The organism is Vibrio diazotrophicus (genome assembly GCF_038452265.1).
GTDB classification, from domain to species: Bacteria; Pseudomonadota; Gammaproteobacteria; order Enterobacterales; family Vibrionaceae; genus Vibrio; species Vibrio diazotrophicus.
In genome coordinates this window covers 230685-288355 of the sequence record NZ_CP151843.1, presented here as the reverse complement: position 1 = coordinate 288355, position 57671 = coordinate 230685, and the positions used below count along the sequence as shown (strand labels likewise).

Here is a 57671-nt window from a genome sequence, read left to right as displayed (position 1 = left end):
ACTATCTTCCTACTCCCGACATAAAGGGACCTATGGATCTCCTTGCCAGTCTAGTAGACTGGCTTTTTTTTATCTGAAGTTTTGCTGAGGCTAACATGGAATATCACTCTCACTTCGAATCTCTGTTACAACTGAACGAAACCTCTGAAGTTTTTCCCCTGTGGCCGCCTACTCTAATTAGTGAGAATGCCACTGCAATAGTCCAGCACCGTGATCTTAACGATCTCACTTCTAACCGACTTATATCGGGTGTCTCATGCCCAGAGATAATGGTTTATACGCCTCAGCAATCAAACGGTATCGGTATTGTTGTTTTTCCAGGGGGGAGTTATCAGAGAATCTCTATTGATAACGAAGGAAGAGATGTTGGCAACTCTCTAACTGCGCTGGGTTTTACTGTTTTCGTATCTACTTATCGCATGCCGGGTGAAGGTCATAACTTAGGTTCTGAAACATCTTTAGCAGACGCACAGCGTGCTATCCGTTGGGTACGTGCAAATTCAGATAAGTGGCAGCTTCGCTCTGTTGGTGTGCTTGGGTTTTCCGCTGGCGGTCACCTAGCAGGTCAATTAGCGACTCGTTTTGCTACCCAATTACAAGAAAATGTTGATGAAATTGATGCCCTATCCGCTAAGCCAGACTTTTGCGGACTGATGTACCCTGTTATCACGATGAACGACGAATTCGGACATAAAGGCTCTGCTTATGAGCTGTTAGGTGCACACAAGACCGAAGAACAACTCAATCGCTACTCTATTGAAAAGTGTGTGCATAGTGATATGCCTGCTTGTTTTCTTGTGCATGCTAACGATGATGATTCGGTGCCAGTAGAAAATAGCCTACTTCTTTGGAATGCTTTACGCGCAGAAAGTGTTCCGGTTCAGCTCCATCTGTTTAACGAAGGCGGACACGGGTTTGGAATTCAAAAAGTGAAAAACAAACCCGCAGGGCAATGGCCAGAACTTTTCAATAATTGGATTTGCCATATATTGAAACAACAATAAATTTCCAAACTCGTCATTGCAGCACCAGCGGAATCTAATTTAAGCATCGGTGAAACCTAGATTCTGGTAAATGCTACGAGTTCCCCAGAATGACACAGCAAAGGAAAGCTCCTTACTAGGCGCTTTTTACGTTTTTGAGATAGGCTTTCAGCCAACCTAATCGCATCATTCTTAGATAGAAGATCGTTCCGCGAATCCACCAGTCGGCAAACATACCCGCCCAAATACCATAAATGCCAAACTCGAAGTAAATTCCAAAAATGTAGCCAAGAACAATACGTCCTCCCCACATACTGGCAATAGATATATACATGGCAAACTTGGCGTCTTTTGCACCTTTAAATGCAGCAGGTAATACCCAAGAAGCGGCCCAAACTGGCATCATAATAGCGTTTAGAATAACCAGATTAAGAATCACATCCACCACTTCCGGTTCATCGGTATACCAAGCCGCTATATAAGGTGATAAAAGAACGAATATGATGGAGAACAAACAAAGTACTATGGTTGCTGTCCAGAAGATCAGCTGCATTTCTTGAAATGCAACCTTTGGCTTGTTTTGCCCTAATCTTTTACCTACCAATATCGTTGATGTCATTGCTAGCGCATTTCCCGGAATATTTAGCAATAACAGCATTGAGAATGTAATGACGTTACCAGCCATAGCAACCGTCCCCAAGCCTGCGACCATAATTTGGGTAATTAGCTTACCTAAGTTAAACATTAACGATTCAACGCTAGCTGGTACGCCAACTCCTAGGATGTCCAATAGAATCTTCTTTTCAAAACCAACAAAATATTGGCGTAAACTCACCTTAAACGTACTATTTTTCATTAGGCATACTAAGATAAAAACAGCGCCGGCCCACCTAGCTAAGGTAATCCCAACACCTGCACCTATCATTCCAAAACCTTGCCACTCGGTACCGAACAATCCATGAACGCCATAGATCAGAGGATAACTAAACAATATATTAAGCACGTTCATTGCTATGTTAGACATAGCAGGTAAACGAGAGTTACCTACTGCGCGCAATATTCCACTACCAACCAGAGTAATCGCTAATGCCGGATAACTTAACGCTACAATGGTTAGAAATTTATCACTTAACGCTATAACTTCTTCTTCTGCTCCATAGGCTACGATGTAAAGCATAGAATCGGAAAACATGAAGATGGACAACATAAAGGTAATAGCAACAAAAATGCCCAGAACCATAACTTGTCCAGCAGCAGATAGAGACGACTCGCGGTCTCCTCTGCCAAATGACTGGGCGACAACTACTGAGCCACCAAGAGCTACAGCGGTCATAACAGAAATTACTATCCAGGTAATACCATCCGTAAAACCCACAGCAGCGGTCTTGTCCGCGCCAAGACGGGCAACAAGGACAGTACTGATGATCCCCATCAACACGACACAAAATAACTCTAAAATGATTGGCCAAGTAAAAGGCCAAACATGTCTTTTTAACAAAGTTTTATGACGGTAACGGAACTTGAGTGAAAACTTTGTAGCTTTCGACCCAATAACGCTAGAGTCTGAAGATCCAGGCTCTAAATGTGAATTGGACATGGTGACTCCTATTAACGTGCAACCATGGCCATTTCGTTATGTGGTTGCCCGTAGATCACGTCGCGATCATAGACAACTTTTATTTCACCGTTAATGTTCCTGTCACCGTGTAAGTATCCACCAGTAGATATCATTTGTGGTATATCGTCATATACACCAGCATATGCTGCTTCTAACGCTAACAATGCGTATGCAATAGGATCATCTAAGCGTGCATATTGCTGAGTAAGGTCCTCTACAAATAGGCCACTATTTTCGTGGTAATGTTTCTTAAGCAAGTTTTGAGCAACGCTATCAGCCAGAACCAATAAACGTTTGTCTTCACTATGCTGATGCAGTTCTAGGAGCGCAAATAACAAGTAAGTTGACGCTAGGTTTGACTTCTCAGCGACCTCTACTGGAACCAAAGTTTCAACATCAAGCGAACCTAAGTTAAAACGCTCAAACATCTTCGCCGTCAGCGCTTTAACCTGTTGATTAGAACTTACTCGAGCAGTACGAACCAAAGTCAGCAAGTATGCGGGATCCGCTGGGCGACGAGCTAAGGTTGTACCTTTTTCACCATAGTAACCGTGACGTTTGAATGTATACCCTGTTAAATCCGTGCCGTCCGTCCACATTGGAAGAACTTCGTTGCTTTCTTCATCCCAGGCATGAGAGAAGTAACCAACAATCCCTTCAATTACCCAATTAAGCCACTCTTCGTCATTAATATTTTGTACACAAGACAACATAGCTAATGGGTTGTCGACAACCACCGCCCAACAGTCTCGAAACAGCACGTTTGCTTCGCGAGCCATATCGCCAAATTCAGGGCCAAACTGACGCTTAGCTCGGTCGCCAAACCAAGAATAAGTCAGACGGTCATCTTCCGGAATCGGTTCACGCTGCTTAGGGGAAGAGAACTGATAAACAGGCATGCGTGTTTCTGGGTGACGCGCCGCCACAAACTGACGATATAAGTGTTTCGCCCATTTAAGCGCATCTTCATCACCTGTGTAACGATAGTAATGACAAGCTGCATAAATCAAATCAGTAGAAGCATTAACGAAAGTTAAACCGACCGTTTCTGGCAGTTCAGGCCACTTCGCAGGATCAACCACTTCTTTCGGTTGATGAATTTTAAATAGGTCTGCTGGGAATTCTCTGCCATATTCGCCATGACGGGTCAGATCAAGTTTCTCCCAATCTGTAACGTGCGCAGCCCAGAAGCCTTTCAAAAAACTTTCTGTGACTTCAGGCTGCATTTGGAACAACAAATCATAAAACGGGAAATGGTGCTTAAGTTCGTGCACACACTCTTTACTTGCTGGGCCTTCAATGTCACCAGTTTCTAGGTTTACAAATCGATGGCCGCCCCACTGTAATAAACCACTCGCTTTATCGGCATAGTTCTCTAGAAAATATTCCGTAATATTCTGAGCTTCATGTAGGTACAAATTGTTACCCGTTAACATACTAAACGCCAGATACCCACGCATGAGATTTTGCTGACTAGCAAAGTTACTCATAGGTACTTCAACCCCGTCAGGATAGATCCACTTGGCTGGTTTTAAAGTTTTCACATCAATGCCATCAGCCATTAATGGGCTATGTGCAGCTTTTCCTAAATCTAACGATTGCTGGTAGAAGCGCTTAACAATAGGAAGCAGAGAAACACGAGAATCAGACATAATACTTTCTCCAATAATAGGAAGGCTTTGATAACAAAAAGAATAACTCTCAGTTGAAGCAAAAATTTTTCTTTTTGGTATAAACAACTATACCCAAGTAACACACGTCACTTGGGTATATAGCCTCCCCTAAGGGAGGCTAGAACAACACATGACTATTATTTAGCGATGCGTTTTAGGATACGGTTACCACGACGTAGGAAATCTTGAGCAGCACCTTTAACGTCAGTTTGACCATAATCTAGTTTCTCCATTGACTCGCCGAAAAGCTCCATTAACTGAGCATTGTCAGTGAATGTCGTTGGAAGAACTTGTTTTGGTAAACCTTGAGCTTGTAGGTAGCCTTGGTAGCTCAAGCTTTCTGGATCTATCTCACCTGCTTCGTGCAAAGTTTGTAATCCTTCTTTGCTCATAGGAATACCACGAGCTAGACCAAGAGCTTTAACACCAATTGGATCATTCAAGAGGAATGTTACTAGCTTAGCTGCCTCTTCAGGGTGCTTAGTGTTACGTCCAATCGAGAACATCATTGATGGACGAGCTAATAGGCCTGAGTCAGTTGCGCCAGGAGCCATTGGGTATGGCCCTAAATCCATATATAGACCAGGTGCTAGGTTAGCTGTGTACTTAGCAATTGCGGTATCCCACATGTATACACCACCGAAACGGCCATCAATCCATGGACGCATTTCGTAAAGGTTTCCCTTACCGTAAGAAGAAAACTCTTTCGTTGATGGGAATACGTGGTTATTAACTTGATCTACGTATAGCTGGAAGAACTTCTCCATCTCTTCTTGAGAGTAAGCCAGAGTTGTCTTTTGTGCATCAATGATATCTTTACCTGTAGTTTGAAGCATGTAAGAACGGTTCATAGCGAACACATCACGCGCTTCAATCACTAGTGGGTAGTAATCAGCACCTAGATTTTTCTCAAACGCTTTACCCGCAGCCATTAGTTGATCCCAATCGGTTGGGAACTCAACACCTGCTTTCTCCCAAGTTGGAGTGTTGTAGTAGAAAACACGTGATGTCATAGACACAGGAAGACCGTTGATCTTACCTTCGACAGTTGTCATATCGATAGCATTTTTCGGGAAGCTACCTACATGCAGAATGTCTTTCTGCTGGTTCATGTCGTAGAAACCATCACCATTCTTAGAAAAGATAGGTAACCAGTTCCAGTTAGTTTGCATTACGTCTGGTTCAGTATTACCTGCAACCTGAGTAGTCAAACGAGATAAATGGCCATCCCAGCCTGTGTATTCAGCTTTAACTTTAATACCAGGATTTTGCTCTTCAAACTTTTGGATTGCATTCAGTGTAGCTTGGTGACGTGAGTTCCCCCCCCACCAAGACATACGTAGCTCTACGTCAGCAAATGCTGAAGCAGAAGTTGCACCGATTGCAGCAGCGATAAGTGTAGTCAATACCTTTTGATTCATGGATATATCTCCAGTTTTATTTTATTAGAGAAATGTTTTTCTCAGTTTTCTTATCGAAAATGTGCACTTTGCTCATTTCAACGGCAAACTTCACATTCTTCTGTAATTGCATACCTAGTTTTTCACGTACATCATCAACTGGAACACGTGCTGTCAGCTCTTTGTCGCCAACACGGAAGTAAACAAATACTTCGTGTCCCATGTTTTCCATACGAACAACATCACCAACCATAGTTTGAACATTTTCGTCTTCAACTAGTGACAACGTGATATTGTCTGGACGAATACCAAACACAGTTTTGTCGTAGCCATGTGCTCGAACAGCTTCGGCTTTAACCTTTGGCAAACGCAGACGTTGATCACCAAATGCTACATACATTTCACCATCTTCATCCGCGATTACGACTTCATGTAAATTCATTTCCGGAGCACCGATGAAACCTGCTACGAACATGTTTACAGGGCTGTTGTACAATTCAGTTGGAGTATCAACTTGCATTATTTCGCCAAGTTTCATTACACAGATACGGTCACCCATGGTCATCGCTTCTGTTTGGTCGTGAGTGACGTATACTGCAGTAGCAGGGTTACCCGCTTCTTTCAGATGACGGTGTAAGTCAGAGATACGAACACGCATCGAAGCACGTAGTTTTGCATCTAGGTTTGATAGTGGTTCATCGAATAGGAACACTTCAGGTTTCTTAACGATTGCACGACCTACCGCTACACGCTGAGCCTGACCACCAGATAGCTGACGTGGTAGACGATCTAGTAGCTCTTCAATTTCAAGAATTTCAGCAGCTTCTTTAACGCGAGCCTCAATTTCTTCTTTTGGTAACTTCTGTAGTTTCAAACCAAAACCTAGGTTCTCTTCTACCGTCATGTGTGGGTATAGAGCGTAGTTCTGGAATACCATCGCGATGCCGCGATCTTTTGGTGCTAGGTTATTTACTACTGTACCGCCGATAGTAATTTCACCACCGCTGATTGTTTCCAGACCCGCTAACATACGTAGCGTAGTTGATTTTGCACAACCTGATGGGCCTACTATTACTAGAAACTCACCATCTTTAATTGTTAGGTCGATACCGTGTACCGCTTTGAAACCGTTTGAATAAACTTTCTCTAGTTTATTAAATTTAACTTCAGCCATTTTACTTACTCCAAAAAATTAACCTTTAATACCGCTGCTAGCTGCGCCTTCAATAAAGTATTTCTGAGACATGAAGAACACGACGATTGACGGGATGATAGCGATAGATGCCATTGCTAGGATTTCATTCCACTTCGCGCCTTCTGTAACGTCGATAGACATTTTCAGAGCAAGTGCAATTGGGTACTTCTCTACACTTGATACGTAGATAAGTGGGCCTAAGAAATCGTTTACTGACCACATGAACTGGAACAGTGCAACAGAGATGATTGCTGGGCGGATAACTGGAACCACTACGTGCCAAAGCACTTGGAACGAGTTACAACCATCAATCATTGCGGCTTCTTCCATGTCTGTTGGTACGCCACGTAGGAACTGAACCAGCATGAATACGAAGAAACCTTGTGTTGCAAATGCCAGTGGCAAGTACAGAGGTAGATAGCTATCAAGTAAACCCATTTCGCGGAACATGATGTATTGCGGAATAAGTAGTACAGATTGTGGAAGCAGGATGCTTGCAATTAGCGTAGCAAACCAGAATTTCTTCCATGGGATTTCAAAACGCGCAAACGCGTAAGCTACGATTGTTGAAGAAACAACAGTAAAGAATACTTTTGGCAATACATAGAAGAATGTATTCAGGATGTAGTGACCAAATGTAAATTCTGTACCGGTTTTCCAACCGTTGATGAAGCCTTCTAAACTCCACTCACTTGGGATCAAGCTCATAGAAGAGAAGATTTCATGGTTTGGCTTCATTGCCGCTGTAAACATCCACAATAGTGGGTAAAGCATTAAGAAACCAACGATAATAAGAACTGTGTATCGAATAGCCGCATTGATTTTCTCACGACGAATCGTACGTTCGTTTTCTTCGTTTGCAGCTGCTGCTGCGTTAGCAATTGAAGTAGACATTATGATTTGCCTCCTTTATCACCTGAGTAGAATACCCAGTACTTCGACGAACGGAATGTGATTGACGTGAAGATTGCTACTACGATGAATAGTGCCCATGCCAATGCAGAACCGTAACCCATATCAAAGAACTTAAACGCTGTCTCATAGATGTATAGAGAGATCAGGTAAGTTGACTTCATTGGGCCGCCGCCAGTGATAACGTATGGCGCTGTAAACTCTTGGAATGCTTGAGTTGTTTGCATGATGAAGTTGAAGAAGATAACCGGTGTAATTAGTGGCACAGTTACTTTCAAGAACATTTGCCATTTGCTTGCACCGTCGATCATCGCAGCTTCATACTGAGATTGAGGAACATTCTGTAGTGCTGCTAGGAAGATAACCATCGCAGAACCAAACTGCCACGCACGCAATAGTGTGATTGAGAATAGCGCGAAAGCTGGTTCACCTAGCCAGTTAATTGGGTCAATACCAATAAAGCCTAAGGCACCGTTAAGAACACCATCGATAGCAAATAGAGCACGCCACAGTACCGCGATTGCAATACTACTACCCAGAATTGAAGGGATATAGTAAGCAGTACGGAAGAAGCCAATACCTCTTAACTTAAAGTTAAGGATAAAAGCAATCCCTAGTGCGAACGCTAGTTTTACCGGGATGGTCAAGAAAACGTACAAGAATGTGACGCTCATTGACTTCCAAAAGATATCATCTTCAGTGAGCATGTACCGATAGTTTTCAATACCGATGAATTCAGGTGAAGTCATCAGGTCATAATCGGTAAAGCTCATCACGAATGATGAAATAAACGGAAAAGCGGTAAACATTATCAACCCTATAATGTAGGGAGATAAGTACGCTAATCCTAGCTTACGATTTTCATACATTTTCTCGTCCTCGTTAAGTTTAACTGCCCATGGGTTAGATAAGTTCTTTCCTAAGACACCCATCGACTTCTGCTAGCCATTAAACGTGAATTTATAACGTTTACCATGCGGAAATTCGCAATTTGTGATCTTGGATATTATTTTTAAATATAAAAAATAAAAAAATGAAACATAGTTCCTGTTTTATAGATTAAGCGTTCTCAAAAAATGAATCAATTTAAACTCAGCAGGTTTTCAGTTGGGATTCATCAGTCATGATTTAGAAGATTTCTTATTATTAATCATTTAGTTAAGCAAAATTAGGGACACATAATACATAGAGAGTGCTCTCTGACACACAATCTCTGTACACACACTAAAAATAAATTATTTGATCTTTATCAAAAATATATTTTTTCACGTTTAAAAATATATTTTGAGTGAATATAAACTAAAGCATTAGAAACCCGAGCAATAATAATTAATCTCTCGATAGGCTAGAAAGGATGTATTGATCGGGTAGTGAGTGACGCAGATTTTATTACTTAATTTATTAATTTTTCATGAAAAAATTCAAATAAAAACAACTTATTTTTGTAAAGAAATCGTTTATTAACAAAGAGAATCATTGCAAATGAAACCCTCTACCCTTTAAAATTTTGATCAAATAATTTCCCAAGAAATACAACGTACAGTCACTCGCCATCCCTATGATATTAATGTTCTTTTACACATTAAATAGCTAAACAATCACCCTTTCTTTAAGTAACCCAAGGAGTCTACTTTGTTGTTTACATAGCCTTAAACCTATTTACTCACTCTATTTCCTATAAAAATCACAACATATTACCAACATAAATGAAAATTAATGATTACCTAGCCAAGGAGAACACCAAAAGCCAAAATAACTTAACAGAATGTTTTATATGGAAAAATCATAAATTCCTATCGCTCACAACAACTCATTAACCCTCATGATAAAAGTGACTCACCGCTACCCACCCGTTCAGAGTTAAAATACTAAAAAAATATGCTAAGTTGATCACTTTTAAATACACACCAAACATGAAACAGTGTTTCAATGATCACACTTCCACAAACAAACATTTTTAAACTAAATATTTTTATATAAATTAAACACCGAACCATAATTACAAAAACGGTGTTTTAAAATGAAAAAAGTACTTATCTCTGCTATCGCACTCGCTATTACAGCTACTGCTGCACAAGCTGCAACAATCAACTTACGTCATGAATATAAATCTGAATTTGGTGATAATGATGCATATCATGGTGACCGTATTGCTGTTAGCCATCGTTTCGCAAACGGTGTAGGTTTTGAAATTGAAGCAAAATACAAATCGAACACGACTGGAAATGATGATGCATTTGATGAATTTACTCAAAATGGTCACCAAGCAAACGTAAGCTACCGCTACAAATTGAATGACTCATTCACGCTAACTCCTCAATACAAAATTGAAATGAACAGCAGCGACAAGATGAGCAATCAGTTCAACTTGACACTAGGTTACAAAGTTAACGACGACCTTTCAGTTTCGTACCGTCAACGTTACAACTATACAACTCAAGCAAACAAGGAAAGTAGTGAACACTACAACCAAGGTACGTTTGCCGCTAGTTATTCTGGTGTTGAAGATTGGGGTTTTGGTGCTTCTCTAGATTACCGCTGGAGACAAGAAGGCCAAGACACTTGGAAAGGTAACAAAGCTGGCGTTAACGAAGTGAACTTCACCGGAGAATATAAAGGTTTTGAAAGTGGCTGGCGTCCATTTGCTGAACTAGGTTTCGAACCGACGAAAAAATACAGCACAGACACAGAAAAAGGTGATTACCGTCCACGTTACCGTGTTGGCCTGAAATACAACTTCTAATTAAATCTTGAAGTAAATCCTAACTGTCTTTTCAAGGCTGACTTAACTTCCACTAGGTCAGCCTTTTTAATGCTTACATAAGGTGAACTATGAAACTATCGAGAATTGCCCTTGCGCTTAGTAGTACATTTGCGCTCAGTGCATGCACTATGGTGCAAACAGAGGTAACACCAGAAAACTTGACGTGGCAAGCTATCACTTTCGGCCAATCTACTGACTTAAACTTCGGCTCTACAATCCTTCCAGAAAAAATAGGGACAAATGAAGTATTAGTGAATGGAAAGCCGGTCGAAGCAGGAAAACTTGCCGAAACTTTCACTATTGAAAGCCGCGGCGGTAAACTGGCCAATTCCCATGAAGGCGTCACTTTCTACTACACCAAACTTCCTACCAACAAAAATTTCACCCTATCCGCTTCGGTTGTTTTAGAGCAATTGGGTCCAGAAACAGGCTCTACACCTAACCGTCAGGAAGGTGCAGGAATTATGGTTCGCGACATCATTGGTCAGCCACGATTAGATCCTCAACCTGAAGGTTTAGAAGAGTTTCCTGCGGCATCAAATATGGTGATGAACCTTTTAAGAGCGAGCAAAAAAGAGAATAACGGTTTAATTAATATCAATGCGAACTATCGTGAAGGTATCTACCAACCATGGGGAACTGGCGGTAACAAAATGGCACGTGACGAGTTTATAAAAGATGTGCCTTTCACCGATGGTAAGCCATTCAAAATGTCTCTAACTCGAACAGATACTGGTTATTTTGTCACTTATGACAATGGAAGCATCAGTGAAACCCATGAAGTTGAGGGAGCAAACGCTAATATCGTAGAGATGCAAGATCCTGATAACCAATATGTTGGATTCTTTGCTTCACGTAACGCAAAGATTTCAGTCAGTGACGTTCAGATTGAACTTAGCGATGCGCATACCGTTGATGCACCAAAATATTCAGCGAAATTGACGGATGTTGTCTTACAACAGGCATCGCCTGACAAAAGTGCAATTGAAAACTACAGTCTGCAATCACGAGCAAACTACTCTGGTACTTTCAGTGTTAGCCAACAAGGTAAAGTGGTTGTAGAAAAGCAAGATGTTCCAGCGGGTGACTTCTTCCGCTTTGATGCAACACTCACCTCTCCTAGCACTGCATTTACTGTTACATATACACCAACAGAAGGCCCGAATCTAACACCTAAAACTTATCAACAGAAAGTTGAAAAGGTCAACTTAGCGGATCCAATGAATATTTCTGTAAATCCAGACGGTAGCAATGGTCATTTAGATCTTGCAACAGCCATCGAACTCGTTGCTCCTGGCGGTATTATCACCCTAGAAGACGGCGACTACCAAGGCATCACTATTCCAGTTTCAGCAAGCGGCACTGCTGACTTGCCAAAAACGCTTTTGGCGAAAGGCGAACACGTTCGCTTCCTTGGTGACATTCAACACAATGCAAGTTACTGGAACGTTTCAGATATTGAAGTCTCAGGTGCACGTTACATTGTTTGGGGTAGCCATAACAACTTCGATTACATTGTCACACACAGCGCTCCTGATACGGGCTTCCAGATTACATCACCAGACAAATTGGGACGAGCTTTATGGGCAAGTCATAACACTGTGAGTGACAGCGAAAGTTACAACAACATGGATAAATCTCAAATCAACGCAGATGGCTTTGCCGCCAAAATGCGAATTGGTGACGGAAACACCTTCATCCGTTGTGTGTCTCACCACAACATTGATGATGGTTGGGATTTATTCAACAAAGTAGAAGATGGTGCCAATGGCGCTGTGACGATCATTGATTCTGTTTCATACCGAAATGGTCAAACGCTAACGGTTGCAGGTAAAGGCGGAAGTAGAGGTAATGGTTTTAAATTAGGTGGTGAAGGTTTACCTGTTGCCCACGTAGTGAAAAACAGCTTAGCTTTCCAAAATAACATGGATGGCTTTACTGACAACTTTAACCCTGGTTCTCTTGTGCTAGAAAATAACGTTTCTATCGATAATAAGCGTTTCAATTTCTTATTCCGTAAGAGCCCATACGCTGGTCAAGTTAAACAGGGATATTTTGAAGATAACCGCTCATACCGTTTTTTTGTTGAAAGCAAATATAGTGATGTTGTCAACGGAGATACTTTGGTTAACAACCAGTTCTTTATTGACGGCCATATTGTTGACCAAAACGGCAAAATCGTGAAGGAAGATGTCAGTGAACTTAAAAATGCCAGTGACGTTAATTCTACTAGCGAAGAGTCAATGTATGAGCAAGTACAAAAACTACGTTCACTATTGAACTAGTTCGTATCTGTAATAATCCGTTGTTTTAGTATGCGGGGGTTACATTTTCTATAAAAGAGTATTGTGGCGTAGTTACTAAACTCTCCGTTGTAACTGCGCCTCAAAATCTCGATTTGGTTTCCATAGTGACCACTTATCAATTGTTTCACTTAAGTACACATGCCATGGACTAAATTCGGCAACCTTAGCATCACAGTTTTCAAACTTAATGCCTATTCCAAGATTGGAGCCACTGAGTAGACAACTATCTCAGAAAATGAACATTGATTTAGAACTCTCAAACTTCTAAACCAGTCATCTTTATAACTTTAAGTTGTAGAAACTTTAATTTTTATATCACTCAGTTTGTTTGATTGTTTTACGCTCAATTATTTTTTTGAAACACTATTTCATTTTTAATTGTTGATTGTATTTTTTTTTGTTAATATTGCTGTGTGTAGTGTTCAGGGCGTTCCTGTTCATCTTTAATTTGAATACGTTGAGGGGAAAGTAATGATTCTTGATTCATTTGATGTGAAGGGTAAAGTTGCAATCGTAACCGGTTGTGATACTGGTCTAGGTCAAGGTATGGCTTTAGGTCTTGCACAAGCAGGTTGTGACATCGTTGGCGTAAACATTGTTGAACCAACTGAAACCATCGAACTTATCAAAGCAACTGGCCAAAAGTTCATCGACATTCGCGCGAACCTAATGAAACTGGACGACATTCCTTCCATCATTAGCCGTGCTGTAGAAGAGTGTGGCCGCATTGACATCCTAGTAAACAACGCAGGTATCATCCGTCGTAACGACGCTATCGACTTCTCAGAGCAAGACTGGGACGACGTAATGAACATCAACATCAAGTCTGTATTCTTTATGTCTCAAGCAGTCGCTAAGCAGTTCATGGCTCAAGGTAATGGCGGTAAGATCATCAACATTGCTTCTATGCTTTCTTACCAAGGCGGTATCCGTGTTCCTTCATACACGGCTTCTAAGAGCGGCGTAATGGGTATTACTCGTCTGATGGCGAACGAATGGGCTAAGCACAACATTAACGTGAACGCGATTGCACCGGGCTACATGGCAACCAACAACACTGCTGCTTTACGTGCTGATGAAGAACGTAACCAAGCTATCCTTGAGCGCATCCCTGCTGACCGTTGGGGTACGCCAGAAGACCTAGCGGGTCCATGTGTGTTCCTCGCTTCTAAAGCTTCAGACTACATCAACGGCTACACTATCGCTGTTGACGGTGGTTGGTTAGCGCGTTAATTCGGACTGACCTTATCAGATAAACCCATCTGATTTCTTAGTCTCTATACTCTATCAACATCATAGAGTTAGAGGCTAAGAGTGTTAGTTGTGAGCATTGTCTTCCGGTGTTTAGAACTAACAGTATTGATTACGTTAACGTTAGTGAGCTTCGTTGAAGCGTACTAAAAGTTTAAATAATTTAAGCAACTACGGTTGCAGGAGATTCTGATGAAAATTGCATTGATGATGGAAAACAGCCAAGCAGGCAAAAACGCAATGGTTCTTAATGAACTGAACACGGTTGCGGGCCCTCTTGGTCACGATGTTTTCAACGTGGGTATGAGCGATGAAGCGGATCACCACCTGACTTACATCCACCTAGGCATCATGGCTAGCATCCTTCTTAACTCTAACGCGGTTGACTTCGTTGTGGCAGGTTGTGGTACTGGTCAAGGCGCAATGATGTCGCTAAACCTACACCCAGGTGTGGTTTGTGGTTACTGCTTAGAGCCATCTGACGCATTCCTGTTCAACCAAATCAACAACGGTAACGCTATTGCTCTCGCATTCGCGAAAGGCTTCGGCTGGGCTGGTGAACTGAACGTTCGTTACATGTTCGAAAAAGCGTTCACAGGTCCACGTGGCGAAGGCTACCCTAAAGAGCGTGCGGAACCACAACAACGTAACGCTGGTATCTTGAGCCAAGTTAAAGCGGCAGTAGCGAAAGACAGCATTGTTGATGCTTTACGTTCTATCGACCAAGAGCTAGTAAAAACTGCCGTTGGCGGCGCTCGATTCCAAGAGTGCTTCTTCAATAACTGCCAAGATGCAGAAATTGAAGCTTACGTTAAGTCTCTTATTGCTTAATCGAATGCAAATCGTTTATCGGGAATAAATGATTTGAAGCCAACCAGCTCTGGTTGGCTTTTTTCAGTTAAATGAAAAAACGAAGGTGCAGTTGAACAAGGATTTGGTGGTAATACGTTAAATACTGCTGTTTACCTTTCTTTTACTTGATACGCCCCCCCCATATCATTCTGCGCAGAAGGTTTAATTTGAATTTAGCCCTAAGATAATGCGCTGTTCTCTTGCTATCTAATATAGATTCTACAAACAATTACCACCGCCCTAAGCGGTGGTTTTCAGCGCACAATAATTCACAATTATGCTTTGAATGATTCAGGTAGGTCTGCGATGTATACCGCTGGAACACCTTCGAAATCACTGGTAAACAGAACGCCATCATCGCCAGGAGTGAATGATGGGTGTGGGTGCGTAATTTGACGGTCACCGTCTAGTACATCCCATGATGTGCTGTGTTTACAAAGTTTGGTTGCTGTTTTTGCTTTAGTGTTGAGAACATATAAGAACGGATCGTTTTCAATGTCGTAGCTTTCGGCATCTGCGACGTCTACTGGAGCATCACAGCCGTCCCCCACCATTAGAGAACCATCAAAGTTGCTCATTAGGTGTGAACATGGTGGCATTACCATGACTTCTTCATTTTCTAAAGTCTCAGGATTTGCTTTGTAGATAACGCGGTCTGATTGACCTTTGAAGTAAGATACGTAAGCCATTGCGCTGCCATCTGGAATCCAGAATTCGTGCGTGCAAGACTCGCCAGGAGCATGTTCTTTGATCTTACGAACGTTGCTGCCGTTTTCGTTTACAAGCCACATACGCGCGTCAACTAAGTCATGAGGTCCTTCGTGACAGAAGCCAACAGTTGAATCGTCGAATGGACGGTAGATAGGGTGACCTAACCATGCTTTATCTTGGTGAACAACTTCGAGCTCACCAGTTGCAATGTCTACTTTGATTAGACGACATGTTGGGTTGGTGTGGTAAAACTCAGCGAATTTTTCCCAAGAAGTGAGCGGAGCCCAATCTGCTCTAAGAATTTCGATTCCCACTAGCTTAGTACAGTCTGAGTTAGCAACCCAAGTACCGTAGCCTTTCCACTCAGGATCAACGGTGTAAACCACACGCTCTTCTAACGTTTCTAGATCAACCTGCATTAGATTGAGTTCACTTTTCACATAGAAGAATGATTTGTCATCGGTAGAAATGAAACCACCAAATGTATTGTCGCCTTTACCTTCAGTAAGTTGAGTTGCTTTTTGAGTTTTAAGATCAACAAGGTAGTAGTTACGGTTACCGTCAAAATCACCAGCAAGAAGTAGCTTTTCACCATTGTTAGTAAAACACTTCTGGTAGAAATAGTTACGATGACAGATTACGTCTTTAGGGGTGATACGCGTTACTTTTACGTTAGTGTCACTATCAGTAAAAGTTTCGAATTCAAGGTTTAGGATGTCACCTTTAGCCACGATAAATCTCCTAATATAAATGAAGTAGGCAGCAATATGCTGCCTACTCAAGATTGATTAACGTACAGAAATTGTTTCGTTCAAATCGTCAATTTTTGCACTTCTCTTCAGGCCGTAACCAACAGCGAATACTGCAGCCGCACATGCCAAGAACAGTAGGCGCCCCCATAGTGGGTTTGGAATCAGAACCATTGTTGTTAGGCCTGCAGCCATATAGATAACTAGAGTACCTAGCTTAGCGCGTTGCATACGATCAACCACATCTTGGCCTTCTTCTTCAACACATTCAGTGTCAACGTCTTTGAAGAATTCAACCGCCACTTCTTTATGAGTGTCTTTCTCTTCTTTGTAGAATAGAGTTGTTAAACAGAAGAAACCAGCGGTTAGGAATAGGTGAGCAGCGATTGTAATCATAGTCTTCATTTCGCCAGCTTCACGACGAGTCAACTCTTCAATACCGAACCAGCTTGCCACATAGTTTGGAGTAAATACGTTTACTACTAACCAAGATACAAACATACCGAAGACAACCGTTGCCCAAGGTGCCCATTTAGGCGTCTTACGGATAAGGATGCCTAAGAATAACGGTACTAGGATTGGTGATTGAAGTAGCGTTGCAACTTGCATCATTAGATCGAACAGGCTTAGGTGTTTCAGTGAGCTGAAGAACTGGGCCATTAGGATTACTAAGATACCGTTGATAGTACAAGCGATTTGGCCTGCACGTAGAAGTTCTTTGTCGTTTGCTTTGCCCTTACGAACGATAGTTGCGTAGAAGCTACGTACGAAGATACCTGAGTTACGGTTCAATGCTGAGTCCATAGAAGACATGGTTGCAGCGAACAGACCGGCCATTAGTAGACCAACAGTACCAAGAGGCATTGTTTCACGAGCAAACACGAGGTATACAGCATCACTAGCTTTAGCGCCTAGGTTAGGATATGCCGCGGCTGCGTCAGGGTAAAGAATTGCAGAAGCCCACGGTGGGATGAACCAAATGATTGCACCGAACACCATCATAACTAGAGCCATAAGAGCAGCTTTGCTCGCGTTCTTAGAGTCTTTAGCGTTTAGGAAACGGTAAGATTCCTGCATGTTGTTGATACTTTGAAGCTGTTTCACGATAAAGAAGATGAAAGAACCAACAAGCAGTAATGGGTAGTTCATGTCTGGACCCATTACGAAACCACCAGGGAAGTTATTGATGATCTCAGAAGGGCCGCCAACAAAGTATAGAGCTACAGCCGCACAAGCAATTGAAATAACAGCAACGATCAGAGTTTGAATGAAGTCTGATGCTACAACACCCCAAGCACCACTCAAAAGAGAGATGATTAGAACCGCTGCACCTGTTACATAAATTGTCGTTGTAATGTCTGCATTAAATACTGCTGAAGCAAATACACCTAGACCGTTCAACCAAACACCCGCGTTGATTACGCTAAGTGGGATAATAACCCAAGTAAAGAATTGCTCGTTCGTATCCCCGAAACGACGTTTAACTGCTTCAGTAGGAGTGTCAACTCGCATTTGACGGAAGCGACGTGCAAAGTAGAAGTATGCAAATACATATGCAACCATATTACCTACGAACACGGCTAGAATTGCAAAGCCATCGCTGAAGGCTTTACCGGCTGCACCTGTAAAGGTCCAAGCTGAGAATTGAGTCATGAATGCTGTAGCACCAACCATCCACCAGAGCATTTTGCCGCCCCCACGGAAGTAGTCACTGGTACTATTGCTAGCCATTTTTTTGAACAGCAGACTGATCGCAACCATTAGTGCGAAGTAGCCAGCTATTACAATGTAATCATATTGCATAGTGATATCTCATAAGTTTTACATCAAAAATTTTCCAATTATTTTCTATTATGAAAATGGAAAAGTATGTGATTAAAATCAAAACGCCGGTTTATTTTTATTATCAAGTCGTTCTTAAAGTCGTTTTTTCAATGAAAGATATTCAAAAACAGGAGGAGTAATTGTAGAAAATTCACCACAATTATATTAGTAGCAGTGGTAGTGACCATTTGGGATACAGCGCATTAGTCGTTGTTTCAAACAAGTTAGATCAAACTGACGATAGTTGGCTCAAAGCTTCAACTAAATGAAGTTGTGTAGAAGGTTCTCTCATAGTTAGCTCAGTCTAACCATGAGAGTTTAGTTTAAAGGAAGGCATTTTTGGCAAACCGGAATTTGCAAAAGCACTAAGAATAGAATTTTCAAAGAATAGGTTTGACCATTAAGTTTGGTTGCCAATGGTCAAAAATTCTTTCTAATGTATAGGTGCTAACTTGATCTGTGCTCATTTCGAAGTCGCTATACTCATTTGATATTGTTGAGGTCTGGTTTCGAAATGTATGAAATCTCGAATCTTCAGCATAGAACCATATTTGCTCCCCATCTTTAGCTTTACCATGCATCTTATCCCAGCCATAAATATGGTTCTCAAAGTCGCATCGTATGTAGGCACAATGACCAACAGCATTCGGGCTAGCATACGAGCCATCAGAAAACTCAGTAGTTGGATGCCATGGGCGTCCCAATCGATAGCTTTTCTCTGGGACACTTTCACTTTCCCTCTTCAATTCACAGCGAAAGAAAACTAAGCCGTATTCCGCTTCAATATCTGTGCATGGTGCACTCACAAAGCCTAAAGGTTCACCTTCAATGGTATCTTCTCGCCAACGACAAACCAGCTCACAATAATTAAAGACCGCAGTGCCACCACCAAAAATAAAATCAACAGTACCCCAGATATCCGTTGATTCAAAATAGCTCTTGCCGGCACTGACATAGAGAGTGTCTTGAAAGCTTTTCAATGTGCAATCGATGCACTGAACTCGATCCCCTTCATGGCCTATAAGTAACGCTACAGCCTGAGTCGCACTAATTCGGGAAGGATCATTTTCTTCTAAACGTTGGTTGCCTATAAAATCAAAAGTGTTTTCGATTGCTAATGATTGAAAAGTGATATCACTAGCATCGACATTCACTACATAGCTGTTATAAGTACCCCATATTTTTCCATCATTAGTCAGTAATCCATTTGCAGATGTATAGCTAATGATCGTGTCAGATTTTGAAGCCCCAATAAAGTGAGTGTTCGGACGTACAATGTGCAATTTTTCTTCGTAACGCCCAGGTTTGATGAATATTGTAAAAGGGATATCACTCTGAGGTGCTAAATCTAATGCTTCTTGAATAGTGGTAACATCTCCATTTCCGAGCTGATCCACAACTATGTAGTGTTCAATGTTCATTACCAAGCCTGTTTTATTGAATATTTAATTTATGAACAATAACTAACCGCTAACGTTAGTTTTAGTTTTGCCGTCATTTCTCTTTTTGGACAACCCCAATATCCTTGACCGTTTTCAGCCTTTCTAAAAAAACATTCTTGTAATCATGCTGTTGGTTGTCAATAGCTCTATGGTTCGAACAAGAGCGGAAACAAGTATGGTTAACAGGGGGGAGGCTTTTTCTAAAACCGCCATTTATTGGGTGAAGCAGCTACTCAGAGCTCGCTGTCTCTTCATTACTGCAGCTTACAAGTTGTGGAGAGTTAACTCTGAAACTAAATCCGGTAATAAAGCCGAATAAACTCTATAGTGACATTAGATTAATTAAGTAAAAATGTGACTACGCAAACTTTAATAAATATACTGCCTAACAAGCAGCACATTCTAAAAAAGATTCTACTGTAACTCTTTCTCCCGTCTTAGCACTGATGTAACGGTTCATGTTTTTTCCACGTGGCTTAGTTAAGTTTCGAGCAGAAGTAACAAATGCACTTTCAAGTACAATCAGCGTGGGCAGTAGAAGGGAAAGGTTGAGCAGACATGATATTGCCTCTTCACAATGTTATCGTAAACTTACATAAGTCTATACTACGAAGAGGCAACATCAATTTATGGTTGTTTCAACATTTCCGAAGAGTTGGAAGTTTACTCTTTACCGTAAACGTTGTTCTCTTGCTCTTGTACGCGGATGAAAGTTGTACGCTTAGTTAGCTCTTTAAGCGAGGCTGCACCTACGTATGTACAAGTTGAACGTACGCCACCAAGGACATCTTGAATGGTGTTTTCAACCGGGCCACGGAATGGGATTAATACGGTTTTTCCTTCAGCTGCACGGTAGCCAGCAACACCACCAGAGTGCTTGTCCATCGCGCTCTTAGAAGACATTCCGTAGAACTTCATGTAAGTTTCACCGTTCTTCTCAACGAGCTCACCGCCCGCTTCTTCGTGGCCCGCTAACATACCGCCAAGCATGACGAAGTCTGCACCGCCTCCAAACGCTTTTGCCACATCACCCGGACATGTACAGCCACCATCGCCAATGATGCGACCACCGAGGCCGTGAGCAGCATCAGCACATTCAATGATTGCAGACAGTTGAGGGTAACCAACACCGGTTTTCACACGTGTTGTACATACAGAACCCGGTCCAATCCCTACTTTTACGATATCCGCACCAGCAAGAATCAGTTCTTCAACCATGTCTCCAGTCACTACGTTACCAGCAACAATCACTTTGCTTGGAAATGCTTCACGTACTTTTTGAACGTAATCAACAAGGTGTTCTGAGTAGCCGTTTGCGATGTCTATGCAGATGAAAATAAGCTCTTCGCTCATCGCCATAATGTCTTTCGTTTTTTGGAAGTCATTATCTGATGTGCCCGTTGATACCATCACGTTTCTCAACGTTTGAGCTTCAGCGTTTTGAACAAACTCAGCCCATTGCTCAACACTGTAGTGTTTATGAATAGCTGTCATCACGTTGTGTTTAGCGAGCGCTTCCGCCATTTTAAAGCTGCCTACAGAGTCCATGTTTGCAGCAATAACAGGTACTCCAGACCATTGACGACCACTATGCTTGAAGGTAAACTCGCGGGTTAAATTTACTTGAGAACGGCTTTTTAGGGTTGAACGTTTCGGGCGAAACAGTACATCTTTGAAACCTAACTTAAGTTCTTGTTCGATACGCATTGTGTAATTCCTTGATTAATTCACAGTTTGTGTCTCTTTTGCAGAGTGCGTAGTGAACACGTTGGCAGACGTAGTCACTTTTCGGACACAAAAAAACCGGAGCGTTGGCAGACGCTCCGGTTTTCAGCATTATAGGTTGTGATTTCTTTCCGGCAAGTCTGATATTTGCATTTTTTTTGTGTTATCCTGTCGAAGATTTCATATCCCCTGCCCTGATAATCTTTCTCTTTAGATTCAAAGCTCAACAATAATTTAAATATCAATAAATTAGCATTGATCGGTCAAATTCACGTCGCTTGGCAAACGATTAGTTATTGGCTTAACAGCAGTACGCCATTCGAATAACGTGAACTAAATCACCTTAATTTGAAAATTCTACACCTTAACTTTCGTTCATTTTTCACTCAATCAACGTCTGATCACAGCTTTTTGCTTACGCTAGAGATAAAAACAATTAGCGGTTCATAACTTGCTTATATTTAAAAGAAACCGAGTTATTAAAACGAACAAGACAGAGTGTCAAAATTCTATAAGACACCAGTGCATCTTCAGATGGCAGTGGAGAACAAAGATGAAATATTTAGGACAAACTTGTGTTGGTTTAATCTTTTTGTTTTTGGCTTTACCAACTCTAGCAGCAGAGAGCAGACATCAGTTTTACGCCGATAGCGGCTTTAATTACATCGATAACAGCAATTCTACAGAAAGTGCTTGGACAACAACCCTTGGTTACAGCTACTTTTTGTCTCCCTTTGTTGGGGTTGACTTCGGCTATACCGATACCATGTCTGATGGTGCGACGTTTTATGACAAAAACGGCGATTCACAACAGGTTAAGTACCGTAGTTTTTTTGCGGGTGCAACGATAGAGCAACCCATCAATAGCTTCACCAGTGTGTATGCAAGAGGTGGTGTTGGGCAAACAAACGTAGAAGAAACAAATACCAGTGTTGTGCCAGAAACCAGTCAAGATCATTCAGGTATTAATCCATACATAGGCATCGGCGCTAAAATTCAGCCTATGTATGTTGAGAAACTAGAACTGAGTGTCGAACTCAAGTATCAAGACTTACAAAACGAATATTCAGCGACTTCGTTTACTCTGGGCGCGAAATTTAGTTTGTAAGCCAAGTTATTGAATGACTGAGCAAATCAATTCACTAAGCTACGTAAATGGCTAAGTAAATCGCTGGCTAACATACCTCGTTCGCCTTTTTCTTTGGCGTTGAGATCCGCCGCTTTGCTGTGAATAATAACACCCAGTTTTGCCGCTTCGAAACAGCTTAAACCTTGAGCGAGAAGTGAGGTAATCACGCCCGTTAATACATCCCCCATGCCGCCGCTCGCCATACCCGGATTACCTGCCAAACACACGTATATTTCGTTGCCATCACTGACTAATGTTCCCGCACCTTTCAGTACCACAATACCGCCGAACTTCTTCTGTAGTTCTTTAATGGCTTTGAATCGGTCTGCTTCAACAATGGCAATTTCCACACCAAGCAGCCTTGCGGCTTCCGCAGGATGAGGAGTAATGATCCGGTTAGCGTCGAAATTGGGATTCTTCGCGAGGAAGTACAGAGCATCAGCATCAACCACTTTGTTTATTGATAGATCCTGTATTTGACAGAAGAGTCGCTCTGACTTTGAGTCTCTTCCGAGTCCGGGACCAATAGCGACAACGTTACTCCATTCAATCCGCTGTTGAATTCGCTGCTCATCATCCCAACCCGCGCTCATCACTTCAGGTACTGATACCAAAATCGAGGAAACATTTGAGGAATGAAGCAGTGAAGCTGTTAAACCGCACCCCACTCGGGCGCAAGCTTGAGCGGCTAAAATCATTGCTCCGCCCATCCCTTCATTACCACCGATAAGCAAGGCTTTACCGTACAAACCTTTGTGAGCACATGCTTCTCTTTGAGCCAATATCGATTTGATGGATTTTGGAGAGATTGATCTTAATGTAGGTGTGTTTTGCTGCTCAAAACTTTCTTCGACACCTAAGCCCGCAAAATGTAGCTGTCCCACGTAGTTACGAGCCTGCCCCGTGACAAGGCCTTGTTTGAGACCAATAAAACTAATGGTGTGATTAGCTTTTACTGCGATGCCAAGAACCGCACCAGTATTCGCACATAGCCCTGAAGGAACGTCTATAGCGACGACGGGAACGTTAGTTGCGTTGATCAATTGAATAAGATCATAGATTCGCTCACGAACCGTGCCGGATAAACCCGTCCCTAATAATCCGTCAATGATGAGATCAACATCATCGGGAATCACGTCATCAAAAGGATAAACTTCACCACCGTGATCCAACCAATGATAATAAGCAGAAAGCGCATCCCCTTTAAGATTTTCAGGATCGCCATGCTGCCACACAGTCACATGAACGCCCATCGACTTAGCCAAGCAGGCAACGATGTAACCGTCACCACCGTTATTACCACCGCCACAACATACAAGCCAATGATGCGTCCCTGGGTATTGAGCGAAGGCGATGGTAAAGGCTGCTTGTCCTGCTCTTTCCATCAAACTGAACATTTCTAGTCCCGTTGATTTTGCAGCTAGAACTTCGCCTTGTTTTACTTGTTGGGCTGTGTAAAAAACGCTGGGTATAGGCATAGTAATCCCTCTCTGCTCCCCCAATGCTGAAATCTATCAATTGTGAAACGGTAACTCGCTCAACTCTGGTGTGCTTTTAAAACCACAAGCGCTTCTGCGGTTGTATCTTGAATAGAAAGAAACAGTGAATTTATCGCACCCGTCGGCGTACGCATTGGGTTTAACGTTATGTTTTGATACATAAAATCCGCTTGCTGTGTCACAGGTCGAACATTGCGACACTTAAATAAATACGGACGTTGCTGCCATGTAATGAAGCTTCGGCAACCTAGATCGTAAACAGGTTTAGTTTTAAGACGAAACCACTCTTGCGGAATCTCAGGGAATACCTCGAACAAAGACTTCCCGATCACTTCCTGAGCCATTTTGCCACTATGGTGTGTCATAAAACCATTCCACACCTGAACATTGTAATCACGATCGATCACAATTAATCCCATGTCGACGTTTTGTACCATGTCGACCATCCAATGAAACTGTTCAAATTCTGCTGGAAGAGACAACATTAGAAATCCTCCATCAAGTAGGCAAGTTTGCTGTCGAGCAAAGGCAATGATTCGTCGACAAACATAAATAGCAGGTCACATCGAATCGAAGTGTCTTCTATGGTATAGCTGACCTCAAACGTCATTGTTTTGCTGAACGATCCCGCCGTTGAGCTGATCACAGAATCAATCGTAATGTGCTGACCAAGTAGGACTGGCGAGCTTTGGAAAAAGCGAACTTCCGCCTGTTCTCCTAGCCCATTAAGAAATGAACCCACTAGGATATTGGACACATCCATTAGCAGTTCCAACTCTTCGAGATCTTCACTCTCTGCGGGCACTTTCATCAGCTTTTTCAAATCAGAAACACTGGTATCACTGAGAAGCACTAAAGCTTCACCTGCGATGCCCTCACCACTAAATCCTTGGCATACTCCGGACACGTGCGCATTATCCGCAAGATCGCGAAGTGCCATATGCAGTTCAGTAACTTCAAAGATGTTCACATTCGGTAAAGGCAGACGAACAAACACGTCAAAGTGCCTTGCAAGTGCATCCGCAGCACGACCAATAGCCACGTTGGCTACTTCCATATAAATATCACGCCTGCGAAGCACGGGTAATTCAAGTGAAACCGGAGTGACTATTTTAGGAACCGAGACTGGCTCGACGAGGTTTTTTAGTACGTCTTTAAGAACATTGATATCTATTGGCTTTTGAATAAAGGCTTTCGCCCCCAAAGCCATTACACGTTCTTTCGCTTTAGGCTGAATATCGCCCGACACCACCACGACAGGAGTAGAGATACCTCTACTCTTCATTTCCTCTAACGTACCAAAGCCATCCAGCTCAGGCATTGTCAGGTCAAGGAACATCAGGTTGAATGTTTGCTGTTGCAGGATCTGCAACGCATCTAGCCCATGCTCAGCAAAGGTAATATTTGCATTCAGAGCCGCAGGTAGGGAACGCGCCATCTGCTTTCGAGCAAGAGCTGAATCATCACAGATGAGTACAGGAAACGACATATCATCACCTTCCCTTTAATTTGATAAGACTCTCTAAAGTGTATACCTAAAAATGTGATTAAGGCTAAAAATAGATGACTAGTTATTGATTAATTTAGAGATTACGGCCAAAGAGTAAGCGCAATAATACGTAATAGAACGGAACATACCAGTAGGGCTACGCCTATTCGGTACCATTTATATTCGGAAATCGACATAGGAACGCGCTTATAGAACATAGTGATGATGCCTTTCCAGTCATGGCTGCGTCGGCCGTATTGCGTAATGCTGGTGAGAACAAAGATGATACCCGCGACTAAGATACTTTTTTCAATCCAAAACAGTGCAATATCCATAAAATTTCCTTCATACATCATTTGCAAATAAGTATATAAGGAAAAACAACAGGACACTTTAGGACTATAGTCGTACAACACGCAGCAAAAAGGGGGCCGACTGGCCCCCTTAGAAAAATCTAATCTATTATGCAGAATCTAGTGCACTTTTACAAATGCGCCATACGGTTACGAACTTTCTTTGGTAACTCTGTAATGCTTTCTCGGTAGCTAAACCACAAGTAGGTTACGGTAATAGAGAAGAATAAATACGACAGTGCAAACACGAGAGGAGACGTAATAAGTTGCGCTGATAGCCCCCACATGACACCAATAACGGTAACCGTTAACTTAGCTAGCAAACCACAAACCAATAAGAAAACGGCCAGTTCAGGTACACGAGTACTTCTGAAGGCAAACCAATAACAGCTACCTACAGCCAGAGCAGCGACAGACATACCTAAAAGGAAAGAATGAATATGGGCTGCAGAAGCGACACCAGCAGAAAGCGACGTCATTAATATCAATAATAGTTTCATAACATGCCTACCTCTTTAAGTGACAGCAATGAATCCTTTCAATTTTGGAAATTAACTTTTCAGTCATTTTCGCTCATCTTTTATTTATTTCAAGGTTGAAAAATCAACAAAACTTATACTTATTAAACAACCTGTTGGTATGTTAAATATGCGTTAAATTGTCACATTTACTTACAAAGATAAGAGCCAGAATTTGCGAGAAAACGGATTATAAAAGACTTATTTATTAACATTTGTTTAACCGTAAATATTTTCAAAAAAAGTATTACAAAATGTAACTAAATAGAGAGATTTTGTATTTACAACTTAATTCAGACAGAAAATGTCAATCGTTCATAAGCCAAATCAATAAAAGACGCACTAAAATTAAAAAACGCTATATTTTTGTTGGTAACAATCACTAACCTCTCGCCAATTAGACAACGCTCTGATACCTTTACGCCAATTTCATTTCAGCCTTCAAAAACCATGTTGTCTCAACACAGAATTAACAAAATTGTAGAAATTGGCGACACGCTACACCGTAGTGGATGTGCACCGTACAAAGTAGAAAAATACACCCAATATTACGCAAAAAAGCACGGTGTCGATGTAATGATCCAAGCGACACCTACGGCCATCAATTACCAATTTCCTGACGACAACAACGCTGTGGTAATGAAGCGTCATAAACCCGCATCGATTAACCTAAGCCTGTTGGCAAACACCATCATTCGAATCAACCAACCAAGCAGTGAACCTCTGCCAGAGCCTGTTGGTTATTCAAAATGGATTATTGCTCTAGCTAACATGGGCATTCCACCAGCGTATTTAATGCTGGTGGGTAGTACTCTCGAAGCTGTCTCTATATCAGTAGTTTTAGGGCTTGTGGTTTGGTTAAGCCAACTGATCTGTCATTCAAGAAGAGCGATTGCAGCAGAATTTCTTGCCTCAATGCTTACAGGCATATTTGTTGCGTTTTTAGCTAGCACTGGCTTGCCCATTCCTGTCTGGGCGTTATGTGTCGCTGCAGTGATCTTATTTGTGCCCGGTTTGTCTATTGCTAACTCGCTTGAGTGTTTAGCCTTTAATGACTTAGTTTCCGGCACCAGTTTACTCGGGCAGAGTGCGTTAACTCTGATTAAGCTATTTGTGGGTATTGTGATCGGCCTGAACATTGGTGAAGCCATTTGGGGGCAAGCAGTTGCAGCAACCTACAAGAACGAAGTGCCGATGTTGCTGCACATCTTTGGCCTGTTTCTTCTTTCTGTTTCAATCGGTGTTATTTTCAATGCAAGACCAAAAGATATCCTGCTTGGTTTACCCGTTGCAGTATTAGGTATGTGGGGGCCATTTTATCTAGGCTTTGACGCTGGTTGGGTTGTCGGCACTTGGATAACGACTGTGCTGATTACGCTATATGGAACGTGGCTGGCAAAGAAAATGGAGCTAACGGGTTCGATATATATTGTCCAAGGTATCATTATTTTGGTACCGGGAAGTCGCGTGTTGATCAGCGCCAGTCAGTCGGTATTTGAGCAGTCTATATTGCCAATTCCGAGTATAGGTTTGTCGGCGCTGTTTATGTTCTCTGCGATTGTTGCAGGACAAATTACCGCTTACTCAATCTATTCACCGCAAATAGACAGGTAACCGCTTTTTAATTAAATATGTAATGAAAGAGCCCTATTCGAAAACAGCAATTAAGCAGCTTTTGAATAGGGCTCTTTACCCTTATGTTTCATTTTGCGATTGAAACTTCCTTTACCTTTTTTCGCTTTCTCTACTCTTTGTCTAAATAATTGACTGGTTACTACCGCTTTTAATGCGTTGTCTTTAATAACACCTCGACCAAATTCAGTATCAACAACTTCGTTTGGTAGAGATTTTTTGATTGATTTACTCATCTCACTCTCCTTTTAAAAGTTATGCGTATTCTGCACTCAATATTGAAAGTGTCAATAAAATCGCCGAATCGATAACAATCAAAAAGTTATTCAACCTCACTTAAATCGCTAAGAAATGGTGTTTAGTGCAAAAAATTGGTTGAAACTTGTTTCACTGATTCGACTGACCTCAAGATCCGATTGACAAGTCAATTCAATTGCCTAGACTCGTCATTAGCTAGAAAGAAGTTCTTTGTATACACATTGTTTCGTTGGATTACTTGTAACTCCCCCGTCGTGTCGTACGCAATAGCAATCTATTTTTCCACGCTATCAGCGCCCTAATCGGCTTTAAAGTAAAAATTTTAGGAAAAGAAATATGTCTACACCTGTTACTGGTACCGTTAAATGGTTCAACGAAACAAAAGGTTTTGGTTTCATCAAGCAAGAAAACGGTCCTGACGTTTTCGCTCACTTCAGTGCAATTCAAAGCGAAGGCTTCCGCACTCTAGCTGAAGGCCAAAAAGTTGAGTTCGTTGTAACTCAAGGTCAAAAAGGCCCACAAGCTGAAAGCATTAAAGTTATCTAATTTTATTGCTACATACTTGTTTAATAGCCAGCGTAATGCTGGCTATTTAGTTTTTACGAGAAAAACTCCTCATGGCCCTTAAACCAACTATCTATAAATTTCGAATTGCCTTAACTGACCTAAATCGTGACTACTACGACTCGTTAAACTTAACCGTTGCTTTACACCCTTCCGAAACCAATGAACGCATGATGGCTAGAATCATGGCATTTTGTTTAAATGCGCATCCTGATTTGCAGTTCACTAAGGGCATATCAACAACCGCTGAACCTGATATCTGGCAACAAAATCTAGAAGGTCGTTCAGAAGTGTGGATTGAGCTAGGCGAGCCAGACGTGGACCGAGTAAAAAAAGCCACGCGCATTGCAGATGTGGTGAAAGTTTATACTTATCAAGTACGTTCTGACATTTGGTGGAATCAACACAAAGGTAAATTCGGCTACCTTCCTGTTGAGGTGGTACGCTTCGATCCAGAAGCCATCAATCTTATCTCTGCATCACCAGTAAGAACGGTCGATCTTTCCGTGATGATTACAGGGCAATCTCTATTCGTTGAAGGCGATATGGGAAGTCATGAAATCGCCTTTGAAGTTTTACAAAACCTTCCTGAATAATTCTGCCCTAAAATAGAAAAAGGTCTGTATAAACAGACCTTTTTAGCAATCGCTTTTGGAATCAAGCTTGCGCCATCATTTCCACGGGTACTCTTGGATATTTCTGCTCATAGAGTTCCATAAAGTCTTTTCTTATCAACTGCTCCAAATAGGTAGCGCGTTCTGTTGGACAGAAAATTTTGATATGTACGACTTGCTCACCTGCCGCAGTACTGGTGATTTCCACATGCGGATCAGCACCAGGCAAGTCAACGCCCGCATGTTTCTCGATAACAGCGTTATAGCGTCTTGCAACATCCATAAAGTGAGCAAAGTGAACCTCGATACGTTCATGTATTTGTGGAATCAAAGGGAAAAGATTGACGAACTCTGGCACCACAATGGTGATGTCATGAAACACATAGCGTTTCATAAAGTTCAAGTTCTTTACCGGATAAAGAAAGAACATACTGTTTGGTAACGTCGCCGTTTTACCCGTGTAGTGGTAATGGGATTTTTGCAACGCTATCTCTTGAATAACCGTTGCCATCATATTGTGTTCAATCACTTCGCCACTGATTGAACCCACTTCAATCCAATCTCCAATGCGGAATGAGCGAGAGCTCGCGCGTTGAATAGAACCTGTAAAACACAGGATGATTTCTTTTGATGCGACAACGATAGCAACAGCAATAGCCGTTACAGAGAGTGCAAACTCACTGATCTCTGATTGCCAAAGCATGAACAACAGAAGCACGATAATGGTAAATGCGCCGTTTTTTGTACGCGACATCCATTTACGTTGTTTCTCTGTAATAAATGCAACATCACCACGGATGTATGAAAGAACTACTCGGCGCACCAGCCATACAACAACCAAAATTAGCGTGGATAACAACATTTTGTGCGCGAATAGAAAATCTACCACCGCATTAAATTTTTCCATAATTCTTCCTACTGCAAACAACCGATCAACTTACTGAAATACCTATGACGACTAAGTTCTGTCGGTATTGATATAAAAAAAGCGTTGGCAAACACATCATTGCCAACGCTCAGCTAAGTATAACCGACCGAAATTGTTGATAAAGCAGTTTATTGTTTATAATGCCGTGCAGTTTTCTCAGCTAAGGTCACGATCACACTAACCGCCTGTTCCATCCCCTCAATAGTTATAAACTCATGGATGCCGTGGAAGTTATAACCACCCGTGAAGATGTTCGGGCAAGGTAATCCCATAAAAGAAAGACGGGCTCCATCTGTACCACCGCGAATCGGTTTAATCAGAGGTTCAACACCGCAATGTTCCATCGAGATTTTTGCCAACTCGATAATATGCGGGTGTGGTTCAACCATCTCTTTCATGTTGGCGTAACTGTCGTGAATCACCAGTTCAACGCTGCCTTTTAATAGCTGTTTGTTCAGTTCATCCACTTTTTGTTGCATGAAAGCTTTGCGAGCAGCTAAACCCTCTCGTTCAAAGTCACGAAGGATGTAGTTCAGTTGAGATTTGGCGATACCCATTGATGCCGAAGACAGATGGTAAAAACCTTCATATCCTTCGGTATTCTGTGGGGTTTCTTGTTCTGGCATCATAACTACGAAGCGTGAGGCAATATGCATGGCATTCACCATTTTGCCTTTAGCAGTGCCAGGGTGGACACTCACACCATGACATGTCACTTCTGCAGTTGCCGCATGAAAGTTCTCGTATTCCAGCTCACCGACAGGACCACCATCAATGGTATAGGCCCACTCGGCACCAAATTTTTCCACATCAAAATGGTTCGCACCACGACCGATTTCTTCATCCGGCGTAAAAGCAATACAGATATCACCATGGGGAATAGATGGATCAGCAAGCAGCATTTCGACTGCCGTTATAATTTCAGCAATACCCGCCTTATTATCTGCACCTAAAAGCGTGTTGCCATCGGTAGTGATCAGATTTTTACCATGCAGTTGATGCAGTTCTGGATACTGAATAGGAGAAAGGACTTCATCGCCTTTGCCCAAAGCAATATCTCCACCTTGGTAGTTTTCTACAATCTGTGGAACCACATGTTTACCCGATGCATCAGGCGCTGTATCCATGTGAGCAATAAAACCAATAGCCGGAACTGGGTAATCGACGTTTGATTTCAGTTTCGCCATCACATAACTATGGTTGTCAATGGAGACCTCACTTAAGCCTAGCTCAAGCAATTCTTCATAAAGTGCTTGGGCAAACACTTTCTGCCCCGCAGAACTTGGGCAGTGATGGTTCTTGGGTTTTGATTGGGTATCGTAAGTAACATAACTTAAAAAACGTTGAATAAGATTTTCCATAACAAGTTCCGCTTTGAATTCATTAGGCAGCAACAGAAAGCTCTATGCTGCAACGCGTATCCCAGCATTAAGTGATACGCAGCTTATTGCATTCCATAGTACGTCTTATTTGAAAGTAAGAATTGCTGTAAATCAGTTTTTGGTAACTTAAGCGGTACAGGCGCGAAGATAAGCCCAGACAGGGAAATTGATGGAGTACGGAGGAAAGGATGTTGAGCATAATAGGCGTGTCATAAATAAATGCTCTGTTTCATTCACTACATCTAGTTGGAATTAACATCACAAACCACTAAAAAGGTTAAAAGAAAATCATTCACAACTTTGCTGTTTAAGTTTTGTGCAGCTAAGTTTATCCATGTCTCCTTTATTTTCCCCCCTAGAAAATATTTAATGCTGACAACGTCAAACTTCTTACGAGGTTTCATAAAAAACATTAAGGCTCAAAAAATAAAAATCCCCAGTATGCTCAACTGGGGATTTTTTTGGTCGCCGTAAGTAAATAAAAGTTTAGTTACTGCTCATATCAAGCGAATTACTTCCAGCAGACAAAGAAATCGTTGTAACCAAAGTAGAAGGCTTCGGAATAGTCAGTTGATCATACTGAATCGGGTCATCCGCACTACCATTGCAAACAAACGCGGCAGTGTAATCGCCTGTTGGCAAATAGCCAAACTTGTATGTGCCGTCAACATCACTTACGTTCGCAGTCGCAAACGGTTTGAGTGCATCACTAGGTAAGGCGGTGCCTTCTGTGTAGTCGATATCTGTCGGGTCAACTAAATCAACCAAGGTTCCTTCAGTACCTTGATATAAGTAAACAAATGCATTATCCGCTGTCGTAGGACACCCTTCGATGTTTGCGTACAAGCTAGAGTTTACCGTAACCGTCAGGTTTGCCGCTTCTTTGTCATTTAGAATAGTTACGCCGTGAGGCTTAAGAATGTAGCCTTTGTTCGAACCTGTATTGCCACGCATAACCAGCGATTGGCGTAAATCAAACTCGATGGTAAAAGCTTGAGTTTCATCTGCCGTAACCTCAAATCCACCAAGTTTCAATTTGTTACTCGGCTGCTTAAGATCTTGGGTACCATCCGCATCGACCACAAAGTTAACGCCCGATTCGTTACTGATATGAAGAATCAGATTCTTGTAGGTACCTACTGGAATCGGCTTTTGGGTAATGACTAAAGCCGAATCTTGTCCCTGATAGTCCAACAGATCTATCTGTTCATAATCATGACTTGGTGTTGAAGGCTCGACTTCCAAGAAAATGGATTGACCATCACTTTTCACCAATTCAACTTGCGTAAAGCCTATGGTGACAGAACTGGCTTCATCTACCGGAGCATCTGAAACTGAAAACGAAACATTAGACGTTTGTGTTGAGCCCGAATCATCGCCTCCGCAACCTGAGAGTATCAGAGCAGGAGCCGTTAAGAGCAATATTGGCAAGACTTTCATTTCCACTACCTTTTATATTCTTATGAACTATGGTTTAGAAACGAAAGACTAAATTAGTCAAATATGTTGAATGTCAGAAAAATTTCAACCGCATGAATCCTGACATAACGCTGGCAGAAACCAAGCATACATTTAACTGAGTGGATGCATGATGACTGGGTACTTTTTCATGTTAAGTAAGTTACCCCCCTATTAAACTACTGCTAGCTTAAATAGTTTTGCCGCATCCAGTCTGAATGCGGCATTTTTTTGTCTTTATTTTTTGGAGGGGTAGTCAGTTTTTGATCACTGCTTGCAAAGCATATAGCTAGATAGAGGAGCCGCTTCGACTACAACTTTCGTACCAGTACTGGAGAACACTTGTTCGCTTAACAAATCCCGTAGTGCGTGATTCCAGTTAAGCTCTACTGTCTGTGGCCTTGCAGATTTATTGATAATAACAATTCCTTTCTCGCCACGACTGAACACCAGTAAGTCATCACTGGCTTCAATCATCACCATAGGCAACCCGTGCATCCGGTTGTGGAACTCAATTTGTGCGATGATTTTTGGATCGTTCCATGCGTTGACCCAACGAGGCTGACCCGATTTGTTTTTGATGTGGCTGGTATCCAGATCGGTGTAAATCAACGGCACACCGCCATCACGCCCCAAAATATAGCTATACGCCAAGCTTTCTAAAGCTTCATCCATTACTAAGTTCTTGAATACATCATTGTTCGGGATGTCATGGGTCACAGTAAAGGTAATGGCTCGTTCCTTCGAAAGCGCTTCACCAAAACAGTAAGGATCTATGAGTGTTTTCAAACTGCCCGATTTTTGTAGTGCGTTGAACACGGTCTGAAATAAAGGAAAATCGTAAGCACCGAGTTGGGTTTCGGCTAAATACGGCTCTAAGAACAACTTATATTCTTCTTTGGTTGCACCGCCATCGGTAATAATTTCACCGAAAATATGCACATCTCTGGTGATCTCATCACTCCAGACTTTTTTCAGATGCTCAATAGACATGTGCTTAGCTGCATCAATTCTAAATCCTTTCACACCCAATGTTTTCAGTGCCTTAAGATAGGTTTGCTGCATTTCTATCACATGCGGACAATCTCTTAGGGTTGGTAGCCCTTGATCATGTGGACCGCCCGTAATACGCCCATTTTGCACTTGCCATTTGTCTTTCCAATCTTTGATACCAAAGGCTTCAACAAAGTCTTCTTCTTTGAACAAAGGTTCAGACAAATCACCAAACAACACTTGTTTCTGATAATAGCGAGAAGATTTTTGATAGTGCTTCATATCCTCTTCACTCGGGTATTGAAGATCGAGGCGTTTTTTCGATTCATTGGCCATGTGGTTGAATACCACATCGGCGTAGACATGTACCCCAAAAGCTTTCAAAGCATTGGTCATATCTTTAAATGATTGGGTATCACCGAGTTGATTGTCGATGACTCTGTAATCTTGAGGTTGGTAGCGTTGCCACCACTCTGTACCGTGGTCGCTTTTCGCGGATTTCATTGGAGGGGAAATCAATACGGCTTTATACCCTGCTTCGAATATTGCTGAAGCTCGTTCAGATACGAGGGCGTAAGGCCAGTCAAATGCGTGCAAAATAACGTCAGTTGGCTGATGAAGACTCATTGTAAATACTCCTTGTTACTCTACAAGCCGAATGAAAACTAAAAATGAATGCGCGGCTTGCTAGGGCTAACAGCCCTGATATATAACCGAGTATAAAATATTCAACCTATTTGAAATCCACCTCTTAATGCTAAATAACGGTGGAGATTGAAGGCGTAGATTGACATATTTAAGCTGGGTTGGGTTATCCTTAACCTCATCACAGTATAGACGCCTATACTTAACTAGGCTGTGCAACGTTGTTTTCATTTACGAGACATCAGGATTTGATGTCATTAATAAGTGATCATTTTGCTCACTATGGAGGATTATATGCGGTCCCTAAGAATCGATATCGTCTCTGATGTAGTCTGCCCTTGGTGCATTATTGGATATAAGCGCCTGCAAGCGGCTTTGAAACTGGTATCGAATGAGATTCAGGCAGAAATACACTGGCATCCGTTCGAACTCAACCCAACCATGCCTGAAGGTGGAGAAAACCTTCGCGATCATCTTGCTCGCAAATATGGCACGACTAAAGAAGCGAGCATTGAAGCCAGAAATACACTGACTCAGCTAGGAGCCGAAGTGGGATTCCATTTCAATTTCTATGAAGAGATGCGAATCTACAACACGCGAAAAGCACATCAGCTATTAATGTGGGCTAATCAACATCACAAACAAAATGAGCTTGAGCTTGCATTGTTCGAAGCGTATTTCCGCCATGAAAAGAAAATTGATGACGAGAATGTGTTAATACAAATCGCCGTTGATGCAGGGCTAAATGAAGCAGAATGCCTAGAAGTATTACATGATGATTCATGGGCGAAAGCAGTCGCGAATACTGAGCAACAATGGCTTCAGGCTGGTATCCATGCCGTCCCCGCCATTATTATCGATCAGAAACATCTCGTCTCCGGCGCTCAATCCACAGAGCGACTGGTTGAACTATTAAAAAGCATCTCGAATAACATGGCATCAATTCATTAATTAATATGACTCGGAAAAAATATAGAAAAGGCCTTCTACTGAAGGCCTTTATGTATTGTTTCATTTACTTACGCAGTTACTTTCTTAACGCATTCAATTTGGCCTGAGCCAAACCGTATATGCTGTCCACCGGGTAGCTACCATCTTCTGTCGCGATACCGACTTTTTTACCCGTGAAAATTTCAATCGCTTCAGAAACATGGCTTATCGCCCAGATATTGAATTCGCCTTTTTCTACGGCTCTGACAATATCAGGTCTTAACATCAAGTTGTGCTTGTTAGCCTGAGGAATGATCACCCCTTGAGAATGACTTCTCCCCTTGATGCAACACACATCAAAGAAGCCCTCAATTTTCTCGTTCACTCCACCGATAGGTTGAGATTCACCAAACTGGTTCATAGAGCCAGTAATCGCAATATCTTGTCGATTTGGCTGCTTGGAAAACGCCGAAACGATCGCACAGAACTCCGCCATACTTGCACTGTCACCATCAACACCGCCGTAAGACTGCTCAAACGTGATGGTGGTGGTTAGCGGTACACGCGCCGTACGTCCAAACACCGAATTCAGATAAGCAGAAAGAATCATCACCCCTTTCGAGTGAATACTTCCCCCTAGATCGACGCTGCGTTCAATATCAATGATGTCACCCTCACCGTAAGACGTTGTCGCTGTGATACGGTTTGGCGCGCCAAACATATGATCTTTGGTAGCCAGAACAGATAAAGCATTCACCTGCCCCACCGCTGAGCCTTCGGTCTGAATAAGTGTTGTGCCGTTGGAGAAAGTTTCCATCACACTCTCTTGCAAACGATTGACGCGCATTTGCTGATTACTCAGAGCCTCTTCTACATGACTTTGGCGAATCATGTTCGAGTTCGCCTGCTTCGCAACGTAGTTTGATTCACGCAGTAAGTTAGCAATATGAGCCGAATGAAGAGAAAGTTTTGACTGATCGCCTGCCATTCTCGAACTGTGTTCAATAATTCTCGCGATGGCCTTACGGTCACAATGTAATAAGCTGCTGTCGTGCACAATGCTGGAAATGAAACGCGCATAGTGAAGCTCTGTATCATCAGTACGCTTCATCTCATCTTCAAAATCAGCCGTAACACGGAACAACTCGCTAAACTCTGGATCATAGTGAGCAAGCAATTCATAAGTGCGGTAATCACCAAACAGAATGATTTTGACATCCAGCGGAATAGGTTCAGGATCCAGAGAGACGGTACCCGTTAGCGTCACTTCTTTTTCCAACGAAGTGAAACTGATTTGACGCGAGCGCAGCGCACGTTTCAGACCATCCCAAACGTAGGGTTGTTCCAATACCTTCACCGCATCCATCATCAATACGCCACCATTTGCCTTATGCAAACTACCCGCACGAATCAATGAGAAATCGGTAAACACTGTGCCTTTATAAGTTGCGGTTTCCACATAACCAAACAGAGAGTGATAGTTCGGGTTTTCCTCAACCACAATAGGGAAATCGTCAGAACAACGACTCACCAGCACGTTCACTTTATAGCGACGTGGCAGTTTCTTATCTAACGCTGCCGTTGCAATATCACCCTGCTCTCCTGCGCCTTCCAAAAAGATATCTACGTTTTCCAGAATGTCTTTTTGCAGGTCTGTCAGGTAGCTTTTGATCTCCGCATACTGCGAATAATCTTGTTTTAACTGCTTAATGAAATGAGCAACGACATCAAGCGTCACGTCATCATTAAGCTTTTTAATTTTTTCCGTGTACGACTCTTCCCACTCAGTTAAGTGACGTACCATATTACGTAACGCAACTTCGAGTTCATCAATCGTCTGGCTAAAATGTTCTTGTTCTTTTTTGGTTAGCGCATCGAAAGATTCTTCGGTGTGCAGCTCTTCACCATTCAAAGCAACAAACTGGTATTCACCTTGGTTGGTAATAGTTAAGCTGATGCCTTTTTCTTTGGCATCTTTCGTGATGTTTTCCAGTTCGCTTTGCTGCTTTTGATCGAGCTGATTTTTCAGCTTTTCAGCACGACCAATGTATAGCTCATTATCAAAAGCTAACGGCATACCGTTCATTAGCTTGGTCATTAGCTTTTCAATGTCTTGACGAAACGCGCTGCCAACACCACGTGGTAGCTTTAATACTCTTGGAGTACGGATGTCATCGAAGTTTGCGACATAACACCAGTCATACAGGTTATCTGTCTCGTATTTATGGCGACTGAGATAACGCATGATCATAGTGCGTTTGCCTAAACCATTGCGGCCAATCGCGTAGATGTTGTAGCCCTTCTCTTTGATCGACATGGCAAACTCTACCGCTTTTTGCGCACGTTCTTGACCAACGATTTCGTCAAGTGGGGGAAGTTCTTTGGTGGATTTGCAAGGCAATTGTTCTAGCTTTGCTACGTGGTAAAGCTGTTCTGCGTTCAGTTGTTGAATAGCCATAGCTCCACTCCTTTGGTTTTATATTCTTCTTTTGTATATCAAGTTTAGCCGTAAAGCTTTGACTTTTTAGTGATTTAGCCCCTCTTAACATGCAAGCGGACAAATATTAAGCAAAATCGTTAATTTTTATCATTGATAATCATTTGCATTTGAGATTTTATTGCATTTAAATAAGTACAAACGAGCGAACGAGAACAAGTGATGAACTTAAAACAGTGCTGGGCACACTACACAAAAGCAGAAGAACTTTTAAAAGCTGGTCATTGGCCTCAAGCCCACTATTTGCTTGAAGATGTCCTGCATAACCTTCCCAATCATCTTGAGAACACAGCACGAGATCCTGCTGCCAAGCCGTGCCAGCTTGTTTGTCTGATTTCAGGATTACACGATGCAGCTATCCATCAGGCTGAGATCCTAAATAATATGGGACAGCAGAAACGGGCTTTTGACGCACTCAATCAGGCTTATGGAATGCTTCAGTTTATGTCGATTGAAAGAAGCGAGCTGATTTCGGCAGTCGCATCTGTTCTCGATAAATACAGTACCAACTTATTGATGCATTTAAGTGCTTTTTGTCTCGCACAAAGAGACGCAAACTGGCAGTTGGAATATCAGGATATTGAAAAAGCTCACCAGTACTTTACTCAGCTAAAACTCTCTTACGGCCTTTGTTTAGAAACACCGACACTTAACTAAACTGAGTTGATTAGAAGTAATGAGAGATAGCTAAGTAACGAGTACGGATATGTTCTATCAGCAAACGGACTTTGTTCGGTGGCTGACGTGTAAACGGGTAGACCGCGTAAATGCCAAGCTTCTTACCCACCTGCTCTGGGAAAATATCCACCAATTCGCCGTTTCTAAAATCATGATAAACCAAGCATCTCGGCACATAAGCAATACCGTGCCCTCCAAGCGCAGCTTTGCGCAGTGCGGTCGCATTATCTGTTGAAAAAGTGCCAGAGACTTTAACGATATAGTTGCCTTTGCTGCCCTTAAACTCCCAGTCACTCGCCCCAGTGGTTTGATACGCGTATTGCAGGCAATTATGGTTGACCAAATCTTCTGGTTTAAGTGGTTTACCGTTGCGAGCAATGTACGAAGGGGAAGCACACACTACCCATTGCGAATCCAATATATGACGCGCAATCAGACTGGAATCATCCAGATAACCGGTACGGATAACCAAGTCATAGCCCCCTTCCACCAAATCAACAAAGCGATTGTCGAGTGACATATCCACTGTTAATCCCGGATGCATATTGCAGAATTCCGCCACAGCATCGGCCAGAATCAGATCGCCGGAAATAGAAGGTACGGACATCTTAATGTGTCCACTGATGTTCTCGCCAAATCCTGCAACGGCATCCATCGCTTCCTGAGTGGCTTGCTTCACATTTTTAGCACTCGACATCAAAGCCTTACCCGCTTCAGTCAAAGTTAATTTACGCGTTGTTCGATATAATAACTGCACACTCAGCTCTTCTTCCAAACGCGCAATTCTTTTGCTAACTACTGAATTTGTCAGGTTATTTTGTTCAGCCACTTTACTAAAACTGCCAAATTCAACCACTTGGGAAAACAAGATTAAATCGTCTGCACGCATCAAATTATGTCACTTTTGGAAATAATGATTTTCATTATTTCCCTATATTAAGAAAAAGGAAAGCGCTAGATTCACATTTAATTAACACGATAATTACAATAACTCCCGTTAGGAGAAGCAATGCGTATCTACCCTGCAAAACCACAAAAAGTGTATTTCTACGCCACGTGTCTGGTGGATCTGTTTGACCCTCAAGCAGGGCTAGATGCGATAACCCTTCTTGAACAGCAAGGGCTTGAAGTTATCTTCGTTGAAAAACAAACCTGCTGCGGACAGCCCGCTTACACCTCGGGTTATGACGACCAAGCCAAGAACGTGGCATTAAGCCAAATCGCGCTGTTTCCTGAACCTTATCCAGTGATTGTGTTATCGGGTTCGTGTGGAGGCATGATGCATCATCATTACCGACGCTTATTCAAAGAGGATTCGCAGCAAGATCAGGTTAATGAATTCTGCGACAGAGTGTTCGAACTAACTGAATTCTTAGTCAATGTCTGCCGTGTCAAGCTGACGGATACTGGCGAACCCACTTCCGTGGTCATGCATACTTCCTGTGCTGCTCGAAGGGAAATGAATGTCCATGTTACGGCCACAGAATTGCTGAATCAGCTTGAAAGTGTAGAGCTTCGCATGCAGGACTATGAGAGTGAATGCTGTGGATTCGGCGGCACCTTTTCAGTCCGTCACCCCAATATTTCTCAAGCCATGGTTGAAGATAAAACCCATCACATTACTCAAACCAATGCAGATACGTTAGTCAGTGCCGATTGGGGATGTCTGCTCAATATCAATGGCGCTTTGCAATACCAAGGCAAAGCACTACAAGGCCGCCACTTAGCAAGTTTCTTATTAGAGCGCACTAAAGGAGCCCAATCATGAGTCAGACTCCTCAACAGTTTCATCTTCAGGCAAAAACCGCGTTAGAAGATCCTCAACTACGCGCTAATTTTCGTGGTGCTATGGACTACCTGAGAGATAAACGTAAAACGGCATTCTCAGATGTAAAAGAAGAGAAAGCGATTCGTGATTTGGCGGAATCTATCCGACAACGCTGCCTGAGTAAGTTGCCAACATTACTGGAACAACTTGAACAGAAATGTTCCGAAAACGGTATTTATGTCCATTGGGCAGAAAACCCAGAACAAGCCAATGGCATTATTGCCGAAATTGCGCAGCGCCATCAGGCGAGAATGATCATCAAAGGTAAGTCGATGGTCAGCGAAGAGATCGAGATGAACCATGAAATGGCAAAACTCGGTATTGAATGTTTAGAAAGTGATATGGGGGAATACATTGTCCAGCTTGATGGAGATAAACCTTCGCATATCATCATGCCGGCGATTCATAAAAATAAGCAGGAAGTGAGTGATACCTTCGAGAAAAATCTTGATGGCTTTACCCCAACTCTCGATGTTGATGAACTGATTCAAACGGGGCGCACCCGTCTTCGCCAGAAATTTCACGATGCTGATATTGGTCTCTCAGGGGTTAATTTCGCCGTTGCTGAAACTGGCACGCTTTGCTTGGTTGAAAACGAAGGAAATGGCCGGATGTCGACCACGATTCCTAAGGTTCATATTGCCATCACAGGCATAGAAAAGGTGGTTGAATACCTTGCCGATGTTCCACCGCTTTACAGTGCTTTAACTCGCTCAGCAACAGGTCAGGCTATCACCACCTATTTCAATATGATCACTTCTCCGCGCAAAAAAGGCGAGAAAGACGGTCCGAGAGAAGTGCATTTGGTCTTACTTGATAATGGTCGCAGTCAGGCTTATCAAGACGAGGAAATGCGTAAAACACTACAATGCATCCGCTGCGGTGCTTGTATGAACCACTGTCCGGTTTACACCAAAATTGGCGGGCACGCTTATGGAACCGTTTATCCGGGTCCGATTGGCAAAATCATTTCACCTCATCTATTGGGTTTAGACGCGACAAAAGATTTGGTTACCGCATCAAGCTTATGCGGCGCGTGCGGTGAAGTTTGCCCAGTACGAATTCCAATTCCTGAACTGTTACAACGCCTGCGCAGAGAAGCAAAGCATGATGCGAAATTAGGTAGCACTATCATGGAAGGACAGAAAGCCGCGCACAGCAATCTAGAAAGTATGGCGATGACAAGCTTTGCCTTTGCAGCAACGCATCCTACTTTTTACCACTCTGCAACAAGGCTTACCACCAAGATGCAAGCGCTTATCCCAAACAAGCTTGGCGCGTGGACACAATGTCGAACCGCACCAAAACCTGCGAGTAAAACCTTGCATCAGTTGCTCAAAGAAAAGCAAACCTTGGCAGACGACCACTCAGGTAACAAAAGTAGTGAGGACAAATCATGAGTACGGCACGCGATAACATCTTAAAAAGACTCAGAAACGCCAACGCTATACCAGTCCAAAGCACAGAATTTGCTTTCGAACCCTGGGGTTTCGATAAGAGTAAAACTGAGCAGGAAAAAATGGCGCGATTTTGCCAAGCGTTCACCGCAAGCCATGCTCAGGTTATTCAACTAGAGAGTTCAGAAATTGGTACGACTCTAGAAACACTCTGCTCAGAAAAAGGGTGGCACCGAGCCGCCATTGGCACTGAAGGGGAATGGATTAACGACTTCAGACAAGGCTTAAAAGCGTTAGATATTATTGAATATCAGAATGACATCGAAAATTGGAAAAGTGCGCTGTTCCATGAAGTAGATGTGGGGGTCACACATGTATTAGCAGGCATTGCTGACACTGGCGCTCTGGTCTTATGGCCAAGTGTGTATGAACCAAGAACATTATCACTGGTACCGCCCTGCCATATTGCTGTGATGCGCGCATCTACGTTACACAATCACTTTCTCGAAGTGATGACTGAACAAAACTGGTCAGCAAACATGCCGACCAACGCACTTTTGATATCGGGGCCTTCCAAAACGGCTGACATCCAACAAACCTTAGCTTATGGCGCACATGGACCAAGCGAACTTATCGTCCTCATTGTTAATGATAAATAGACGAAAGATAAATAATAGATGAACGGTAAGTCATCGCGTAAATGGCAACGAGATAACTAAAATGGAAATCAAGACTCGCTATCAACAACTTATAGATGTTCTGAAAACTGAAATTGACGAAGAACGCATTATCACTCAGGAATCCCAAAGACTCGCTTACGGTACAGACGCCAGCTTTTATCGGCTTATTCCACAGGTAGTGCTGCGTCTTAATAGCCTTGAAGAGGTGGTGTTCACCATTAAGAGCTGTGAGAAGTTGGCTTTACCTTTCACCTTCCGAGCCGCAGGTACGAGCTTGTCCGGCCAAGCCGTGTCAGACTCAGTACTGATTACCTTAACCGATGACTGGCGTAAACATCAGATCTTAGAGCAAGGCGATAAAATCCGTTTGCAACCGGGAGTGATTGGCGCCGATGCCAACAAATATCTCGCGCCTTTCCAACGCAAAATAGGCCCAGATCCAGCGTCTATAAACACCTGCAAAATTGGCGGTATTGCTGCGAATAATGCTAGCGGCATGTGCTGCGGCACCGCGCAAAATTCTTATCAAACTGTCGATAATATGAAGGTGGTGTTTGCTGATGGTCTTGTGTTGGACACCAGTGATTCAAACAGTGTAGAAGCCTTTAAACAACAAAGAAGCGATCTTGTTTCTGGACTAGAAACGTTAAGAAAGGAGACGCTGGCGAACGAAGAACTGAGCGCTCGAATCAAGCACAAATATCGCTTAAAAAACACAACCGGCTACGCCCTCAACGCGCTGGTCGATTACGAAGACTCGATTGATATCCTGAAACACCTGTTTATTGGATCTGAAGGGACACTCGGCTTTATCGCCGAAATTACCTATAACACAGTGGTCGAACACAGCTATAAAGCCTCAGCATTGCTGGTATTTGAAAATATCGAGCAAGCAAGCCAAGCCGTAACCACCTTAAAACAATCACCCGTTGCTGCGGTTGAAATGATGGATGGCAGAGCCATACGTTCTGTCGCTGACAAAGCAGGTATGCCTGATTTCATCAAATCTCTCGATTTAGAAGCAGCGGCTTTGCTTATTGAATCTCACGCAAGTCACCATAAAGCATTACAGCACCAATGCGGTGAAGTGATGGAGTCACTGAAAAACTTCAATATCATCGAATCGGTTCCTTTCACTTCAGACGCTAATACTGTTTCAACCCTTTGGGGCATTCGCAAAGGCATGTTCCCTGCGGTCGGAGCGGTAAGAGAAGTGGGAACTACCGTTATTATCGAAGACGTCGCCTTCCCGATTGAAAATCTTGCCAACGGTATTCGTGACCTACAAAAGCTATTTGATAAATACCACTATCAAGAAGCGATCATTTTCGGCCATGCGCTGGAAGGCAACCTGCATTTTGTCTTTACTCAGGGATTTGAACAACAACAGGAAATCGAGCGATACGGAGCCTTTATGGATGACGTAGCAGATTTGGTTGCGGTGAAATATCAAGGTTCATTAAAAGCGGAACACGGTACGGGGCGAAACATGGCTCCGTATGTTGAACTCGAGTGGGGTAAAGAAGGCTATGCATTGATGCAGAAAATCAAAGCCTTATTTGATCCAAACGGCTTGTTGAATCCTGGGGTAATCATCAACAGCAACCCTAAAGCGCACTTAGATAACCTGAAACTGATGCCAGCGGCAGATGAACTTGTAGATCGCTGTATTGAATGTGGATTCTGCGAACCTGTTTGCCCATCTCGAACGCTGACGTTGTCACCACGTCAACGTATCGTTCTCTATCGTGAGCTTCAACGTCGACGCAAAAACGGAGAACAGGCATCAGCTGAAGAATTAAATAAAGTGTTCGAATACCAAGGTCTAGATACTTGTGCGGCGACCGGACTGTGCGCCGACCGATGTCCCGTTGGAATCAATACTGGCGATCTTGTGAAGAAACTGCGCAGTGCAAAATACGAAAAGTTCACACCAATAGCACGTTGGACAGCAGATCATTTTTCCGCCACAACAGCGATAACACGCTCTGCTTTAAAAATGAATAAGCTCGCTTCTGGAATCCTTGGTGAAACATCGGTCAAGCGTATTGTCGAAGGTACCCGAAAACTGACTCATGGGAAAACGCCTGTTTGGCTTGCAGAAATGCCGCAAGCAAACCGATATCCGCTTGAGAAAGCGGCCAGTGACCTTCCGCAACGTGACAAGAAAGTGGTTTATCTTCCATCATGTGCCAGCCGTAGCATGGGGCAACAAACCGATGCTAAAGATCAGCGTCCATTAACAGAAGTCACTCTTTCCATTCTCAATAAAGCCGGGTACGAGGTAATTCTCCCTGACGATATTAATCAACAGTGCTGCGGGATGCCTTACGACAGTAAAGGTATGAGCGATATTGCCAATGATAAAGCTCATCAACTGGAAGAAGTACTATGGAAAGCCAGTCAGTTTGGTCGTTACCCAGTGTTAATGGATACCAGTCCATGTGCTAAACGCAGTATTGAGCGGTTCACAAAGCCGCTAAAAATTTACGAGCCCTCTGGGTTTGTAAGCCAATACTTGCTGGAACATCTCAGTATCACGCCTAAGCAAGAAACCGTGATGCTGCATGTAACCTGTAGTTCGCGACGAATGGGGCTTACTAATGAGATGGCGAACCTCGCCAAAGCCTGTGTAAGCAATGTTGTAATACCGGAGCATATTGAATGCTGTGGTTGGGCGGGTGACAAAGGTTTTACCACCCCAGAACTCAATGCAGCCGCGGTTCATCCACTCAAAGAGCAAGTTCCTGAAGATTGCACAAGAGGATTCAGCAATAGCCGAACCTGTGAAATTGGTTTATCACATCACAGCGGAATCACCTATCAGTCGATTCTATATCTGGTTGATGAGGTCTCTAGGCCCATTTTATAGAAACGAATGTGTAGATCCTAACGAATAGAAACGAAGCTAACTCTTTATTAGAGGCTAATTATTTAGAAGCTAACCATTTATTTGGTTAGCTTCTCTTTCAATGATGCTCCGCGAGCTTTGAAGCAATAAATTTTCCATTTGCAGACACACGTGTATCTTGCCCCACTTTCAAATACGCTTTTAAGAAATAGATACCTCGCTTCACCGTCAACAGCTCGCCAACAACCTTGACTTGATCACCGACTTTTATCGGGCTGTGATAGCGCACATCTAACTGAGCAGTTAACGCGGTGATTTGCTGGCTAAGCAAACAGTGCGTCATTGCTGCATCAAGCAACGAACTCGCTATTCCTCCATGCAATAAACCAAAGTAACCCTGATGCCGAGGTAACACCGCAAAATCACTCTGAACGGTATGGTCCTCTTCCACCTTAAATTCCGCACCCAATGAGTAGTAGTTGTTTTCTTCTTTACCACACACCGCGCACATGACATGTGATTTATGGAAATGCTTCATATCAATACGTTCCTAACCTTTTACAATGTAAATGATAAGTAGCATATGCTATTTATGTGCATCGAAGTTTTCGGTAATCATTGTTTACTGCAAAAATTTTTGGCATCAGCTTCAATCAATCGGCTAAAACGTGACCCAATAACTTTACAGAGCCACAAAAGTTACATAATTATGGTCTAAACTTACTTTGTTTTCGTTTGAGTGTGCGTGCTTTCACTTAATTTGAAATATTCGCTAGTTTATTACGGGTACTTGCGTTATTATGCGCGCGTCCAATCGATTCACGCTCGATAGGTTGTGCGAAGGAAACCTTCCGGTACTAGCGTTTAGCCAGTTATATGTAGAAGCATTTTGTTCAAACGTCACCTAAGTAATAAGCGCCTTCTTTTGGCTAAATAGATTAATTTTTTAAGATTTGGAGACATCATGTCTAACACTACTGGTACCGTTAAATGGTTTAACGAAACTAAAGGTTTTGGTTTCATCGCTCAAGATAACGGCGGCGCAGACGTATTCGTACACTTCCGTGCAATCACTGCAGAAGGTTTCAAAACTCTGAAAGAAGGCCAAAAGGTTTCTTTCACTGTTGAAAACGGCCAAAAAGGCCCACAAGCTGCTAACGTAACTGTTATCTAAGCTTGCTTACAATCTTCGGATTGACGTGAAAAGGTCGCTATATGCGGCCTTTTGTGTTTTTGTTGTCTCCTAATTTCGCTACACATTAGAGGAACCCAATGCGTACTTTTGTTCTTAGAGCACGTTCAGCCCCAACCGATAGCCAAAAACTGCAAGCTGAAGTGGGTGGCAAAGCCCACGCTGAAATTCTTGCACACGGTATTATGAACGCGATTTTCACCGCTCAGTCGCACCGTGAAGATGCTGTTATTCACCTCGTGCTGGAAAGTACCCAAGATTACTCGCGTACCATCACTATTGATGCGAACACCATCAGCGATGTTGGCGGTTTCCACGAATCGGCGTTAATTGCTCTGTTGGTCAAAGCATTGGATAAATCTCTTGGTATGACCAAAGAACAAATTCGCGAAGTGCAACCTGGTCTAACGGTGCAGACAATCAGTTTCGAAGCCTTGATCACTAAGCTGGCTGATACACATTCTATGTATATGATGGATAAGAAAGGCGAATCCATTCGTACCATCGACATTGGTCCAAACCCTTGTTTCCTTCTGACTGATCATATTCCGATGCCAAAGAAAACCGGTAATTCACTGAAACGGTTAGGCGTTGAGAAACTCAGCTTAGGTCCAAAAATGCTATTTGCTTCCCAATGTATTACGCTTATTCACAACGAACTTGATATGCGTGAATAAAGGTAAAACATGACGCACTCTGACAGTGAAGAAATGCTTACTGGCCGTTGCCACTGCGGGAATGTCACATTAACCATTCCCTACCCTTCAAAAACAGCCACAGAATGTAACTGTTCCATTTGCTCACGTTACGCTTCCATTTGGGGATATTTCAAACAGTCGCAAGTCACTCTCACGGTAAAAGAGAGCGGCGTGGAAAGCTACAGTTGGGGAGATAAAGAGATTCTCTTCTACCATTGCAAAAACTGTGGTTGCATTACTCATTATTCATCAGCGAGCAAATCTGACAACGATCGGCTCGCTGTTAACTACCGCATGTTTAAGCCAGCTCTGCTAAACAGTATCAAAATTCGACATTTTGATGGCGCTGACAGCTGGACCTACCTTGACTAAAAATGTATTTCAGACGGTCTGATGTCATTCGATATCAGACCAGTAGCACAAATTTAGTGAGGCACATCCCGTTTTAAAACTACATCCTGTTTGGTGATTGCATTTCTAATGTGACATGAGTATAAATTGAGCAAATAATAATCATAAGCCCTACAACAATAATAAGTACGCGACGTCTTTTAACTACAAATCTCGTCAAACGCTAGGTGTACATTTTTGAATTATTTTTAGGGTGCTCAACACAATGCGTATTAATCAACCTGTTACACAAAAAGAAGTTCTTTACCCTCCTCATTACAACTTACTCTCTATTACTCAACCCAATAGTCATATCACTTATGCTAGCGAAGAGTTTTGTGAAGTTGCCGGATACAGCCTAGAAGAGATGGTAGGTCAACCTCATAACTTGGTTCGCCATCCGGACATGCCAGAAGCGGCATTTCAGGACATGTGGTCACATTTAAAAAACGGCCAATCTTGGATGGGATTGGTTAAAAACCGAACTAAATCTGGTGATCACTACTGGGTTGATGCTTTTGCTTCTCCAATTATTGAAAATGGTAAGACTGTTGAATACCAATCCGTCCGCCTGTCACCTAATCGCGAGCATGTTGAGAATGCGGAAAAGGTGTACTCGCAAATCCGTGCTAACAAAACGCCCTGGCAGCTCAAGTTACCTAGAACGCGCTTATGGCAGCGTATGACAGTAGGATTTCTTGGCGCCGCAGTCATTGCAGCCGCAGTAGATCATTTCTTGACTGGTGCTGGTGTCCCAATGATGCTGCTACTGAGTATCGTGACCAGCTACAGCTTAACTCGTCGTTTAGAAAGAGTAACGGAAACGGCGCGTAAAGTGTTTGATAACCCATTAATGGAACTTGTTTACAACAAGCGAGTGGATGACATTTCAGAAATTCAGCTTGCGCTGAAAATGCGTCAATCTGAATTAAACGCGGTAGTAGGTCGAATTCAGGACTCGAATTTGCAATTGGTTGAAGCGGCAAAAGCATCATCCGTAAACTGCAACCACACTGCTGACAACCTAGATGGTCAAGCGCGCGAAACTGAACAAGTGGCTACCGCTATTACCGAAATGAACTCGACAGCCAACGAAATTGCAAATAACGCGCAAGCCGCATCAGCAGCCGCAAACAGCGCCCAGACAGCTGCGAGTGAAGGCATGGATTCTGTCGAAGATACTGTGGGTTCGATTATTCAGTTAGCCAAACAGCTAGATTCTGCTACCACTGTTATCGAAAAACTCTCTGCCCAAAGTGCAACCATCGGACAGGTTATAGAAGTCATTCAGAGTGTTTCGGATCAGACCAATCTTCTTGCGCTAAACGCTGCAATTGAAGCAGCACGAGCAGGAGAGCAAGGTCGCGGCTTTGCCGTAGTTGCTGATGAAGTCCGCAAACTGGCGCAACGCAGTTCAGAATCCAGCAGTGAAATACAAAATATTGTTCAAACCATTCAGAGCAGCACACGCGAAGCGGTGGAAGCGATCAGTCAAGGTAACTCGCTTTCACAAAGTTGTGTGAACAGTGCAAATGAATCTGGTGACAAACTTAAAGCTCTGCTGGCGCAGATGGCCGATATTGCTCAAAGAAACGAACATATAGCGACAGCAGTAGATGAAATGGCACGGGTAACAGAAAGCATGAACGTAAGTGTGCAGTCTATCAGCGACGGTTCAGCCGCTACTTTATTGCTAGCAAATGACACCCATGAGCAGTGTAAGGCACTGGTTTCTAACCTAGCTTCACAAGGTGTACTTGTTAAACAGTTCCGCCGTTTATAAGACATGAACTCTTTTCAAAGCGTCTCATTTGAGGCGCTTTTTCTTTATCTGACCTATTAGTTGGCTTTTCAAGGTACCAATAGCGGCTACATTGGCTCATAATAAACGTCATTAACATTCTCAAAACAACTAAGATCATAATTCACTAATGAATCCTCCATCATTATCTAATCAGCTATTTCAAATGACTTGGCCGATGCTTTTTGGCGTCCTGTCACTAATGAGCTTTCAGTTAGTCGATAGTGCATTTATCGGTCAACTTGGTGTTTTGCCGCTTGCTACGCAAGGCTTCACTATGCCATTGCAAATGGTGATTATCGGCGTTCAGGTCGGTCTAGGCATTGCTACAACAGCTGTAATCTCCAAGGCTTTAGGGGCTGAAAAGACACGATACGCTAAACAGTTAGGCGGTTTAGTATTGGCAATGGGTAGCGGTTGCGTCGCTATCTTCGGTCTGCTCATCTACGCACTTCGATACCCTATTCTTTCATTGCTTGATGCTCCTGAAACCATCTATTTGATTATTGATGTCTATTGGATTTGGTGGGCCATCAGCGCGTGGACAGGCGCAGTTCTGTATTTTCTTTACAGTGTCTGTCGTGCCAACGGAAATACTATGCTTCCGGGCACCATGATGATGGTGACCAGCGTATTAAACCTTGTGTTGGACCCACTGTTTATCTTTGTGTTCGATCTCGGCATTAATGGCGCGGCAATCGCAACCATTCTGGCATTCGGCATCGGTGTGGCCGTTGTTTTACCAAAAGTTTATAACAAGCACTGGATGAGCTACGAATGGCATGATCTGGATATTGTCGCTAGCGTGAAATCTATCGGGCATATCATGGGGCCAGCAATGCTGAGCCAATTGTTACCACCGCTTTCCTCTATGCTGGCAACTAAACTACTAGCAAGCTTTGGCGCGACAGCGGTTGCAGCGTGGGCGCTGGGTTCACGTTTTGAATTTTTTGCTATCGTTGCGGTATTGGCGTTGACTATGTCAATGCCACCGATGATCGGCAGAATGTTGGGCGCAGGAAAGCTCGCGGATATCAGGAAGCTGGTGAATATTGCCATTCGCTTTATTCTGATTTCCCAACTCGCTATTGCGCTGATTACTATCGTGCTATCCACGCCTCTGGCATCACTGATGACCAGCGAAGCGAGTGTCGAGACTATCTTGAACTGGCACTTAATGATTGTACCGTTAAGCTTAGGTTCGCTAGGGGTTTGTATGCTGATGGTGTCAGTGTCCAACGCTTTGGGTAAGTCTTACATCGCTTTAACGATTTCAGCATTAAGGCTGTTTATCTTCTTCCTGCCTTGTCTATGGATAGGTTCTGAGTTCGGCGGATTACAAGGTCTGTTTATCGGTGCCTTTATCGGTAACTTATTGGCTGGCAGCACCGCTTGGTGGGTATATCAAAGAACTTTGAAACAGATAGAACAGAACTATACGCTTCAAACTTCCTGATCAAAAAAGGCTCTCAATTGAGAGCCTTTTCTTCATCTATGCACTTATGCATTAGCCTTTACGACGTTTTTCTACCGCATCAGCAAGTTGACGCAATACAGTCTCGGTATCATTCCAACCAATACATGCATCTGTAATCGACTGGCCGTAAGTCGGCGCTTGACCATCGACTAAGTCTTGGCGACCTTCAACAAGATGTGACTCAATCATCACACCGAAAATTGCGTGTTCGCCACCAGCGATTTGTGCACTCACATCTTCGCTTACAACCATTTGACGTTGGTATTGTTTAGAGCTGTTTGCGTGGCTGAAGTCAATCATCACTTTTTGACGCAGACCAGACGCTTCCAGCTGGTTCTTGATGTCACTAACATGTTCAGCGCTGTAGTTTGGCTCTTTACCACCGCGAAGAATGATGTGGCAATCAGGGTTACCTGCTGTTTCAACAATCGCTGAATGACCAAATTTAGTGACTGATAGGAAGTGGTGTGATGACTCAGCTGAGCGAATCGCATCAGAAGCAATTTTAATGTTGCCATCAGTACCGTTTTTAAAACCAACCGGACATGAAATACCAGAAGCCAGTTCACGGTGTACTTGTGATTCAGTCGTACGAGCACCGATAGCGCCCCAGCTAATTAAATCAGCCACGTATTGCGGAGTGATCATATCTAAGAATTCACTCGCAGTCGGCATACCCATGTCTGTCAAATCAAGCAATAGCTTGCGACCCATGCGTAAACCGTCATTAATCTTGTAAGTATCGTTAAGGTATGGGTCGTTGATCAGACCTTTCCAACCCACTGTTGTACGCGGTTTTTCAAAATAAACACGCATCACAACTTCAAGTTGACCACTTAACTCATCACGCAGTTTCTTCAAACGCTTACCGTACTCGATCGCCGCTTCTGTATCGTGGATAGAACATGGGCCAACAATAACGAGTAGTCTGTCATCTTCGTCATTCAAAATGTTGTGGATTGCTTGGCGCGCTTGAAACGTTGTTGAAGAAGCAACATCAGTCGCTGGAAATTTTTCTAATACGGCAACTGGGGGTAATAATTCTTTAATTCGTTTAATATTTACATCGTCGGTTTGATACATCGCTTACTTCTTCCTATTTTGCTTTGCTGCTGGTGCTATTGAACGGTGAATAGCAAATCCTTTGGCAGTCTCGTTTCCTCAGTCCGTAACTTAATCTACCTAGGCAGACATGTGCAACCATTATTTTAAATAAAATGCAATATGCAGAAAATATTTACAAAATAGAAATGGTGTAACTTAATTTTTACACCCGTAATGACTGATGAAGAATAACGTGGTTTGCTGTGCCAAATAGCGCTTTTCTTGGTCTGACAAACTGGATTTAACCCCCATAACTTGCGGCCAGAAGCAACCACCTTTAACTAGGCTGTGCAACTGACCATTAGCGAGATCAACATCCTGAATATCAAGGTTTTTTAACGAAATCTGATGTTTAAGCCAACTGAGGATCTGCCCCTCTTTTTTTGCCATCAGTTCAGATTGTTCAATCAACTCATCGGGGCGATAAAGATAGTAGCCGAGTACCACTCGCGCTAGGTCGATATACTCATTTGACGACAGAATTTCTATTTCGCTGTAAAGCAATTGTTCTAACTGCTCTTCCATTGGCAGTGACATTAGCTGATCAGAATCGACAAGGTTAGCCGTTGCACTCCACAAGTCTGCCAGTAAGGTCATGATCAGCACTTCTTTTGACGAAAAGTGGTTATACACGGTGCGCTTGGAAACCTGCGCTAACGCCGCAATCTTATCCATACTGGTGCTTTGTGCCCCGAACTCTCGGAAAGCTTCCTTTGCTGCCAACAATATCGCTTCACGTTTTAGTTCACTTCGAGTTTTCTTCATCACTGTGTTCTGCATATGTCTTGAAAAATAATTCTGACAGCAATATTACACTACTCAGTTTACTTTTCATCAAAAATACGTAAACTACACCGTATAGTTTACTTTAAAAGTTCTAAGAAACGTCACAAACGTTTCATATCTCTATTCGATCATAGAGCTCAGAAGTAAGGAAACTTTTCACTTGGCTACAGGAGAAAGACAATGAATACAGTTGAAAACAATCAAGTCTCAGATACAGCAGCACTTGATGGCAAATTTGCTAACCACGAAGTGGATAACAAAAACAGCATTCGCGATTTCTTAGCTATCTCTTGGGCTTATCTGACTGAGAAACACGAGGATACAGTGCCAAAAAAGCCGATTCCGGTGCAAAGTATCACTAACGAACAGCTGGAAGTTGAAAACGATGATGTGGTCTATCGACTTGGTCACTCTTCGATTTTGATGAAACTCGATGGTCAGTGGATCCTTACCGACCCTGTCTTCAGTGACCGCGCTTCACCGGTGCAATGGGCAGGACCAAAACGTTTCCACCAGCCACCCATCTCCATTCAGGATCTGCCAACCATTGATGTGGTGTTAATCAGCCATGACCATTACGATCACTTAGACAAAGCCGCTGTAAAAAGCTTGGCGAACAAAGTTGACCATTTTCTCGTTCCCTCAAAAGTGGGCGCTTTATTGCAGAAATGGGGCGTACCTGCCAGCAAGATTCAGGAATTTAGTTGGTGGGACAGTGCGAACCGAGGTTCTGTTGAATTTGCTTTCACACCCACTCAACACTTCTCTGGCCGAGGCTTGACGGATCGCAATCAGACCCTCTGGGGAAGCTGGGTTATTCGCAGCAGCAAAAAGTCGATTTTCTTTAGTGGCGATTCCGGCTATTTCAGTGGATTTAAAGAGATTGGCAATAAATACGGCCCTTTCGATTTAACCATGATTGAGACTGGCGCTTACAACAAACTTTGGTCTGAAGTACATATGTTTCCTCGCCAAAGCTTACAGGCGCACATCGATCTGAAAGGCAAAATGATGATGCCAATCCACAACAGCACTTTTGATTTGTCTATGCACCGTTGGTATGAGCCACTTGAGAAAGCATCTAATCTCGCAAGATCTTTAGGCGTTACTTTGGTCACGCCTGTTATTGGTCAACGCATGTCGTTAAATGAATCATTTCAATCGGTAAGATGGTGGGAACAACTTGAAGTGGAAATGGAAGCAGAGCCATCAGTACAAAACTGTTTTAACTCCGCCTCATAAACTTCTCATTTCACTACTTACACGAAGTAGTGATCGAGCAGCAGCGCAATAAACAACATCATCAAATGATAAATAGAGTATTTGAACGTGGTGATGGCTGACTGCTCATCTGAGCGATATTTCAGTACCCATGCTGAATAAATGAACCCTATGCTCAAAATAGTGGATGCAACAAAATAAAGCACCCCGCTCATTCCCACCAAGACTGGCAACAAACAGACGATTGCCAGTAATACTGTATAGAGCAGAATCGACGTTTTAGTGTATTCCACGCCGTGCGTCACCGGCAGCATAGGGATATCCGCTTTGGCATAATCTTCTTTGCGATGAATCGCCAAAGCCCAGAAGTGAGGCGGTGTCCAAATAAAGATGATCATCACCAATAACCAAGCATGACCGTGCAGTTCATTGGTTATTGCTGTCCAGCCTAATAGTGGCGGCATTGCTCCGGCCAAACCAGCAATCACAATATTCTGCGGTGTTGCACGTTTAAGATAAACGGTATAAACCAGCGCATACCCCAACAAACTGGCAAATGTCAGCCAAGCGGTCAGTGCATTTACCCCAGCATAGAGCACGACAAATCCCGCGATTCCAATCGCCGTAGCAAATGCAAAAACTTTATAAGCTTGAATATCTCCAGAAGGTAGCGGACGACGATACGTTCTCGCCATAATCGCATCGATTCTTCGGTCAATCAGATGATTGAACGCTGCCGCAGAGCCTGCCATCAAGGCAATGCCACTCAACCCCAATACCACCGCTTGCAAAGGAAGCGCGTCTGGCTGGGCTAAACACATTCCGACCAGAGCGGTAAGCAGCATCAATGCGACCACTTTAGGTTTGGTCAGAGTCCAATAGATTCTCCAACGAGAAGGAGATACGGCGATACCAGATGCGACAGTGACCGACTTATTCATGGGAAACACTCCTTGTTGTAACTTTAGAATTGGCTTTAGCGTCAATGATTGCTTGGCTCACAGGCTGAGAAGACCACAATCGATAGTTGCATTTGAGTACTGCAATCATGAGCAGTACTGCGCCCAAATTGTGCATAACTGCAATCGTTAAAGGCAGATTGAAAACCACATTGCTGACGCCGAGAACAACCTGAACCAAAAGCGCGCCTAACAACATTTTCGATAGAGAAAGCAGGCCGACTTTCCATAAACGAAACGCTAACGCTGAAACGACTAAGATGGTCAAGATAGCGCCAAACCGGTGCGATACATGGATAGTCAGCCTTGGACCGTACTCCAGAACGCCGAACTCATAACTGTCATGTCCGTGATGAATCAAAGTAAAGGCTGTTTTGAAATCCAGATAAGAGTGCCAGTTACCTTCACATATTGGCAGACTGCTGCACATCAAAGCCGCGTAGTTAGACGATGTCCAGCCACCAAGCATGATCTGCCCGACCACCACCGCCATAGTAAGTACCGCCCCGAGCTTAAGGTTCGAAGAGAAAGGCAGTGCTGATGAACTTATAAGATCTCTGTTTTCAGGCGCTGACGTCCGTTGTAACTGCCACAACAGTAACCACAAACTGGCGAGCAAGGTGAATCCCCCCAGTAAGTGCCCCATCACTACTATCGGCAGCAGCATCATGGTTACCGTCCACATACCGAGTAAGGCCTGAAAAATCACAACTGCTGCAATCATCAGAGGCAGAGCTATCGCCACAGGTCGAGTTTTAATACAGAGAAAAGTGATTAAAAACACCACCAGCCCAAGAATGCCTGCAAAATAACGATGAATCATTTCCGGCCAAGCTTTATGCGGCTCCACATCGAGATGAGGGTATAACAGCTCTGCTTTTTCCAGCGCTTGGGAAGATTGCGGAACCGTGAAGTGACCGTAACAACCCGGCCAGTCAGGACAGCCCAATCCAGCATCGGATAAACGAGTATAAGCACCCAATGCAATTACGGTCAGCGTTAACAACAGCGCAAACTTAACTAATCGAATTAACCCTGTATTGGAATTGGTCATGATCCACCTCACCCAACGCGAGAAAGTTTGAGCAACTTGCGTAAATCCGCCAGCACACTTTTACTTTGCATCACTAGTTGCGAAGGGTCCGTTTTGGGGTAATGCATAACCAGTTGACCAAGCGGATCAACAATCACAATTTCAGAGCTCTCAATAGCCGCTATAAAAGCTTGATTGATCGCCAATTTCTCAACGGAGATGTGCTCAACGCTTTGGATGTCACTTTCAGGTTCAATCAGTAATACCGGTTCAACTCTGCCCTGCTCTTTGCCCAGTGCAGTATGACTTTGCATCAGCATATAGATATGCTGTTGGCACTGCTCATCGCACTGTTTGGGAACCACATACCCTACGCGCCAAAGCTTATCCTGTGTTAAAGTTCCTAACCCTAATGAACTCAAAGTAATTCTTGGTTCAATCAACACACCTTTATTGGTCACTCCTGACTGATACCAATGGTTAGTTAAGACCGTCTTTGCCACTACGGCAGGAAGCGCAAAGAAAAGCACAATCGCTAGCAACATCAAACGCCCTTTGGTCTTTGAATTCATCATGGCCTCCTTGCTTTAAAAGCTCTGACACAGATAAGCAAAACAATGATTAACAATACGGCTGCCATGGCAAACCACTGCACGGCATAGCCAAAATGCTTTTCCGCACTGAGAGGAAAAGGAACCCATGGCTGCGCGTATGGCCAGTTCTTTTCCTGTGGTTGAAACAGAGCAGGCAAAATGGGTTCTCCCAACCACTGAGAAAGCTGCTCAATGTTTAGGTTCTGAATACGATGCGGCGTCTCGCTTTCAATATTCAAATCCGAACTCAGTGGATTGTGGGATTTTTGGTACAGACGCCCAACTAACTCTTGAGGCTCAACAAGCCAATTAACCTCCGGCAAGACGCGTCTATCGTTGGTTGCTGCAACAAAGCCCCTTTCGATCAACATCCAGTGCCCGTTTCGCTCTTTTGCAAGTTGGTAAGCCAGATAGCCAACTTTTCCCTGATAGGTTTGGTTGTCGAGCAGAAACGTCATGTTGCTGACTGGCGAGAAAGAAACTCTTACCTGCAAACCCGTCAAATCTGAGACTGGATACCTTTCTAAAGCCATGCCTAAAGATATCGGTTCCATCTGCTGACGAAGCAACAGCTCCTGCTCAAGCGCCTGTTTTTCTTCGCCACGCGACAATTGCCAGAAACCCAATTTGACCAATAACAGAAACACAACCACAGTTAAAACAGCACCTAAGATTACTTTCATAGACAA

Annotated in this window: 50 protein-coding genes; 21 read left to right on the top strand and 29 right to left on the bottom strand. The window is 43.0% G+C overall.

Features of this window, described 5'->3' with window-relative positions:
- Nucleotides 1-95 precede the first annotated feature (95 nt).
- The gene (locus AAGA51_RS16625) at nucleotides 96-1004 is read left to right on the top strand and encodes an alpha/beta hydrolase (RefSeq protein ID WP_052404546.1); all 909 of its coding nucleotides are present in this window, start codon (nucleotides 96-98) and stop codon (nucleotides 1002-1004) included.
- Nucleotides 1005-1119: 115 nt separating this feature from the next.
- Here AAGA51_RS16625 and AAGA51_RS16620 read toward each other — a convergent pair whose 3' ends face one another.
- From AAGA51_RS16620 to AAGA51_RS16595, 6 genes are all read right to left on the bottom strand, one after another.
- Nucleotides 1120-2580 carry an EmmdR/YeeO family multidrug/toxin efflux MATE transporter gene (locus tag AAGA51_RS16620; RefSeq protein WP_081878646.1) on the bottom strand — a complete coding sequence of 487 codons (1461 nt, stop codon included), beginning with the start codon at nucleotides 2578-2580 and terminating at the stop codon, nucleotides 1120-1122.
- Nucleotides 2581-2591: 11 nt separating this feature from the next.
- Nucleotides 2592-4253: a pectate lyase gene (locus tag AAGA51_RS16615; RefSeq protein WP_042481081.1), complete on the bottom strand. Its 1662-nt coding sequence runs from the start codon at nucleotides 4251-4253 to the stop codon at nucleotides 2592-2594.
- A 158-nt stretch (nucleotides 4254-4411) separates the two neighbouring features.
- The gene (locus AAGA51_RS16610) at nucleotides 4412-5695 is read right to left on the bottom strand and encodes an ABC transporter substrate-binding protein (protein ID WP_042481084.1); all 1284 of its coding nucleotides are present in this window, start codon (nucleotides 5693-5695) and stop codon (nucleotides 4412-4414) included.
- A 16-nt stretch (nucleotides 5696-5711) separates the two neighbouring features.
- Nucleotides 5712-6848: an ABC transporter ATP-binding protein gene (locus AAGA51_RS16605; RefSeq protein WP_042481087.1), complete on the bottom strand. Its 1137-nt coding sequence runs from the start codon at nucleotides 6846-6848 to the stop codon at nucleotides 5712-5714.
- A gap of 18 nt (nucleotides 6849-6866) precedes the next feature.
- Complete coding sequence (locus AAGA51_RS16600; RefSeq protein ID WP_042481089.1) at nucleotides 6867-7763, bottom strand: carbohydrate ABC transporter permease; 897 nt, start codon at nucleotides 7761-7763, stop codon at nucleotides 6867-6869.
- Nucleotides 7763-8590 (bottom strand): carbohydrate ABC transporter permease, encoded by an 828-nt coding sequence (locus AAGA51_RS16595; protein ID WP_255209350.1) that lies wholly within the window; start codon nucleotides 8588-8590, stop codon nucleotides 7763-7765. The genes AAGA51_RS16600 and AAGA51_RS16595 overlap by 1 nt, the downstream gene beginning before the upstream one ends.
- Nucleotides 8591-9801: 1211 nt before the next feature.
- Between AAGA51_RS16595 and AAGA51_RS16590 the strand changes: the two genes are divergently transcribed.
- From AAGA51_RS16590 to AAGA51_RS16575, 4 genes are all read left to right on the top strand, one after another.
- Nucleotides 9802-10524: an oligogalacturonate-specific porin KdgM family protein gene (locus AAGA51_RS16590; protein ID WP_042481092.1), complete on the top strand. Its 723-nt coding sequence runs from the start codon at nucleotides 9802-9804 to the stop codon at nucleotides 10522-10524.
- Nucleotides 10525-10613: 89 nt separating this feature from the next.
- Nucleotides 10614-12830, top strand: coding sequence for an Ig-like domain-containing protein (locus AAGA51_RS16585; protein WP_042481095.1), 2217 nt, complete (start codon nucleotides 10614-10616; stop codon nucleotides 12828-12830).
- Between the two features lie 492 nt (nucleotides 12831-13322).
- A complete protein-coding gene (gene kduD, locus AAGA51_RS16580) occupies nucleotides 13323-14084 on the top strand; it encodes a 2-dehydro-3-deoxy-D-gluconate 5-dehydrogenase KduD (protein WP_042481098.1) in 762 nt (253 codons plus the stop codon).
- Nucleotides 14085-14294: 210 nt separating this feature from the next.
- Nucleotides 14295-14933: an RpiB/LacA/LacB family sugar-phosphate isomerase gene (locus tag AAGA51_RS16575; protein ID WP_042481099.1), complete on the top strand. Its 639-nt coding sequence runs from the start codon at nucleotides 14295-14297 to the stop codon at nucleotides 14931-14933.
- A 296-nt stretch (nucleotides 14934-15229) separates the two neighbouring features.
- On the opposite strand, the gene AAGA51_RS16570 is transcribed toward AAGA51_RS16575, so the two are convergent.
- The 4 genes from AAGA51_RS16570 to AAGA51_RS16555 form a co-directional block, all read right to left on the bottom strand.
- A complete protein-coding gene (locus tag AAGA51_RS16570; RefSeq protein ID WP_042481102.1) occupies nucleotides 15230-16396 on the bottom strand; it encodes an oligogalacturonate lyase family protein in 1167 nt (388 codons plus the stop codon).
- Between the two features lie 57 nt (nucleotides 16397-16453).
- Nucleotides 16454-18217, bottom strand: a complete 1764-nt coding sequence (locus AAGA51_RS16565; RefSeq protein WP_042481105.1) for a sodium:solute symporter family protein — start codon at nucleotides 18215-18217, stop codon at nucleotides 16454-16456.
- A 401-nt stretch (nucleotides 18218-18618) separates the two neighbouring features.
- Nucleotides 18619-19659 (bottom strand): pectinesterase family protein, encoded by a 1041-nt coding sequence (locus tag AAGA51_RS16560; protein WP_052404547.1) that lies wholly within the window; start codon nucleotides 19657-19659, stop codon nucleotides 18619-18621.
- A gap of 684 nt (nucleotides 19660-20343) precedes the next feature.
- Nucleotides 20344-21387, bottom strand: coding sequence for a GMP reductase (locus AAGA51_RS16555; protein WP_042481109.1), 1044 nt, complete (start codon nucleotides 21385-21387; stop codon nucleotides 20344-20346).
- A gap of 571 nt (nucleotides 21388-21958) precedes the next feature.
- Here AAGA51_RS16555 and AAGA51_RS16550 point away from each other — a divergent pair.
- Entirely contained in the window at nucleotides 21959-22513 is a 555-nt protein-coding gene (locus AAGA51_RS16550; protein WP_042481111.1) for an outer membrane beta-barrel protein, read from the top strand.
- A 26-nt stretch (nucleotides 22514-22539) separates the two neighbouring features.
- On the opposite strand, the gene AAGA51_RS16545 is transcribed toward AAGA51_RS16550, so the two are convergent.
- The 5 genes from AAGA51_RS16545 to AAGA51_RS16525 all read right to left on the bottom strand — a co-directional run bounded on the left by AAGA51_RS16545 (nucleotide 22540) and on the right by AAGA51_RS16525 (nucleotide 26375).
- Nucleotides 22540-24012, bottom strand: coding sequence for a bifunctional ADP-dependent NAD(P)H-hydrate dehydratase/NAD(P)H-hydrate epimerase (locus AAGA51_RS16545; RefSeq protein WP_042481114.1), 1473 nt, complete (start codon nucleotides 24010-24012; stop codon nucleotides 22540-22542).
- A gap of 59 nt (nucleotides 24013-24071) precedes the next feature.
- Entirely contained in the window at nucleotides 24072-24518 is a 447-nt protein-coding gene (locus AAGA51_RS16540; protein ID WP_042481116.1) for a PAS domain-containing protein, read from the bottom strand.
- The gene (locus AAGA51_RS16535; protein WP_042481119.1) at nucleotides 24518-25522 is read right to left on the bottom strand and encodes a response regulator; all 1005 of its coding nucleotides are present in this window, start codon (nucleotides 25520-25522) and stop codon (nucleotides 24518-24520) included. Before AAGA51_RS16535 ends, AAGA51_RS16540 begins: the two co-directional genes overlap by 1 nt.
- 101 nt (nucleotides 25523-25623) lie before the next feature.
- Nucleotides 25624-25857 carry a hypothetical protein gene (locus tag AAGA51_RS16530; RefSeq protein ID WP_042481122.1) on the bottom strand — a complete coding sequence of 78 codons (234 nt, stop codon included), beginning with the start codon at nucleotides 25855-25857 and terminating at the stop codon, nucleotides 25624-25626.
- A 149-nt stretch (nucleotides 25858-26006) separates the two neighbouring features.
- Nucleotides 26007-26375: a hypothetical protein gene (locus AAGA51_RS16525; RefSeq protein WP_042481125.1), complete on the bottom strand. Its 369-nt coding sequence runs from the start codon at nucleotides 26373-26375 to the stop codon at nucleotides 26007-26009.
- A 468-nt stretch (nucleotides 26376-26843) separates the two neighbouring features.
- Between AAGA51_RS16525 and AAGA51_RS16520 the strand changes: the two genes are divergently transcribed.
- The gene (locus tag AAGA51_RS16520; protein ID WP_042481583.1) at nucleotides 26844-28007 is read left to right on the top strand and encodes a threonine/serine exporter family protein; all 1164 of its coding nucleotides are present in this window, start codon (nucleotides 26844-26846) and stop codon (nucleotides 28005-28007) included.
- Between the two features lie 50 nt (nucleotides 28008-28057).
- Here the strand turns inward: AAGA51_RS16520 and AAGA51_RS16515 are convergent, their stop codons facing one another.
- Entirely contained in the window at nucleotides 28058-28261 is a 204-nt protein-coding gene (locus AAGA51_RS16515; RefSeq protein WP_042481127.1) for an alternative ribosome-rescue factor A, read from the bottom strand.
- Between the two features lie 358 nt (nucleotides 28262-28619).
- On the opposite strand from AAGA51_RS16515, the gene AAGA51_RS16510 reads away from it, so the two are divergent.
- Nucleotides 28620-28829, top strand: coding sequence for a cold-shock protein (locus AAGA51_RS16510; protein WP_042481129.1), 210 nt, complete (start codon nucleotides 28620-28622; stop codon nucleotides 28827-28829).
- A 71-nt stretch (nucleotides 28830-28900) separates the two neighbouring features.
- Nucleotides 28901-29443 (top strand): YaeQ family protein, encoded by a 543-nt coding sequence (locus tag AAGA51_RS16505; protein WP_042481132.1) that lies wholly within the window; start codon nucleotides 28901-28903, stop codon nucleotides 29441-29443.
- 61 nt (nucleotides 29444-29504) lie between these two features.
- On the opposite strand, the gene AAGA51_RS16500 is transcribed toward AAGA51_RS16505, so the two are convergent.
- From AAGA51_RS16500 to AAGA51_RS16485, 4 genes are all read right to left on the bottom strand, one after another.
- The gene (locus tag AAGA51_RS16500) at nucleotides 29505-30368 is read right to left on the bottom strand and encodes a mechanosensitive ion channel family protein (protein ID WP_042481135.1); all 864 of its coding nucleotides are present in this window, start codon (nucleotides 30366-30368) and stop codon (nucleotides 29505-29507) included.
- Between the two features lie 149 nt (nucleotides 30369-30517).
- A complete protein-coding gene (gene pepT / locus AAGA51_RS16495; RefSeq protein ID WP_042481586.1) occupies nucleotides 30518-31750 on the bottom strand; it encodes a peptidase T in 1233 nt (410 codons plus the stop codon).
- 507 nt (nucleotides 31751-32257) lie between these two features.
- Entirely contained in the window at nucleotides 32258-33211 is a 954-nt protein-coding gene (locus AAGA51_RS16490; RefSeq protein WP_042481137.1) for a DUF4382 domain-containing protein, read from the bottom strand.
- A 285-nt stretch (nucleotides 33212-33496) separates the two neighbouring features.
- Nucleotides 33497-34849, bottom strand: coding sequence for an alpha-amylase family protein (locus AAGA51_RS16485; protein ID WP_042481140.1), 1353 nt, complete (start codon nucleotides 34847-34849; stop codon nucleotides 33497-33499).
- A gap of 312 nt (nucleotides 34850-35161) precedes the next feature.
- Between AAGA51_RS16485 and AAGA51_RS16480 the strand changes: the two genes are divergently transcribed.
- Nucleotides 35162-35818 carry a DsbA family oxidoreductase gene (locus AAGA51_RS16480; protein ID WP_042481146.1) on the top strand — a complete coding sequence of 219 codons (657 nt, stop codon included), beginning with the start codon at nucleotides 35162-35164 and terminating at the stop codon, nucleotides 35816-35818.
- Nucleotides 35819-35894: 76 nt separating this feature from the next.
- Here the strand turns inward: AAGA51_RS16480 and AAGA51_RS16475 are convergent, their stop codons facing one another.
- The gene (locus tag AAGA51_RS16475) at nucleotides 35895-38255 is read right to left on the bottom strand and encodes a Lon protease family protein (protein WP_042481149.1); all 2361 of its coding nucleotides are present in this window, start codon (nucleotides 38253-38255) and stop codon (nucleotides 35895-35897) included.
- A gap of 201 nt (nucleotides 38256-38456) precedes the next feature.
- On the opposite strand from AAGA51_RS16475, the gene AAGA51_RS16470 reads away from it, so the two are divergent.
- The gene (locus AAGA51_RS16470; protein WP_042481152.1) at nucleotides 38457-38951 is read left to right on the top strand and encodes a hypothetical protein; all 495 of its coding nucleotides are present in this window, start codon (nucleotides 38457-38459) and stop codon (nucleotides 38949-38951) included.
- A 10-nt stretch (nucleotides 38952-38961) separates the two neighbouring features.
- Here AAGA51_RS16470 and AAGA51_RS16465 read toward each other — a convergent pair whose 3' ends face one another.
- A complete protein-coding gene (locus AAGA51_RS16465; RefSeq protein ID WP_042481155.1) occupies nucleotides 38962-39861 on the bottom strand; it encodes a LysR family transcriptional regulator in 900 nt (299 codons plus the stop codon).
- 120 nt (nucleotides 39862-39981) lie between these two features.
- On the opposite strand from AAGA51_RS16465, the gene AAGA51_RS16460 reads away from it, so the two are divergent.
- The 4 genes from AAGA51_RS16460 to AAGA51_RS16445 all read left to right on the top strand — a co-directional run bounded on the left by AAGA51_RS16460 (nucleotide 39982) and on the right by AAGA51_RS16445 (nucleotide 45749).
- On the top strand, nucleotides 39982-40740 hold the full coding sequence (locus tag AAGA51_RS16460; protein WP_042481158.1) for a (Fe-S)-binding protein: 759 nt from the start codon (nucleotides 39982-39984) through the stop codon (nucleotides 40738-40740).
- On the top strand, nucleotides 40737-42200 hold the full coding sequence (locus AAGA51_RS16455; protein WP_042481162.1) for a LutB/LldF family L-lactate oxidation iron-sulfur protein: 1464 nt from the start codon (nucleotides 40737-40739) through the stop codon (nucleotides 42198-42200). Before AAGA51_RS16460 ends, AAGA51_RS16455 begins: the two co-directional genes overlap by 4 nt.
- Complete coding sequence (locus AAGA51_RS16450) at nucleotides 42197-42856, top strand: LutC/YkgG family protein (RefSeq protein ID WP_042481165.1); 660 nt, start codon at nucleotides 42197-42199, stop codon at nucleotides 42854-42856. Before AAGA51_RS16455 ends, AAGA51_RS16450 begins: the two co-directional genes overlap by 4 nt.
- Before the next feature lie 61 nt (nucleotides 42857-42917).
- The gene (locus AAGA51_RS16445; protein WP_042481168.1) at nucleotides 42918-45749 is read left to right on the top strand and encodes an FAD-binding and (Fe-S)-binding domain-containing protein; all 2832 of its coding nucleotides are present in this window, start codon (nucleotides 42918-42920) and stop codon (nucleotides 45747-45749) included.
- Nucleotides 45750-45846: 97 nt separating this feature from the next.
- On the opposite strand, the gene AAGA51_RS16440 is transcribed toward AAGA51_RS16445, so the two are convergent.
- The gene (locus AAGA51_RS16440; protein ID WP_042481171.1) at nucleotides 45847-46266 is read right to left on the bottom strand and encodes a PaaI family thioesterase; all 420 of its coding nucleotides are present in this window, start codon (nucleotides 46264-46266) and stop codon (nucleotides 45847-45849) included.
- A 426-nt stretch (nucleotides 46267-46692) separates the two neighbouring features.
- On the opposite strand from AAGA51_RS16440, the gene cspE reads away from it, so the two are divergent.
- The 5 genes from cspE to AAGA51_RS16415 all read left to right on the top strand — a co-directional run bounded on the left by cspE (nucleotide 46693) and on the right by AAGA51_RS16415 (nucleotide 51265).
- Nucleotides 46693-46902 (top strand): transcription antiterminator/RNA stability regulator CspE, encoded by a 210-nt coding sequence (gene cspE, locus AAGA51_RS16435; RefSeq protein WP_042481174.1) that lies wholly within the window; start codon nucleotides 46693-46695, stop codon nucleotides 46900-46902.
- 98 nt (nucleotides 46903-47000) lie between these two features.
- Nucleotides 47001-47597 (top strand): tRNA (pseudouridine(54)-N(1))-methyltransferase TrmY, encoded by a 597-nt coding sequence (gene trmY / locus AAGA51_RS16430; RefSeq protein ID WP_042481177.1) that lies wholly within the window; start codon nucleotides 47001-47003, stop codon nucleotides 47595-47597.
- 9 nt (nucleotides 47598-47606) lie between these two features.
- On the top strand, nucleotides 47607-47990 hold the full coding sequence (locus AAGA51_RS16425) for a GFA family protein (RefSeq protein ID WP_042481179.1): 384 nt from the start codon (nucleotides 47607-47609) through the stop codon (nucleotides 47988-47990).
- Between the two features lie 244 nt (nucleotides 47991-48234).
- Nucleotides 48235-49791 carry a methyl-accepting chemotaxis protein gene (locus tag AAGA51_RS16420; RefSeq protein WP_042481182.1) on the top strand — a complete coding sequence of 519 codons (1557 nt, stop codon included), beginning with the start codon at nucleotides 48235-48237 and terminating at the stop codon, nucleotides 49789-49791.
- 148 nt (nucleotides 49792-49939) lie between these two features.
- Nucleotides 49940-51265 (top strand): MATE family efflux transporter, encoded by a 1326-nt coding sequence (locus AAGA51_RS16415; RefSeq protein ID WP_042481186.1) that lies wholly within the window; start codon nucleotides 49940-49942, stop codon nucleotides 51263-51265.
- A gap of 51 nt (nucleotides 51266-51316) precedes the next feature.
- On the opposite strand, the gene aroG is transcribed toward AAGA51_RS16415, so the two are convergent.
- Nucleotides 51317-52369, bottom strand: a complete 1053-nt coding sequence (aroG, locus tag AAGA51_RS16410) for a 3-deoxy-7-phosphoheptulonate synthase AroG (RefSeq protein ID WP_042481189.1) — start codon at nucleotides 52367-52369, stop codon at nucleotides 51317-51319.
- Nucleotides 52370-52546: 177 nt separating this feature from the next.
- Nucleotides 52547-53155 (bottom strand): TetR/AcrR family transcriptional regulator, encoded by a 609-nt coding sequence (locus AAGA51_RS16405; protein ID WP_042481192.1) that lies wholly within the window; start codon nucleotides 53153-53155, stop codon nucleotides 52547-52549.
- A 201-nt stretch (nucleotides 53156-53356) separates the two neighbouring features.
- Here AAGA51_RS16405 and AAGA51_RS16400 point away from each other — a divergent pair, with 201 nt between their 5' ends.
- Entirely contained in the window at nucleotides 53357-54418 is a 1062-nt protein-coding gene (locus AAGA51_RS16400) for an MBL fold metallo-hydrolase (RefSeq protein WP_042481196.1), read from the top strand.
- A 17-nt stretch (nucleotides 54419-54435) separates the two neighbouring features.
- Here the strand turns inward: AAGA51_RS16400 and cyoE are convergent, their stop codons facing one another.
- From cyoE to AAGA51_RS16380, 4 genes are read right to left on the bottom strand one after another with little or no spacing between them, the layout of a single operon-like run.
- Nucleotides 54436-55338 carry a heme o synthase gene (gene cyoE, locus AAGA51_RS16395; protein WP_042481199.1) on the bottom strand — a complete coding sequence of 301 codons (903 nt, stop codon included), beginning with the start codon at nucleotides 55336-55338 and terminating at the stop codon, nucleotides 54436-54438.
- On the bottom strand, nucleotides 55331-56410 hold the full coding sequence (locus tag AAGA51_RS16390; protein ID WP_042481201.1) for a COX15/CtaA family protein: 1080 nt from the start codon (nucleotides 56408-56410) through the stop codon (nucleotides 55331-55333). The genes cyoE and AAGA51_RS16390 overlap by 8 nt, the downstream gene beginning before the upstream one ends.
- Nucleotides 56411-56418: 8 nt before the next feature.
- Nucleotides 56419-56964, bottom strand: coding sequence for a hypothetical protein (locus tag AAGA51_RS16385; RefSeq protein ID WP_042481204.1), 546 nt, complete (start codon nucleotides 56962-56964; stop codon nucleotides 56419-56421).
- On the bottom strand, nucleotides 56961-57665 hold the full coding sequence (locus AAGA51_RS16380) for an SURF1 family protein (protein WP_255209351.1): 705 nt from the start codon (nucleotides 57663-57665) through the stop codon (nucleotides 56961-56963). Before AAGA51_RS16380 ends, AAGA51_RS16385 begins: the two co-directional genes overlap by 4 nt.
- Nucleotides 57666-57671 lie beyond the last annotated feature (6 nt).

Coding starts and splice junctions, on each gene's coding strand:
- AAGA51_RS16625 (WP_052404546.1), top strand. CDS start 96: ATGGAATATCACTCTCACTTCGAATCTCTGTTACAACTGAACGAAACC.
- AAGA51_RS16620 (WP_081878646.1), bottom strand. CDS start 2,580: ATGTCCAATTCACATTTAGAGCCTGGATCTTCAGACTCTAGCGTTATT.
- AAGA51_RS16615 (WP_042481081.1), bottom strand. CDS start 4,253: ATGTCTGATTCTCGTGTTTCTCTGCTTCCTATTGTTAAGCGCTTCTAC.
- AAGA51_RS16610 (WP_042481084.1), bottom strand. CDS start 5,695: ATGAATCAAAAGGTATTGACTACACTTATCGCTGCTGCAATCGGTGCA.
- AAGA51_RS16605 (WP_042481087.1), bottom strand. CDS start 6,848: ATGGCTGAAGTTAAATTTAATAAACTAGAGAAAGTTTATTCAAACGGT.
- AAGA51_RS16600 (WP_042481089.1), bottom strand. CDS start 7,763: ATGTCTACTTCAATTGCTAACGCAGCAGCAGCTGCAAACGAAGAAAAC.
- AAGA51_RS16595 (WP_255209350.1), bottom strand. CDS start 8,590: ATGTTTACCGCTTTTCCGTTTATTTCATCATTCGTGATGAGCTTTACC.
- AAGA51_RS16590 (WP_042481092.1), top strand. CDS start 9,802: ATGAAAAAAGTACTTATCTCTGCTATCGCACTCGCTATTACAGCTACT.
- AAGA51_RS16585 (WP_042481095.1), top strand. CDS start 10,614: ATGAAACTATCGAGAATTGCCCTTGCGCTTAGTAGTACATTTGCGCTC.
- kduD (WP_042481098.1), top strand. CDS start 13,323: ATGATTCTTGATTCATTTGATGTGAAGGGTAAAGTTGCAATCGTAACC.
- AAGA51_RS16575 (WP_042481099.1), top strand. CDS start 14,295: ATGAAAATTGCATTGATGATGGAAAACAGCCAAGCAGGCAAAAACGCA.
- AAGA51_RS16565 (WP_042481105.1), bottom strand. CDS start 18,217: ATGCAATATGATTACATTGTAATAGCTGGCTACTTCGCACTAATGGTT.
- AAGA51_RS16560 (WP_052404547.1), bottom strand. CDS start 19,659: ATGAACATTGAACACTACATAGTTGTGGATCAGCTCGGAAATGGAGAT.
- AAGA51_RS16555 (WP_042481109.1), bottom strand. CDS start 21,387: ATGCGTATCGAACAAGAACTTAAGTTAGGTTTCAAAGATGTACTGTTT.
- AAGA51_RS16550 (WP_042481111.1), top strand. CDS start 21,959: ATGAAATATTTAGGACAAACTTGTGTTGGTTTAATCTTTTTGTTTTTG.
- AAGA51_RS16545 (WP_042481114.1), bottom strand. CDS start 24,012: ATGCCTATACCCAGCGTTTTTTACACAGCCCAACAAGTAAAACAAGGC.
- AAGA51_RS16540 (WP_042481116.1), bottom strand. CDS start 24,518: ATGTTGTCTCTTCCAGCAGAATTTGAACAGTTTCATTGGATGGTCGAC.
- AAGA51_RS16535 (WP_042481119.1), bottom strand. CDS start 25,522: ATGTCGTTTCCTGTACTCATCTGTGATGATTCAGCTCTTGCTCGAAAG.
- AAGA51_RS16530 (WP_042481122.1), bottom strand. CDS start 25,857: ATGGATATTGCACTGTTTTGGATTGAAAAAAGTATCTTAGTCGCGGGT.
- AAGA51_RS16525 (WP_042481125.1), bottom strand. CDS start 26,375: ATGAAACTATTATTGATATTAATGACGTCGCTTTCTGCTGGTGTCGCT.
- AAGA51_RS16520 (WP_042481583.1), top strand. CDS start 26,844: ATGTTGTCTCAACACAGAATTAACAAAATTGTAGAAATTGGCGACACG.
- AAGA51_RS16515 (WP_042481127.1), bottom strand. CDS start 28,261: ATGAGTAAATCAATCAAAAAATCTCTACCAAACGAAGTTGTTGATACT.
- AAGA51_RS16510 (WP_042481129.1), top strand. CDS start 28,620: ATGTCTACACCTGTTACTGGTACCGTTAAATGGTTCAACGAAACAAAA.
- AAGA51_RS16505 (WP_042481132.1), top strand. CDS start 28,901: ATGGCCCTTAAACCAACTATCTATAAATTTCGAATTGCCTTAACTGAC.
- AAGA51_RS16500 (WP_042481135.1), bottom strand. CDS start 30,368: ATGGAAAAATTTAATGCGGTGGTAGATTTTCTATTCGCGCACAAAATG.
- pepT (WP_042481586.1), bottom strand. CDS start 31,750: ATGGAAAATCTTATTCAACGTTTTTTAAGTTATGTTACTTACGATACC.
- AAGA51_RS16490 (WP_042481137.1), bottom strand. CDS start 33,211: ATGAAAGTCTTGCCAATATTGCTCTTAACGGCTCCTGCTCTGATACTC.
- AAGA51_RS16485 (WP_042481140.1), bottom strand. CDS start 34,849: ATGAGTCTTCATCAGCCAACTGACGTTATTTTGCACGCATTTGACTGG.
- AAGA51_RS16480 (WP_042481146.1), top strand. CDS start 35,162: ATGCGGTCCCTAAGAATCGATATCGTCTCTGATGTAGTCTGCCCTTGG.
- AAGA51_RS16475 (WP_042481149.1), bottom strand. CDS start 38,255: ATGGCTATTCAACAACTGAACGCAGAACAGCTTTACCACGTAGCAAAG.
- AAGA51_RS16470 (WP_042481152.1), top strand. CDS start 38,457: ATGAACTTAAAACAGTGCTGGGCACACTACACAAAAGCAGAAGAACTT.
- AAGA51_RS16465 (WP_042481155.1), bottom strand. CDS start 39,861: ATGCGTGCAGACGATTTAATCTTGTTTTCCCAAGTGGTTGAATTTGGC.
- AAGA51_RS16460 (WP_042481158.1), top strand. CDS start 39,982: ATGCGTATCTACCCTGCAAAACCACAAAAAGTGTATTTCTACGCCACG.
- AAGA51_RS16455 (WP_042481162.1), top strand. CDS start 40,737: ATGAGTCAGACTCCTCAACAGTTTCATCTTCAGGCAAAAACCGCGTTA.
- AAGA51_RS16450 (WP_042481165.1), top strand. CDS start 42,197: ATGAGTACGGCACGCGATAACATCTTAAAAAGACTCAGAAACGCCAAC.
- AAGA51_RS16445 (WP_042481168.1), top strand. CDS start 42,918: ATGGAAATCAAGACTCGCTATCAACAACTTATAGATGTTCTGAAAACT.
- AAGA51_RS16440 (WP_042481171.1), bottom strand. CDS start 46,266: ATGAAGCATTTCCATAAATCACATGTCATGTGCGCGGTGTGTGGTAAA.
- cspE (WP_042481174.1), top strand. CDS start 46,693: ATGTCTAACACTACTGGTACCGTTAAATGGTTTAACGAAACTAAAGGT.
- trmY (WP_042481177.1), top strand. CDS start 47,001: ATGCGTACTTTTGTTCTTAGAGCACGTTCAGCCCCAACCGATAGCCAA.
- AAGA51_RS16425 (WP_042481179.1), top strand. CDS start 47,607: ATGACGCACTCTGACAGTGAAGAAATGCTTACTGGCCGTTGCCACTGC.
- AAGA51_RS16420 (WP_042481182.1), top strand. CDS start 48,235: ATGCGTATTAATCAACCTGTTACACAAAAAGAAGTTCTTTACCCTCCT.
- AAGA51_RS16415 (WP_042481186.1), top strand. CDS start 49,940: ATGAATCCTCCATCATTATCTAATCAGCTATTTCAAATGACTTGGCCG.
- aroG (WP_042481189.1), bottom strand. CDS start 52,369: ATGTATCAAACCGACGATGTAAATATTAAACGAATTAAAGAATTATTA.
- AAGA51_RS16405 (WP_042481192.1), bottom strand. CDS start 53,155: ATGAAGAAAACTCGAAGTGAACTAAAACGTGAAGCGATATTGTTGGCA.
- AAGA51_RS16400 (WP_042481196.1), top strand. CDS start 53,357: ATGAATACAGTTGAAAACAATCAAGTCTCAGATACAGCAGCACTTGAT.
- cyoE (WP_042481199.1), bottom strand. CDS start 55,338: ATGAATAAGTCGGTCACTGTCGCATCTGGTATCGCCGTATCTCCTTCT.
- AAGA51_RS16390 (WP_042481201.1), bottom strand. CDS start 56,410: ATGACCAATTCCAATACAGGGTTAATTCGATTAGTTAAGTTTGCGCTG.
- AAGA51_RS16385 (WP_042481204.1), bottom strand. CDS start 56,964: ATGATGAATTCAAAGACCAAAGGGCGTTTGATGTTGCTAGCGATTGTG.
- AAGA51_RS16380 (WP_255209351.1), bottom strand. CDS start 57,665: ATGAAAGTAATCTTAGGTGCTGTTTTAACTGTGGTTGTGTTTCTGTTA.